This window comes from Pseudomonas juntendi (assembly GCF_021560075.1).
Taxonomy (GTDB): Bacteria; Pseudomonadota; Gammaproteobacteria; order Pseudomonadales; family Pseudomonadaceae; genus Aquipseudomonas; species Aquipseudomonas juntendi.
The window spans coordinates 2954611-3011378 of record NZ_CP091088.1; the positions used below are offsets into that span (position 1 = coordinate 2954611).

The window sequence follows — 56768 nt, forward strand, 5'->3', positions numbered from 1 at the left end:
ATATAAGTGTGGATCGCGCCGACTTCGAGCAAGCCGTCTTCAAGCAACTGGCCAATGCGCAGGCTTTGTGGCCCCGCGAAGGAAAAATCCAGCTTGCGGGCGATGCCGCGCTCGAACAAGTCCAGGTGCTCTGCACGGCTGACGCTGGGCATGATCATGTGCAGGTCGTGCAGGCGCCCAGGGTCGACCTTGGCCAGCGAACGCGAGAGGAAGTCGGCCTGCTTCTGGTTGTTGCCTTCCAGCACCACGCGGTCGCCGGGGGCCAGCAACAGTTCCAATGCTTCGACGATACGCTCGCTGGGCAGCACCGCACCGTCGGCAAGGTGCCGGACCTGATCGAGGCGGCGTTGCTTTTCGGCACGCCGTCGCGACCATTGCGGCGGTGGATTCTGTGTTGTTGTCATGGTGACTCCACGGGTTCGCTGTCGTGGGGTCACCTTAGGGCGGGGGCCAGCCGGGCATCAATCAAGCTCGGCGCTGGATCGTTACGCTAAGGTTAATGATCGTGATTCTGGTGGACCAAAACACCAAGAACATCGGCGCCCATCCACCAAGCCAATCCGGTAAACGTCAAACCTTGCTAGAGTGGCAACACTGCCAGGCACGCAAAAATGCAGATTCCCCCTGCAGATTTGTCGATTGTACAAGGCAAATTCGCATGCAAGGATCGCCAGATCCTCCAGCGAAATCCAGACTTCACTTGGAAAATCAATAACAAAGCAGGGAGAAGGCAATGACTGCGCACGCTTACACCTCGGCCACCGACCATGTACTGGCCGAGGTCCGCAACCAGGTCGGCCACCTGACACTGAACCGCCCCGCCGGCCTCAATGCCCTTACCCTGGACATGGTCCGTAGCCTGCGCCATTACCTGGAACAGTGGGCTCGGGACCCGCACGTACGGGCGGTGGTGCTGCGCGGTGCAGGCCCCAAGGGTTTTTGCGCCGGTGGCGATATCCGCTCGCTGCACGACAGCTTCAAGGCCGGCGATACGCTGCATGAGACCTTTTTCGTCGAGGAGTATGCCCTCGACCTGGCCATCCACCGTTACCGCAAACCGGTGCTGGTGCTGATGGACGGCTTCACCCTCGGCGGTGGCATGGGCCTGGCTCAGGGCTGTGACCTGCGTGTGGTGACCGAGCGCAGCCGCCTGGGTATGCCCGAAGTCGGCATTGGCTATTTCCCCGACGTGGGCGGCAGTTATTTTCTGTCGCGCCTCCCTGGCGAGCTGGGCATCTACCTGGGGGTGAGCGGCGCACAGGTGCAGGCCGCCGATGCGCTGTACTGCGGCCTGGCCGACTGGTACCTGGCCAGCGACCAGCTCGCCGCCCTGGATCAAGGCCTGGACCAGCTGAGTTTCGGCGACCACCCGCTCAAGGACCTGCAGGGCCTGCTGGCCAGGCTAGGTAGCCAGGTGCTGGAGGATGCCCCGCTGGAAAAGCTGCGCCCGGTCATCGACCACTTCTTCGCCCTGCCCGACCTGCCGGCCATCGTCGAGCAATTGCGCACAGTCAGCATTGGCGACAGCCACGCCTGGGCCATGGCCACTGCCGATCAGCTGGAAAGCCGCTCACCGCTGGCCATGGCGGTTACGCTGGAGATGCTGCGCCGGGGCCGCCAACGGGACCTGGAGGCGTGCTTTGCCATGGAGCTGCACCTGGACCGCCAGTGGTTCCAGCATGGCGATATCATCGAAGGCGTACGCGCCCTGATCATCGACAAGGACAAGCAACCGTGCTGGAACCCACCCACCCTGGCTGCACTGCAACGCCAGCGGGTCGACCAATTCTTCGAAGGCCTGTGAGCCCGGGAGTACACCGATGCAAGACCTGGAACTGAGCGAAGAACAGATCATGATCCGCGACATGGCGCGCGATTTTGCCCGTGGCGAAATCGCCCCGTACGCCCAGGCCTGGGAAAAGGCCGGCTGGATCGATGACGACGTGGTACGCAAGATGGGCGAACTGGGCCTGCTGGGCATGGTCGTGCCCGAAGATTTTGGCGGCAGCTACACCGACTACGTCGCCTATGCCCTGGCGGTAGAGGAAATTTCCGCCGGTTGTGGCGCCACCGGGGCGATGATGAGCATTCACAACTCCGTGGGTTGCGGCCCGCTGCTGGCATATGGCACGGCCGACCAACAGCAGCAATGGCTGCCGCGCCTGGCCACGGGTGAAGTGATCGGCTGCTTCTGCCTGACCGAGCCGCAAGCCGGCTCCGAGGCGCATAACCTGCGGACCCGCGCAGAGTTGGTAGACGGCCAATGGGTAATCAATGGCGCCAAGCAGTTCGTCAGCAATGCCCGGCGTGCCGGCCTGGCGATCGTGTTTGCGGTAACCGACCCGGACCTGGGCAAGAAGGGCCTGTCGGCCTTTCTGGTGCCTACCGACAACCCGGGCTTCAAAGTCGACCGCAGCGAACACAAGATGGGCATCCGCGCCTCTGATACCTGCGCGGTCACGTTCGACAACTGCCGGGTACCGGCCGCCAACCTGCTGGGCGAGCGCGGCAAGGGCCTGGCCATCGCCTTGTCCAACCTTGAAGGGGGCCGGATCGGTATCGCCGCGCAAGCGCTGGGCATCGCCCGTGCGGCGTTCGAAGCAGCGCTGGGTTATTCACGGGACCGTGTGCAATTCGGCAAGCCGATCAACGAGCACCAGAGCATCGCCAACCTGTTGGCCGACATGCAGGTGCAGGTCAACGCCGCGCGGCTGCTGATTTTGCATGCTGCGCGCCTGCGCAGCGCCGGCAGGCCGTGCCTGTCAGAGGCATCCCAGGCCAAGCTGTTCGCCTCGGAAATGGCCGAACGGGTGTGCTCGATGGCGATCCAGGTACATGGCGGCTACGGCTACCTGGAAGACTACCCGGTAGAGCGTTACTACCGCGATGCCCGGATCACCCAGATCTACGAAGGCTCGAGCGAAATCCAGCGCATGCTGATTGCGCGGGAGCTGAAGCACTACACGCTTTAGTAGGTCGACGACCGAGCCCTGGCGCCAGGCTCTGCCCACCTAGCGCCAGTAGCGGGCGTCGTCCACCAGCTCGGCGTGCCTTTCGAACAGCGCTGGCAACTGCTCCTTGAGGTAGTCGATCCAGGTACGCACCTTGGCATCCAGGTAGTGCCGTGACGGGTAAATTGCATACAGCGCACTCTCGCGCAGCCGATACGGCGCCAACAGGCGGCACAGCCGCCCCTGCCCGATCGCCTGGCTGGCGGTGTAGAACGGCAACAGGCCTATGCCCATGCCCAACTCGCTGGCCACCAGCATGGCATCGGCAACATTGGTGGAGAAACCGTCCTTCGGTACGATCACACACTGGTCGACCCCTTGCGGGAACACCCAGTCACCTTCGTACAGGGGGTACGACATGCGCAGGCAACGATGGCCGTGCAAGTCTTCGGGGCTTTCCGGTACGCCATTGGCTTCCAGGTAGGCCGGAGCCGCGCAGGGGATACTGAAGATATTGCCCAGCGGCACCGCGATCAGCTGCGAATCGGGCAACGCGCCGTCAACGGTAATCACCACATCATGCCCTTCGGCCAGCGGGTCGGGGTTGCGCTGTGACAGGGTCAACTCGATCACCACCTCCGGGCACAACGCGTTGTAGCCGGCCACCAGCGGCATCAGCAACAGCCCCAGGCCATGGGGACAGTGCAGACGTAACCGCCCACGCGGCGTCAGGTGCGCACCACGGGCCTCGCCCACCGCTTCTTCGGTCAGCAGCATGATCTGCCGCGCCCGCTCGAGAAACCGCTCGCCGGCCTCGCTCATGCGCAAGCGCCGGGTGGTGCGGTGCAACAGGCGGGTCTGCAACTGGTTTTCCAGCTCCGCCACGATGCGCGAAACCTGTGCCGCAGAGATGTCCAGGGCGTTGGCGGCCGCCGCGAAGCTGCCGCATTCCACCACACGGGCGAAGGTACGCATGGCATGCAGCATGTCCATGAAAGTGAGCTCCTTACTGGGTGTTATTGTTACGTTAAAGGCAGGAATCTATCACAACTTAGCCCATTTATTGTGTAAGGCCTTTGAATACATCATTAGTCATACATTGTAAAAGGAGCCAGCCATGAAACCCTCCCTCGCTATAATCGCCATTTTCGCTGCCATGGCTTCGTGCGCATCCCTCGCCGCCACGGGCAACGATCAGCCAGCCAGTAGCAACTATGCATACGGCATGCACCTGGATGTGGCCAAAGTGATTTCCATCACCCCGCCCAGCAACGTCGGCGACTGCCAGATCGGCACCGCTCACATGGTGTACCTCGACCACCATGACCAGAAGCACGAAATCAGTTACCGCGAGATGAGCAACTGCCCGCAACAGTGACTCAGGCCAGCAGCTGCGTTATCCAGCCTACCTGCTGGTTGAAGTCGTCTATCTTCGCTTGCGGCACTGCGCCCCGGGCCCGCTGGAAATTGGCCAGGGTGTGCTGCTTCTGGCGCAGCATGCGCTGCCATTTACCCAGGAACGCCGCGCTTTTTTCCTGCATCAGCAACGGCCCGAAGTACAGCTGTTGAGCGGTGTACACCGCCCTGCCCGGCTCGGCAACGATGATCTCGTAGTCGAAGCGGTTTTCCCGCAGCAGTTCCTCGTGGACGATCCGGTAGCCATTGCCGGCCAGCCACTGGCGTAGTTCGCGCTCACCGCCGTTGGGCTGCAGTACCAGGCGGGTGACGCCGGCCAGGCGCTGCGGGCCTGCCTGCAGGATGGCGCACATGGTGTCGCCGCCCATGCCGCACAGGCTGACCACCGTGATACGGTCCTGTGGCTCGATGGCTGCCAGGCCATCGGCCAGGCGCACGGCCACAGAGGCCTCCAGGCCGTTGCGGCTCACCGTGCGTTGGGCCGAGGCGAACGGCACCTGCGCCACCTCACCGGCCACCCCGGCCTCGATCACCCCGCGCAGCATCAACGCCACCGGCAGGAAGCCGTGGTCCGAGCCAATGTCGGCCAGGCGCGCGCCCTGCGGCACATAGGCAGCCACGCGCTCCAGGCGCCGGGACAAAGTCTGTTCGTTCAACGTAAACCTCTGGTCTGGCAATCGGCCGCGATTCTGCCGGTGAACGCCGCGCTTTACAAACGCCGGGGTGCGCTCGACCGGTGCGTTGCGCTCGCGTAGGCTTGCCGTTTCCTTCCGTTGCAAGGCAAACCACACCATGGCTCAAGCAGACATCATCTATACCCCCGACCCGGACGCCGACTCGATTTCTTCCGACGTCGCCGAGTACAACGGCGTGCTGGTCACCACCCAGATCCCGACCCGTGCCGACGGCAGCCTGGAGCTGGGTGGCATCGTCGCGCAAAGCGAGTGCACCCTGCAGGCCTTGAAAGTGGCGCTGGAAAAAGCCGGCAGCGGTATGGACCGCGTGCTGCACCTGACCATCTACCTGACCGACATGGCCGACCGCGCGGCATTCAACGAAGTGTACCAGCGCTTCTTCAGCAAACCCTGGCCGGTACGTGCCGCCGTTGGCGTGGCCGCCCTGGCGTTCGACGGCATGCGCGTCGAAGTGACGGCGATGGCCGCCAAGCGCTGACCGACCGTCGTTGCCGCCCCCTCGCACCCTGGCTGCACACCTTCGGGCAGCCCAAGGGTGCCGCCAGCCCGTTTCGCCGCTACAATGCGCGCCTAACCCGTGACAGCCCGAAAATACAACGACATGTCCCTTCCAAAGAACCAGCTGGAACTGCTCAGCCCTGCGCGTGACGTGGCCATCGCCCGTGAGGCGATCCTGCACGGCGCTGATGCCATCTACATCGGCGGCCCAAGCTTCGGCGCGCGCCACAATGCCTGCAACGAAGTCAGCGACATTGCCGAACTGGTCGAGTTCGCCCATCGGTACCATGCGCGCGTGTTCACCACCATCAACACCATCCTCCACGACAACGAGCTGGAGCCGGCGCGCAAGCTGATCCACCAGTTGCATGACGCCGGTGTCGATGCACTGATCGTGCAGGACCTGGGGGTGATGGAGCTGGACATCCCGCCGATCGAGCTGCACGCCAGCACCCAGACCGACATTCGTACCCTGGAGCGGGCGAAATTCCTCGACCAGGCCGGTTTCTCGCAACTGGTGCTGGCCCGCGAGCTGAATTTGCAGCAAATCCGCAGCATCGCCGCCGAAACCGACGCGGCCATCGAGTTCTTCATCCATGGTGCACTGTGCGTGGCATTTTCCGGCCAGTGCAACATCTCCCACGCGCAAACCGGGCGCAGCGCCAACCGTGGCGACTGCTCGCAGGCCTGCCGCCTACCCTACACCCTGAAGGATGACCAGGGCCGCGTGGTCGCGTTCGAGAAACACCTGCTGTCGATGAAAGACAACAACCAGACCGCCAACCTGGCCGACCTGGTCGATGCCGGCGTGCGCTCGTTCAAGATCGAAGGGCGTTACAAGGACATGGGCTATGTGAAGAACATCACGGCCCACTACCGCAAGGAACTGGACGCCATCCTGGAAGGCCGCCCGCACTATGCCCGCGCTTCCAGCGGGCGCACCGAGCACTTCTTCCTGCCCGACCCGGACAAGACCTTCCACCGCGGCAGCACCGACTACTTCGTCACCGACCGCAAGGTCGATATCGGCGCATTCGACTCGCCAACCTTCACCGGCCTGCCGGTGGGCGTTGTGGAAAAGGTCGGCAAGCGCGACCTGCACGTGGTGACCGACGTGCCGTTGACCAACGGCGACGGCCTGAATGTGCTGGTCAAACGCGAAGTGCTGGGTTTTCGCGCCAACATCGCCGAGCCCCGTGGCGAGTTTGAAGAAGACGGCCAAGCACGCTACCGCTACCGCGTCGAGCCCAATGAAATGCCCGAAGGGTTGCACAAGCTGCGCCCCAACCACCCGTTGTCGCGCAACCTGGACCACAACTGGCAACAGGCCCTGCAGCGCACGTCCTCCGAACGCCGGGTGGGCGTGGAGTGGCACGCGGTGCTGCGCGAGCAACGCCTGCTGCTGACCCTGAGCAGCGAGGAAGGGGTCAGTGTGCAGGTAGCCCTGGAGGGCCCGTTCGGCGTCGCCAACAAGCCCCAGCAGGCACTGGAGCAACTGCACGACCTGCTCGGCCAGCTGGGTACCACTATGTACCACGCCGACCGTATCGAGCTGGACGCCCCGCAGGCGTACTTCATCCCCAACTCGCAGCTCAAGGCCCTGCGCCGCGAGGCCATCGAGGCACTGACCGCCGCGCGGGTACAGGCCCACCCACGCGGCGCGCGCAAGGCCGAGACCACGCCGCCGCCGGTGTACCCCGAGTCGCACCTGTCGTTCCTGGCCAACGTGTACAACCAGAAGGCTCGCGACTTCTACCACCGCCATGGCGTGCAACTGATCGACGCCGCCTACGAGGCCCATGAAGAGCACGGCGAGGTGCCGGTGATGATCACCAAGCACTGCCTGCGTTTCAGCTTCAACCTGTGCCCCAAGCAGGCCAAGGGTGTCACCGGCGTACGCACCAAGGTCGCGCCCATGCAGCTGATTCAGGGCGACGAGGTACTGACGCTGAAATTCGACTGCAAGCCGTGCGAGATGCATGTGATCGGCAAGATGAAGAGCCATATCATCGACCTGCCGACACCGGGCAGCGCGGTTGCACAAGTGGTTGGGCACATCAGCCCCGAAGACCTGCTCAAGACCATCCCGCGCGGGCCGCATTGAGGGGTTCGGCCCTGGGTGATGTTCGCCCAGGTGCCGTGGTGTAACGCTCAGCGTATCTGGTGCTTGTGCAACAAGCGGTAGAACGTCGGCCGCGAAACCCCCAGCACCTTGGCAGCCATGCTCAGGTTGTCACTGTGCCGGTTGAGCACATCGCACAAGGCCTGGCGCTCGGCGCGGTGCTTGTATTCTTCCAGGGTGCCTAACGGCTGCTGTTCCTGGTCGTGCAACTGCAAGCCCAGGTCCTGCGCCTCGATCTGCCGCCCTTCGGCCAGCACCAGCCCGCGGCGTACGCGGTTGGCCAGCTCGCGAACGTTCCCCGGCCAGTCATGGTGGCCCATGGCTGCCAAGGCGTGTTCACTGAAGGAGCGCGGCCGGCGCCCGGTTTCCAGGCTGTAGAAATGGGCAAAATGGTTGGCCAGCATGGACAAGTCGCCGTGCCGGTCGCGCAGCGGTGCTGTCACCACCTGCAATACGTTCAGGCGGTAATACAGGTCTTCGCGAAAACGCCCCTGCTCAATGGCCCGTTCCAGGTCCACGTGGGTCGCCGCCAACACCCGCACATCCACCGGTATTGGCTGGCTGCCGCCTACCCGCTCGATGTGCTTCTCCTGCAGAAAGCGCAGCAGGTTGGCCTGCAGTTCCAGCGGCAAGTCGCCAATTTCGTCCAGGAACAAGGTGCCGCCGTGGGCCGCTTCGATACGCCCGACCTTGCGCTGGTGCGCCCCGGTAAAAGCGCCTTTCTCGTGGCCGAACAATTCGGACTGGATCAAATGCTCAGGGATGGCGCCACAGTTGATGGCGATGAACGGCTGATCACTGCGCTGCGACTGGCGGTGCAGCGTGCGCGCCACCAGCTCCTTGCCAGTGCCGCTTTCACCGCGGATGAGCACAGGTGATTCGGTAGGCGCCAGTTTGCCCAGCAGCTTGCGCAGTTCGCGAATCGGCCGGCTGTCACCGAGCAATTCGTCGTTCGCTTCATCGACCTTGACCGCACCCTTGCCGCGCAGGCGCGCCATGCCGAACGCCCGGCCCAGGGTAACCTGCACGCGCGAGACGTCGAACGGCAAGGTGTGGAAGTCGAAAAACCACTCACACACAAAGTCACCGAAGGCTGGCATGCGCAGTTGGTCGGCGCTCAGCACGGCGATCCACTCGGTGTTGCTGCGCTTGATCATGTCCTTGACCGCGTCCGGGTGCCGCAGGTGCGCGGCCTGCAAGCGCAGCAGGCCCACATCGCAGGGGTGGTCCAGTGCAGCGGTGAGCATGCAGCTGTCGACATCCCAGCCGGCGTTGCGCAGGCCCGGCAATAGGCGGTGGCAATCGTCGCAGGGGTCGACGATCAGCAAACGGCGTTGCGCGGCAGGCTGTTGCATGACCGATCCTTGGCGCCATTGTTTGATTTTTTTAAAGTAAAACAGCAAGTTGTGGCGCCCGTTTAACAGTAGCAACGAAGTTGACACTGCCCAGTACCGTCCGTCTGCCGACGCATTTTTTTACAAACGCCCACGGGAATTTTCGCACTTTAACGACATCACATGGCGGCGCAGGGAATAACGGAGATAGCCCTGGCAAAAAATTTATTCGCAATGTGTGACTTGCTACCGCACAGCGAGCATCAGTACACATAACCCCGCGCTGCACTTCGCGCACCTGAGGCGACTTTTAAGCAACGCGGACTTACTTCGCTGTTTGGGACCATAGAGAGACCGAACCATGAATGCCCCGCTCCGTGTCAACGAAGCACTGCTGATTGCCGACCACGCCTTCGAACCCTTCCAGTGCGTAGCCTGGGATGCCCCCAATGGCACTGGTGAACTCAGCCTGGCAGTGATCGACCGGACCAACACCCGCATTGGCGCCAAGCAGGTGTCTTCGCGCATCTACTCCGACCCCGCGCAGTGGGCCAGCCTGATCGAGGAAGTGCGCGCCGAATTGTGCGAAAAAGGTTACGACCTGCAACCTTGGTCGATGCCGAAATAATACCGGCGTTTATAACAAGTGCGTGCAGCGCCACGCACTTGTGCAACTTTCATCGTGCAGGCCTGACAACTTTGTCACTTGCGACATTGTGCCGCAGTGCCCCTCTTCAATACGCCAGCTTAAAGTGGTGCAAGTGCTGATAATCCGCCTGCAATTGCTCGGCCAGGCGCTGGGCACGCCCTAGCCGTACCGGTGCCAGTTCCATGTCCACCAACAGCGTGGCACAAGGCATGGGTTGGACCGTGTTGCTGTGCTGCACGCGCCCATCGGTAAACACCAGGCAGCGCAGCACTTCTTGCGGGTGTGCCCGCTGGCGTGCCTGCAGCCAATGCCGGGCCTGCTCCAGGGCTGCGAACAGTGGCGTGCCCCCGCCAGCCCCCAATGCCTGTAGCCATGGCTGCAAGGCCGCCGACGCCTTGAGGCCATGGCGCTGCCACTGCGGCGTGCGCCCGCTGGCCGTGAGCAGCGCCAGGCGAGCACGCTGGCGATAAGCCTGATCGAACAGTGCTGCCAACACCCCCTTGGTTTGCGCCAGGGCCTGGTGGCGGCGGGTTGAAGCCGAAGCATCGACGATCACCAACCACAGTTCGGCAGGCCTGGCCCGGCGTTGCTGCCAGCACAGGTCCTGGCGCTGGCGTGGGCGCCCCTTGAGCAAGGTCGGCAGCCAGGCGACCCTACCTGTCACCGCGTCGCGTGCGCGCCCCCGGCTGGCACCGTGCTGCTTGCCTGCACCCGCCTTGGCATCCCCCCCTATGGCGTGTGGCTGGGGGGGGCTCAGGGCTTTTTTGCCCAGTTTGGCACCTCGCGACGGGCGCCACTGGCCACCGGCTGCGCGGGCAATGCACCCCAATCGCCCTGCCCGCCTTGTTCACCAGGGTTGCTGCCGGCCGGCTGTTCGGCCTGTTGCGGGGGGGCTGGCGGATTGGCCTGTGGCGCCACCCGGCGGCGATGGCGCAAGGCAAATTCGGCTACGGCCTCCACGTCGGTTTCTTCAATGGCTGCACCACCGCGCCAGGCACAGTGGGCGCGCGCCGCGCGCAGCCAGACCAGGTCGGCGCGCAAGCCATCCACGCCAGCAGCAAAACAGCGCTCGGTGATCCAGGCCAGTGCCTGGTCGTCCAGGGCAATGCCCGCCAGCACTTGGCGCGCCGCCTGGCAGCGCTCGCGCAACTGCGCCTGTGCCTGCGCCCATTGCGCGCAGAAAGCCTGCGGGTCATGGTCGAAGGCCAGGCGCCGACGGATGATCTGCTGCCGGGCCGCAGGTTCGGGCAAACCTTCCAGGGCCACATTAAGGCCGAACCGGTCGAGCAACTGCGGGCGCAGTTCGCCTTCTTCCGGGTTCATGGTGCCGATCAGCACGAAGCGGGCGCTGTGGCGGTGCGAGATGCCGTCGCGCTCGACGCGGTTGGTACCGCTGGCGGCCACGTCAAGCAACAGGTCGACCAGGGTATCTGGAAGCAGGTTGACTTCATCCACATACAGCACGCCGCCATCGGCCTGGGCCAGCACCCCTGGGGAGAACTGAGCCTTGCCCTGGCCAAGCGCGGCGTCGAGGTCCAGGGTACCGACCAACCGTTCCTCACTGGCACCCAGCGGCAGGGTCACGAACGGGCCCTCACCCAGCAGGTCGGCCAGGCCACGGGCCAAGGTGCTCTTGGCCATGCCGCGCGGGCCTTCGATCAGCACGCCGCCGATTTTCGGGTCGATGGCCGTCAGGCACAGGGCCAGCTTCAGGTCCTCGGCACCCACCACGGCCGCCAGCGGAAATTGTACGGGTTCACTCATGTCAAGCCTGTTCCTCGCCGTCGAGCAGTTGCTCCTCAAGCGCTTCGCGGTAGTCACCAGGCGCTTGCCACAGGCCACGTTGCTGGGCCTCAAGCAGGCGCTCGGTAAGGTCACGCAAGGCCTCGGGGTTGTGCTCGCGCATGAAGTCGCGGGTGGCCGGGTCGAGCACATAGGCGTCGGCCAGCCCCTGGTAATGATGGTCGTCGATCAGGTGCGTGGTGGCGTCGAAGGCGAACAGGTTGTCCACCGTCGCCGCCATCTCGAAGGCGCCTTTGTAGCCATGTCGCTTGACCCCATCGATCCACTTGGGGTTCAGCGCACGGGCGCGGATCACCCGGTTCAGCTCTTCTTTCAAGGTGCGGATGCGCGGCCGGTCCACCTGGCTGTGGTCACCGTGGTAACTGGCCACGCCGGCCCCGCCCAGGGTTTCTGAAGCCGCCAGCATGCCACCCTGGAACTGGTAGTAGTCGTTGGAATCGAGCAGGTCGTGCTCGTGGTTGTCCTGGTTTTGCAACACCGCCTGGACCTTGGCCAGGCGCTGGGCGAACTGGGCGCGGGCCGGGGTGCCGTCATCGCTGCCGCCGTAGGCATAGCCGCCATGGTTGAGGTAGACCTCGGCCAGGTCTTCGCGGCTGTGCCACAAGCGGCCGTCGATGGCATTCTGCACCCCGGCACCGTAGGCGCCGGGTTTGGCCCCGAAGACCCGCCAGCCAGCCTGCCGAGCGGCCTGTTCGGCGCTTGTACCCTGGGCCTGCAGCGCAGCGCGCTCGGTGCGTACACGGGCAGCCAAGGGGTTGAGGTCGTCGGGCTCGTCCAGCGCCGCCACCGCTTGCACCGCGGCATCGAACAGGCGGATCAGGTTGCCGAAGGCATCGCGGAAGAACCCGGAAACGCGCAAGGTCACGTCCACCCGTGGGCGGTCGAGCAAACTCAGCGGCAAGATCTCGAAGTCATCGACCCGTTGGCTACCGCTGGCCCACACCGGCCGCACGCCCATCAGCGCCATGGCCTGGGCGATGTCGTCGCCGCCGGTACGCATGGTAGCGGTACCCCACACTGAAAGGCCCAACTGGCGCAGGTGGTCGCCATGGTCCTGCAGGTGGCGTTCAAGAATCAGGTTGGCCGAGGCGAAGCCCAGGCGCCAGGCCGTGGTGGTAGGCAGGTTGCGCACGTCCACGGTATAGAAGTTACGGCCGGTGGGCAGCACATCGAGGCGGCCACGGCTGGGCGCGCCACTGGGCCCCGCCGGCACGAAGCGCCCGGCCAGCGCCGCCAGCAAGCCCTGCATTTCTGCGCTGCCGCAGGCATCCAGGCCCGGCGCCACCTCCATGCACAGGGCTTGCAGGACCGCATGCACGGGGTGCCATGCGGGGCTGTCAGGTAGCTGTGCAGTGCCGGCCAGCGCCTGCTCGATCAGTTGCAGCGCCAATAGCTCCAGGCGCTCCCGTGTATCGCCACAGGTGCGCCATGCCTCGCTGCTTACCGCTTGCAACGGCTCGGGGCGGTCGCCCTGCCACGGCTGGCCGAGTTCGCAATCCAGCGGGTCGAAGCCGGGTACCAGCGCCTTGGCCAAGGTGCGTAGCAGGCTGGCATTGCCGCCTCGGCCGTCGCCGCGCTCGACCCTGAGCAACGCCAGCAGCGTATCCAGCCGCAGGCGCCCGGCAGGCGATTGGCCAAACACATGCAGGCCGTCGCGGATCTGCGACTCCTTGAGGTCGCACAGGTAAGTGTCCAGGCGCGGCAGCCATACGGCAGCATCGTCCAACTGCCCCTCCAGCTGCAGCTCGCGGTCGATATGGTTGGCCTTGACCAGTTCGAGGATGTCGCGCTGCAACTCGCGCGCCCGCCGAGGGTCGAGCAGTTGCGCTTCATAGAACTCGTCGGCCAGTTGCTCCAGGTGGCGCAACGGCCCGTAAGTCTCGGCACGGGTCAGCGGTGGCATGAGGTGGTCGATGATCACCGCCTGGGTACGGCGCTTGGCCTGGGCGCCCTCACCGGGGTCGTTGACGATGAACGGGTAGATGTTCGGCAGCGGGCCGAGCAAGGCGTCCGGCCAGCACTGCGCCGATAGCCCTACGCCCTTGCCTGGTAGCCATTCGAGGTTGCCGTGCTTGCCAACGTGTATCACCGCGTCGGCAGCGAAGGCATGGCGCAGCCAGAAGTGAAACGCCAGGTAACCATGTGGCGGCACCAGGTCGGGGTCGTGGTAGACCGCGCTGGGGTCCACCTGGTAGCCACGTGCCGGCTGGATGCCGACAAAGGTCAGGCCAAACCGCAGGCCGGCGACCATCAGCCGGCCACTGCGGAACATCGGGTCCTGCTGGGGTGGCCCCCACCGTTCCAGCACCGCCTGGCGGTTGGCTTCGGGCAGGCGCGCGAACGCAGCCTGGTAGTCGGCCAGGCTCAAGCTCTGGGCGCAAGGGCGCTGGTCGAGGTGGTCAAGGTCGTTGGTCGCGCCACCGAGCAACTGCTGGATCAGCTGCGTGCCACTGCCCGGCAGGTCGGCCACCGGGTAGCCTTCGGCTTGCAATGCCTTGAGGATGTTCAGGGCCGCAGCGGGCGTATCCAGGCCAACGCCGTTGCCAATACGGCCATCCCGGGTCGGGTAGTTGGCCAGCACCAGGGCCACGCGCTTCTGCCCATTGGGCAGGCGAGCCAGCTCGACCCAACGGCGCGCCAGCTCGGCGACGAAGTCCATGCGTTCGGGGTGGGCGCGGTAGCACACCACGTCCGACTGGCTGCGCTCGCTGCGCCAGGCCATGTCCTTGAAACTGACCGGCCGGGTGATGATGCGCCCGTCCAGCTCGGGCAAGGCAATGTGCATGGCCAGGTCGCGCGCACCCAGGCCCTGTTCGCTGGCTTCCCAGCCGGGCTGGTTGTCCTGCGCGCAAATGGCCTGCAACACCGGGATATCACGGCGGAACGGGCGCAGGTTGGGGCGTTCGGGGCTGGACAGGGCAAAACCGGTGGTGTTGACCAGCACCTCGGCGCCGACCTCGTCCAGCCAGGCTTCGACCTGCTCCAGGCAGGCGCTTTCCTTCAGGCTGGCCACGGCGATCGGCAATGGATTCAGACCGGCCGCCTGCAGGCGCTGGCAGAACACGTCGATGAACGCGGTGTTGGCGGCTTGCAGGTGCGAGCGGTAGAACAGCAGCGGCGCTACCGGGTGTTCGGGGTGCCACTGCGGGTACCAGTCTTCCAGCGCCGCGCTGCCCTTTTGTGGGTGGTACACCGCCGTGCGCGGCAACGGCTGCGGCTCGTCCCAGGCATAGTCGCGGCCCAGCCACTGGCTGGCCAGGCAGTTGAACAGGTTGATGGCGTTGGCCTTGCCGCCTTGGCGCAGGTAGTGCCACAGGCGTTCGGCCTGCGCGCCGGTGACATTGCCCAGGCTGGTCAGTTCCGGGTCCGGGCGGTCGTCGCCCGGCACCAGGATCAGCTGCACGCCACGGGCCGCCAGTTCGACCAGTTGTTCTACGCCATAGCGCCAATAACCAACGCCACCGTGCAGCGACACCAGGATGACCTTGGCATGGCGCAGCACCTGGTCAACGTACAGGTCGACCGAGGCGTGGTTCTGCACCTGCATCGGGTTGGCCAGGCGCAGGCTGGGGAAGCCTGCGGGCAATTGCTCGGCCGTGTCGGCCAGCAACGCCAGGTGAGAATCGCCGCTGCAGAGTATCACCAGTTCGGCGGGTGTCTGGCCAAGGTCGGCGATGCTGTCATCCGGCACAAAGCCGCCGGGCTGGGTCCGCAGCAGGTGCATGGGTCAGGCGCCCAAGGCCTGGCGCAGGCGCGCTTCCAGCTGGGCCGCATCAAGGTCCTGGCCGATCAGCACCAGGCGGGTGATGCGCGGCTCGTCGGCACGCCAGGCACGATCGAAGTGCTTGTCGAAACGGGTACCCACGCCTTGCACCAGCAGGCGCATCGGCTTGCCCGGGATGGCAGCGAAGCCTTTGGCACGCAGGATGCCGAACTCCACCACCAGCTGGGTCAGGGCGTCGAGCAGCAGGCTTTCGTCGGCTTCCGGCAGGTCGATGGAGATGGAGTCGAAGGCGTCGTGGTCATGATCGTCATGATCGTCGCCGTCGTGGTGCGAGTCGTGGTGGGTACGGCGGCCATCGATGTGCGCCTCGGACTCGGCGCCCACGCCCAGCAGCACTTCCAGTGGCAGCTTGCCGCTGCTGGCTTCGACCACTTTCACCGCCGGCGGCAGTTCTTCGGCGACTTCGGCACGCACCTTGGCCAGGCCTTCGGCGTCGATCAAGTCAGCCTTGTTCAATACCACCAGGTCAGCGCTGGCGAGCTGGTCGGCGAACAGCTCGTGCAGGGGCGACTCGTGGTCCAGGTTGGGGTCAAGCTTGCGCTGCGCATCGACCTGGTCCGGGTAGGCGGCAAAGGTGCCGGCAGCCACCGCCGGGCTGTCGACCACGGTGATCACGGCGTCGACGGTGCAAGCGTTGCGGATTTCCGGCCACTGGAAGGCCTGCACCAGCGGTTTGGGCAGGGCCAGGCCGCTAGTCTCGATCAGGATGTGGTCCAGGTCGCCACGGCGTGCCACCAGCTCGCGCATCACCGGGAAGAATTCTTCCTGCACGGTGCAGCACAAGCAGCCGTTGGCCAGCTCGTAAACGCGGCCGGTGGCCTCTTCTTCAGTGCAACCGATGCTGCATTGCTTGAGGATTTCGCCATCGATGCCCAGTTCGCCGAACTCGTTGACGATGACCGCGATGCGGCGGCCCTGGGCGTTGTCGAGCATGTGGCGCAGCAACGTGGTCTTGCCCGAGCCGAGAAAGCCGGTAACGATGGTAACGGGGAGCTTGGCCAGTGTTTTCATGTCGCAGTGCCCTTGGCAGTATGGCGCGGGCATGCAGGACGACAGCCACCGGCCAGGCAGGCCGGGCTTGTTCGCCACCGGATCACCCCGCCCGGTTGAAAGTCGAAAACGTGACGAGGCAGGTCTCCTGGCTTGCACCGTTCCAGTTGCCTGCCACGGCAGCAGTCTGGCGGGATGACGCCTTCCCGCGCGTTGGCGCAGTGGCTGTGTCGATCCGTTGTCGGCGCTTACAGTTGCGGGGGCAGCCGCGGCTTGTACCGCGTTCCCGTCTTAGCTTCGGCCTGGCCGAAGAACCTCGAAGTGGCAAGGCTACGCAGTGGTTGGCGGGTGGTCAACCGTTGGCTCGCCTCGATTCTTTCAGCGCCTGTGAGATCGAGCGCCGCCCGCGCGGCGCATCGCGAGCTGCGCTCGCTCCTACGTTTGTTTCGGGCCAGTGAGGCCTGTGAGAGGCGCGCGCGACCGCCTGGTTCATACGACGCGATATTGAGGCATGCGCCAAAGGGTTCGCGCGCAAATCCCCCAGGCATAATTGGCCCGAAACAAACGTAGGAGCGAGCGCAGCTCGCGATGCGCCGCGCGGGCGGCGCTCGATCTCACAGGCGCTGACAATATTGTGACAATCACCTTGCAGCCTCAATGCCGTCCCTGCGCCTGCAGCACCCGCAAATAATGCATCGCAGCCTGTCAATTCTTGACCGGCCGTTCCCGATCCGCCACGGATGTATTAAGGTGGCATGGTGCGCATATAACAGCAGCCCGAGCGATCGGGCATTAGCAAGACAATGAGGGTGTCATGAGCAACGAAAGCATTAATTGGGACAAGCTGGGTTTCGACTACATCAAGACCGACAAACGCTACCTGTCCGTATGGCGCAATGGCGAGTGGGACAAGGGCACCCTGACCGAAGACAACGTGCTGCACATCAGTGAAGGCTCCACCGCGCTGCACTATGGCCAGCAATGTTTCGAGGGCCTGAAGGCCTACCGCTGCAAGGATGGCTCCATCAACCTGTTCCGCCCGGACCAGAATGCCGCCCGCATGCAGCGCAGCTGCGCCCGCCTGCTGATGCCGCAGGTGCCGACCGATGTGTTCATCGAGGCGTGCAAGCAAGTGGTCAAGGCCAACGAAAAGTTCGTGCCACCGCATGGTAAAGGCGCCCTGTACCTGCGCCCGTTCGTCATCGGCACCGGCGACAACATTGGCGTGCGCACCGCTCCCGAGTTCATCTTCTCGGTTTTCGCCATTCCGGTTGGCTCGTACTTCAAGGGTGGCATGAAGCCGCACAACTTCCAGATCTCCAGCTTCGACCGTGCAGCACCGCAGGGCACCGGTGCCGCCAAGGTCGGTGGCAACTACGCTGCCAGCCTGCAGCCAGGTGCCGAAGCGAAGAAAGCCAACTTCGCCGACGCCATCTACCTCGACCCGCTGACCCACACCAAGATTGAAGAAGTCGGCTCGGCCAACTTCTTCGGCATTACCGCCAACAATGAGTTCGTCACGCCTAAATCGGCCTCGGTGCTGCCAGGCATCACCCGCCTGTCGCTGATGGAGCTGGCACAATCGCGCCTGGGCCTGACCGTGGTCGAAGGTGACGTGGAAATCAGCAAGCTGGACCGCTTCGTCGAAGCCGGCGCCTGCGGTACTGCTGCGGTGATCACCCCGATTGGTGGCATCGAGTACAACGGCAAGCTGCACGTGTTCCACGACCTGGAGAAGGTCGGCCCGGTCACGCAGAAGCTCTACAACGAGCTGACCGGCATCCAGAGCGGTGATGTGGAAGCACCGGCTGGCTGGATCGTCAAAGTCGCCTGAAACGCTTTTGCGGTATAAAAACGGGGCATGCCATCGCTGGTATGCCCCGTTTTTCATGGATCGAGCCACCAGGCGGCAGCCTGCAAGGTTTGAGCTTCTGCGCGTCAATGGCCAGGGCGCCGTGCATCAATAGTCACTATCGAGAGGGGCAATTTCTACCAGGCGCGGCAACCATATAACCTAGCTCCATCGCCTCGCCACCTACACCCTTGGCCCCTGGAGCTACCTGATGAACACCCTGGCCCGCTTGCTGACTGCCACGTTTGCCCTGCTTACCCTCGCCATCAGCAGCGGCTGTGCCAGCCACCCTGAACTGCGGCCGTACAGCGCCGACGAAACCCGCCAGTTACAGCTGGAGGCCTTGCAGCGCCGCGGTCTGTCGCTGGACGACTATGAGCAGCAACGCCGGGTGATCCAGCGTGCCGGCAACCTGCCGGTGGTGACCGAGGCAGCCGATGCCGACCGTTCGACCAAAGGCTGAACCCGCCACTACAAGGTTTTCAGCGGCCGCTCGGGCAGGTATCCTTGAACGCTCTACCGTAAGCCCTCCAGGACGGTGACCATGTTCAGGCCCCTGCTGTTGCTGAGCATTGCCCTGCTGTTCAGCCCCCCTCTGCTGGCCCAGCAGATGAAGCGCCAACTGGGCGATTTCGACTTTACACTCGGCACCACCCCTTCACGTAGCATGGCCCAAGGGTTGATTTCACCCACGGCGGTCGGCGCGTTTCATGGTGGCATGGATTTCAGCCACCCCAGTGGGCTGTACGTCGGCCAATACGCCCCGAGCATGGGGGTGACGGCCAACTCGACCCTGCGCCTGGACAGCTACATGGGCTACAAGCACCACTTCGACAGCACCTTGGGCTATGAAGTGGGGTTGATCCACTACAGCCAGCCAAACATCGCCGGCGCCGAGAGCATAGCACTGTATGGGGGAGTCTCGGTGCTGGGCAGCCGGTTCGGCGGTGCACTGCGCGACAACCCCGACAACCGCACCGGTACGCTGTTCGCCGACTTTGGCCAACTGCCCTTATTCGATGTCGACCTCACCGTCAAACTCGCCCATCACCGTCTGGGCACACCCTTCACCATCGGCGATGGCAGCCAGGTGAATGCCTTTTCCGACTGGTCGCTGGAACTGTCGCGCCCTTGGCTGGGCATCGACCTGAACCTGATCTACAGCAACTCGAGCCTCAGTGGCACCAGCTGTGACGCCTACTCAGGCATGAACACCTATTGCGACAGCGTGGTCACCCTCAAGGCCCAGCGCAGCTTTTTCTAGGCTTTGCCTGCAGGGCCTGGCGGCGCGGCACCAGCGCCAGCGCAATACCGCCCAGCACTACCACACTGGCGAGCAACAAACGCAGCGATAACGGCTCACCGATCAGCGCAACCCCGCCCAACCCGGCCAGCACCGGCACACTCAGCTGCAGGGTCGCCGCCTGTTGCGCACTGACCTGCCGCACCACGCCATACCACACGGCATAACCGGCTCCGGAAGCCAGCACACCGGAGCCCAGGGCGAACAGCAAGCCACCGGCGCTAAGGTGTGGCCCGGCCCCCAGCAACAGCAGCGGTGCCAGCACCACCAGCCAGGGCAGGCTGCGGGCAAAGTTGCCGGCCGTGTCGGCCAGCGGCCTGGGCGACCCTCTGCCGAGCAAGGTGTACGCCCCCCAGGCGATGCCGGAAATAACCATCAGCAAGGCACTGCTGAACGGGGGCGCCGAAGCGCCTGGCAACAACAGCACCAGCAAGCCGGCGAAGGCGATCAGCATACCCAGCAGGCCCCGTGCGCTGATGCGTTCGCCTTTGCACCAGGCAAAGCCGAACATCGTGATCTGCACGGCACCGAAGAGCAGCAAGGCGCCCGCCCCGGCGCTCAGTTGCAGGTAGGCCGCTGAAAACAGGAAGGCATACAGGCACAAGGCCAGGCCTGCTCGCCAGGTGCCACCCATGCGCTGCGCCGGTCTGCGCAAGCGAATCAGCAACAACAGGAACACTGCACCACTGGCCAGGCGCACGACAGTGAACGAGGCCGGGTCGATCGCCCCGTTCTTGAGGGCCAGGCGGCAGAATACCGAGTTGGCGGCAAATGCCACCAGGCTGAACAGCGCTGGCCAGAGCCAGGCACGAGCCTTATGCCCGGCAAGCGAGGTGGTGCCAGTGCTCATGGTGTGGGACTCGAGGTCAAGTAGGTCGTTTCCTACAAACAGATGAGATTGTTGAACACCTCGTTCGTTTTCACAACTTGCGCATGCCGGTAAGGTGCACGGCACGGCACGGACGCTTTAGCGCAACCAAGGACAAAACCATGAGCAAATTCGATTTTCAGTTGGCTTACACCGTCGAAGGGGATGAGGCAGATGCGGCGAAGGCACGTACGTACCTTCGCGAGAAAACCGGCCTGAAAACCGTCCAGCACATCGAGACCACCTTGCTTGGGGTGGTCACGCTCGAGGCCGTGACGCTTGCCGACCGCCAGAAGGATGCCGGGCGCGTATTCCACGCATTCATACACGATGCATTGAAGACGCTGGGCGTGCTGTCTACCGTGAAGTTCTACGGCTGCCTGATGGTGAACGGCCTCGGCCCCGCCATTCGCTTCAACGTGCTGCCCAAATGACCGCTGAAAAGTGACCGCTGGAAAGTGACCGCTGACGGTATCAGGCGCGCGAGCGCCTGATGCCTGTGCCTGTCATTTTTCTTCGAGTACGGACCGGCCTTTTACGGCGCGCGGGCCGCGCCAGGCCCAGAACAACAAGCCGGGGATTGGCGCGTAGACGACGAACACCACCCACAACATCTTGCGTTCGGCGCGCCGCTCACTGCCGATGATGTTCCAGATGGCCCAGATTTCCATGAGGATGACCAAGGCTGCGACAATGATCCAGATCGTTCCGACTTCCATAAGCGCTCTCTCTTTGCCGTGTAATGGCTTGGGTTGTTATTGACGCTGAGGGTTCAGATTGTTTTGACCACTCCTGCAGGTAACGCACCTCACTGCTGCGGCGCACGCTCCAGCGCCGCCTTCAATGCCGCGGCATCGGTGAACGCCTGCTGGCTCACCAATCTGCCTTCTTGCAACTGCAACCACTGCACCTGCCCTGGCTGCCCGGGGTACCGGCTGGCTACCCGCCCTTCCCGGTCGAGCAGCACCCTATAGCTGTAACCGCGCATGGCCGGGATGGCGAACAGCTTGCTGATCAACGCAGGCATGCGCTGGATGTCGGCGACGAATACGGCCTTGCGTGCTTCCAGGTAGTCTTTGGGCGCGTCGGCCAGTGCAGCCTTGACCAACTTGGCGCCGTCCATGTCGCGCGCCACCAGTAGTACCTGGGTGTCCGCGCTCAGGGTGTAGGCCTTGTCATGCTGGTCAAGCAACGTGAAGGGCGCGAGCGGTTCGCCCGGCTCCATGGCCGTGGCCAGCAATGGCAACAAGCTGAGCAACAAGGCAGCGGCGTATTTCATCGATAGGTTCCTCAAGGGCCAGGCGTTTCATGCAAGCGCCTATGGCAAAGCATAGTGGGAAAGTCTGCAGCCATACAGGTTGCCTGAACACGACCTGTAATACGACACCGACACCGGGGAGATTGTCTTTCCTCCAGCCACCGGCCACACTCTGCGAGCCAGCCAGCAAGCGGAGTTCAGAGTGCCCACGCCACGCCAGTTCAGCAAGAAGACCAGTACCAGCAACATGCTGCGGCTCAAGGCCAGCAGCGCCGACGCCCAGGCCCCTTATCAAGTCGATTTCGTGCTGCTCGAACACTTCTCCATGGCCAGTTTCACCGTGGCCATGGACGTGCTGGTCACGGCCAACCTGCTGCGTACCGACAGCTTCAGTTTCACCCCGCTGTCGCTGGACGGCGACCGCGTGCTCAGCGACCTTGGGCTGGAACTGGTGGCCACCGAATTGTCCCCCCAGGCGTTGCAGTCACCAGACCTGCTGGTCATCTGCGGGGGCTTGCGTACGCCGCTGAAATACCCGGTACTCGACCGCTTGCTGAGTGATTGCGCGGCCCATGGCATGGCCTTGGGTGGCTTGTGGAACGGCGCCTGGTTCCTGGGGCGCGCCGGGGTGCTGGATGACTATGGCTGCAGCGTTCACCCCGAGCAGCGTGCCAGTTTGTCCGAGCGCAGCCCGCAAACCCGCATTACTCCGGCCAGCTTCACCCTCGACCGTGACCGGCTCAGTGCCGCCAGCCCGAACGGCGCCATGGAACTGATGCTGGGGCTGGTGCGGCGCTTGTATGGTGACGGCCTGGCCGAAGGCGTGGAAGAAATTCTGTCGTTCTCAGGCGCCCGTTACCGCCAGGTCGGGCCGGGGGCCAAGAAGTCCATGAGCCTGCACCTGCGTACCATTGTCGAACTGATGGAGAACAACCTCGAAGAAACCCTCAGCCTCGACCAGCTGGCCGCCTACAGCGGGCGCTCACGGCGGCAGATCGACCGGCTGTTCCAGGCCCAGCTGGGCACATCGCCGCGGCGTTACTACATGGAGCTGCGCATTACCAAAAGCCGCAGGCTGCTGCAGTATTCCGACCTGTCGGTGATGGAAGTGGCGGTGGCTTGCGGCTTTGTTTCGGTGTCACATTTCAGCAAATGCTATGCGGCGTATTTTGGCTACCCGCCCTCGCGTGAGCAGCGGTTGGGCGACTGAGCAGGCTGGCGCAGCGTCAGGGGCGCTGCCCAACCTGGATGTAGCGCAGCACCGCATCACAGATCATCGCCTTGTGCCGCAGCTTGACCTGGTCCTCCGACAGGTCTATCTGGAAGATCTCGCCAAAGGTATGCCGGTTGGACACCCGGTAAAAACAGAACGAGCTCATCAGCATGTGCAGGTCGATCACCTCGATACCGCTACGGAACACCCCTTCTTCTACCCCGCGGCGCAGCGTGTTGCCCAAGGCTTCGAGCACCAGGCTGCTCATTTCGCGAATAGCCGGGGACTGCTTGACGTATTCGCCGTAGTGGATGTTTTCGGTGCAGATGATCCGCACGAAGTCGACATTGCGGTCGTGGTGGTCGAAGGTGAACTCCACCAGCCTGCGGATCGCCTGGTCCGCCGGCAGCGACTCCAGGTCCAGGCTTTGCTCGGTCTTGCGAATATCGCCGTATAGCTTGACCAGGCACTCGCAATACAACTGCTCCTTGCTGCCGAAGTAGTAGTAGATCATGCGCTTGGACGTAGCCGTGCGTTCAGCGATGGCGTCTACTCGAGCCCCGGCCAGCCCTTGCTGAACGAATTCGTGGATGGCGGCCTGGAGGATATCCTCGCGGGTTTTCTCGGGGTTGTTCTTGCGCGTTCTGCGCCCCCCTTCGGTTTCAGGCTGGCCAAGGCCGACTACGGAATCACTCATACCCACTCACAGGCTGTTTATTGGAATGTGGGGGATTATCCGTGAGCACGGCCGTGCAGGGAAGCACGCTGTTGCGACTAGCGCTGGGCCGTGACCGGCTCTGCTGGCGGCGTCAGGTGCAAGACACGGTCGCGTCCGCCCTCGGCCAGCAGATAACCGCCTTTGCCGTCGGCGATGATGGCCTGGGGCGCCTTGAGAAACGTCAGCACCGTGTGCTGGCTGCCGTCGGCAGCGATGCGCAGCAGCCGGGCGCGGTGCGTGTTGTCCTCGCTGATCCACAGGCCACGCTGGTCACAGTACAGGAACGTGGGGTTGCGCAAACCGTCGACCACCACCGGGTCGTTGCCATCGGCGGCCAGGGCGCGCACGATGCCCTTGGCTTTTTCGGTGTACAACAGGTCGCCCCGACAGCGTGTCAGCCCTTCGGTTTCTGTCAGGCCGGAACGCAGCACGTCCAGTTGCCCGCTCTGCCAGTCGTAGCGCATCAGGCGGCCGTTACCTTTGCGGTCTTCGATGGCATACAGGTGCTTGCCGTCGTTCCACAGCCCTTGCACGCTGTCGCCCTCGAACAACCGCGTGACCTTGCCATCGCGGGCCAGGCTGACGGGCGCGGCACCGCCCTCCTGGCTGAATACCCAACCGCCCTGGGCCGCGACCATGCCGTCGGGTTTGGACAGGTTATCGATGACTACCACCCGGGCGCCGTCGGCGGCGATCTTGAGGATGCTGCCGCGGCCGTCGTCCAGCTCGCGGCTGACCAGCAGGCTGCCATCGGCTTGCGGCAGCAGTGACGCGGCCTTGGTCACGTCACTGTGCAGCACACCGACTTTCCAACCTGCCGCGGCCTGCACCGGATAGAAGCTTTGCCAGGCGAAAAAGCCCAATGTGGCCACGAGCAGGCCAGTGGTGGCGGTGAAGGCGATTCGGGTGCTGCGCTTGCGCAGGATAGACGGCATAAGGGGGGCTCCTTGGAAATGCCGGGGGATCCTAACAAGGGAATGTGAAAAATATGTCGGAATTATCTGCTCGGCAGCCCCTGCGTGCGAACGCGCATTCAGCGATCGAATCCTGGGTATTCCAACATTTAATTTGTGCATGGCGCGCGCTCGACCCTATTCTGTCGCCACATCCCCTGCGCCGCACCGGCCGGTGCGGTTCACGGCACGGGGAGAGAACAACAAGTCGAGATTGTCCATGTCGAACCATTCGTACTTCGCCCCCCACGGTGGGCACCCGGCTCAAACCGAGCTGCTGACTGACCGTGCCATGTTCACCGAAGCCTACGCCGTCATCCCCAAAGGCGTGATGCGTGACATCGTCACCAGCCACTTGCCATTCTGGGACAAGATGCGCATGTGGGTCATCGCCCGCCCGTTAACCGGTTTTGCCGAGACTTTCTCGCAGTACATCGTCGAAGTGGCCCCGGAAGGCGGCAGCGAACGCCCTGAGCTGGACCCTGATGCCGAGGCCGTGGTGTTCATCGTCGAAGGCGAACTGGACATCACCGTCGAAGGCAAGCACCACACCCTGGTGCCAGGCGGCTACGCGTTCCTGGCGCCAGGCGCCGAGTGGAGCCTGCGCAACAACAGCAAAGCCAATGTCACCTTCCACTGGCTGCGCAAGCACTACCAGAAAGTCGAGGGCCTGGACGCACCTGAGTCGTTCGTGACCCACCGTGACAACGCCACCGTCATTGAAATGCCGGGCACCGAAGGCCGCTGGGTCACTACCCGCTTCGTCGACATGGCCGACATGCGTCACGACATGCATGTGAACATCGTCACCTTCCAGCCCGGCGGCGTGATCCCGTTCGCCGAAACCCACGTGATGGAGCATGGCCTGTACGTGCTGGAAGGCAAGGCGGTGTACCGCCTGAACCAGGACTGGGTCGAAGTGGAAGCCGGCGACTTCATGTGGCTGCGCGCCTTCTGCCCGCAAGCCTGCTACGCAGGTGGCCCAGGCAAGTTCAGCTACCTGCTGTACAAGGACGTGAACCGTCACGTGCACCTGACGCTGAACCCCAAGCGCTGAGGCACCGGGGCGCAGGGCGCCCTGCTCCCGACACAAGGCCGCCCCCGCAGGTTTGCGTGAACCTGCAGGGGCGGCCTTGTTTCAGGCGCACGGGCAAGCGTTTACTGCACGACCCCGCAGGCCACCCGGGCTCCACCGCCACCCAGCTTCTCGGGGTGGTCGCTGTGGTTGTCACCGCCGGCGTGCACCATCAGTGCATGGCCTTTGAAATCGGTGGCCTTCAGCCGCGGCGCGAGGACCGGATAGGTGGCCTTGCCATCGGCCCCCACATACAGAGCCGGCAAGTCGCCACGATGACCGCTGTCATCATAGGGGCCTTTGTGGGCGTTGCTGGAATCCGGGTCCCAATGCCCGCCCGCAGCGCCCGCTGGCACAGGCTTGCCGCCTTCTTGCGCCGGTGCGCACGAGGCGTTCTGGTGGAGGTGGAAGCCGTGCACACCTGGCGGCAGGTCCTTCAGGTCGGGGATGAGCAACGTGCCATATTTGTTCTGCTCGATGCTGATAGTGCCAATGGACGTGCCAGGGCCGTCGGGCCCGGCCAGCTTGAGTTCGACCGTTTCGGCCGCCTGGGCCAACCCGGCGCTGGCCAGTAAAGCGACAAATGCAGCTGTTTTCATAGTGCGTCTCCATGGCTTGGGTTGCTGGGCGTACTGCCCACGTTAACGGTGGGACTGCACGGCCCTGCCAGACATTCCATCGCGCCACAGCCTGAAACACTTTTCTTGTTGGGCTAGATGCCGCCCCCGGCCAGCAATTGAGTCATGACCTCGGCCAAGGCCTTGACCATGATGTCAGCGGTCGGCCGGTGAACAATGACGATTTCATAGCTATCGATCTCCGGCAGCCCCTGCCCCTCGCCCAGCACCCGGTGCTCGCCTGTCGCCGCGCGCGGCGGGAGCAAACTGACGCCCATGCCATCGGCCACGGCCGCCTGGATGCCACTGAGGCTGGAACTGGTGAAGCTGATACGCCAGCGCCGGCCCATGCCCTCGATGGCATTGATCATGTCTTCGCGGTACAGGCCGCGTGGCGGAAAGGTCACCAGCGGAATCGGGTCCAGCTCGAACGCCGGCGCGCGGGCACTGTCGATCCACTGCAGGCGCTCTGGCCAGCATGCCACGCCCTCGCGGGTGTTGCGCCGCTGCTTGAGCAGCACCAGGTCGAGCTCACCGTTGTCGTAGGCCTGGCTGAGGTCGCGGCACAGGCCGCTGGTCACCTCCAGCTTTACCTGCGGGTGCAGGCGGCTGAACGCCGCCAGCGCATTGGTGGTCCGCCCGCCGACGAAGTCTTCCGGCACACCCAGGCGCACGGTGGTGCCGACCATGGCCCCGGCCAAGGCTTCGAGCATCTGGTCGTTCAGCGCCAGCATATGCCGGGCATAGCCCAGCAGGGTCTGCCCGGCGTCGGTTGGCAGCACGTCGCGGTTGCCGCGTACCAGTAACCGGTGGCCAACCATGTCCTCCAGGCGGCGAACCTTCTGGCTGATGGTGGACTGGGTGGAATGCAGGCGCGCGGCCGCGGTGGTGAAACTGCCGCAGTCGGCCACCACCACCGTGGCGCGCAACAGGTCAAGGTCGAACAGGGCCCTATTCGATTTCGCGCTATTGGACATCTTGGTATTCAACTAATGAATGACAAGACAGACTTCTATCACGCTATCCCAGGCCCTGCAACGCCCCGCTCAGTCGCCGAGGGCGACCCCTTCGCGCCGCGGATCGGCCCCTCCGGCCCAGCCGTCAGCCGTGCGCTGGATGATCTGCATGCCGCTGGTCATGGTCATTGGCGTGACCTCGTGGCCCCAGGCCGCCAACTGGCGGACCAGTGCCGGGCTGGCCAGCCCTGCTTCCACTTCCGTGCCGGCATTGCGGCTGCCGAAATTGGGCAGGCCGGCAGCCTGCTGCGGGTCCAGTTGCCAATCCAGCAGGCCGAGCAGTGCCTTGTTCACGTAACCGATGATCTGTGAGCCCCCCGGCGAACCCAGGCTGGCCACCAGCTCCCCGCCAGCGCGGGAAAATACCAGGGTCGGCGCCATGGCCGACAGCGGCCGCTTGCCAGGTTGTACCCGGTTGGCCACAGGCCGGCCACGCTCCTGCGCGATGAACGAAAAGTCGGTCAGGGTGTTGTTGAGCAGGAAGCCTCTGACCATCACGTGCGCGCCGAACGCGGCCTCGACCGAGGTGGTCATGGCCAGGGCATGACCGCTGTCATCCACTGCGCTCAGGTGCGAGGTAGAAATGCGCAGGGGCGAGCGGTCCGGTGCCAGGGCCAGGTCGACACCAGGCGGCTGGCCTGGGCGCGCACGCCTCATGCTGTGTGCCCCGATCAAGGCGGCGCGGCTGGCCAGGTAGGCCGGGTGGGTGAGGGCCTTGACCGGCACGGGCACATAATCGCTGTCTGCCAGGTACTGGGCGCGGTCGGCATACGCCAGGCGCTCGGTCTCGGCGACCAGGTGCACGGCCATTGGCGCTGCTTCAATGCCGGCCGGGGATGAAGTGGGCTGCGGCCGTAACCCAGCCAGGTCATGCGCAGGCATGGCCCGTTGAGCGGCTTCAAGGATGCCCAGGGTCTGCAACACCGTTACCCCGCCGGAAGACGGCGGCGGCACGCCGCAAATTTGCCAGGCCTTGTAGGGGCCGCATACCGGCTCGCGCTGCCTGGCCTGGTACAGCTGCAAGTCCTGCAGTGACAGGTAACCGGGATTGGCATGGCTGCGCACCTGGGTCACGATGGCCTGGGCAATCTCGCCGCTGTAGAACACATCGGCGCCGTGCGCAGCGATCAGCTCCAGGGTTTGGGCAAGCGCCGGGTTGCGCAGGGTCGCCCCCACAGGCAAGGGTCTGCCCCGTTCATCCAGAAAGTAACGCGCCATGGCCGGTGACTGGGCAATGAACGGGTCACCGGCTATCAACGTGTGCAAGCGCGGGGAAACTGCAAAGCCGCTGCGGGCCAAGGCGATGGCCGGTGCAAACAGGTCGCGCCAGGGCAGCTTGCCATAGCGCTGGTGGGCCATCTGCAACGCCCGCAGCACACCCGGCACCCCCACCGAGCGGCCACCGATCTGCGCCTGGCGGAACGGCATCGGCTCACCATCGGCCTGCAGAAACAGTTGTTCCGTGACCCCCGCCGGGGCTGCCTCGCGGCCGTCGAACGCCTGCACGCGCTCGCCATCCCAATACAGGATGAAAGCCCCACCGCCAATGCCACTGGACTGCGGCTCGACCAGGGTCAGCACCATTTGCATGGCGATGGCAGCGTCGATGGCGCTGCCACCGGCCCGCAGTATCGCCCGCCCCGCTTCGCTGGCCAGCGGGTTGGCAGCGGCCACCATGTGCCGGCTGGCGTGCACCGGCTGCAGGCCGGTGCGGTACCCGGAAGCCAGTTCCGGTGCAACTGGCAGCGCCTGGTCGGCCTTCGCCGCCCCGCTGGCGGCCAGCAGCCACAGGGCCACGAGCAGTGGCTTGGAAAATGTCATCGCGTGCTTCCTGCTTCACCCATTCAGCCCGCCACTGTGGGTCATGGCCAAACCCGAGTTCAAGCTTTTGCGCGATTTTCCTGGCTCCCGGCCTCGTCAGCGGGAGGCGGCAGCCTCAAACCACCTCTTCGAACGGCAGGCCCACATAGTTTTCGGCAATGTTCAGCAAACCTGCCGGCGAGGTCAGGAAGTACTCGCGATCAGCCTCTTGCATCTTCTGGTCCCAGGCGTCCTTGTGGCTGCCGAAGTCGTGCAGCAGTTGGGTCATGAACCAGCTGAAACGCTCGCCCTTCCATACCCGGCGCAGGGCCAGGGGCGAATACTGCTGCAACAGCTCGGTACGCCCCTCGCGGTACACCTTGAGCAGAATCCGGTACAGGTAGTTGACGTCCGAGGCTGCCAGGTTCAACCCCTTGGCCCCGGTTGGCGGCACGATATGCGCGGCATCGCCGACCAGGAACAGGTGGCCATACTGCATCGGTTCCACCACCAGGCTGCGCAGCGGCGCGATGCTCTTCTCCAGGGCCGGGCCTGTGACCAGGTCCGCTGCCACCTCGGCAGGCAAACGCGCTTTCAGTTCGGCCCAGAAGCGCTCGTCGGGCCACTCCTCGACACGGTCTTGCAGCGGCACTTGCAGGTAGTAGCGGCTGCGGGTTTGCGAACGTTGGCTGCACAGCGCGAAACCGCGGGCGTGGTGGGCATAGATCAGTTCATGGTTGACCGGCGGTGTATCCGCCAGCAGGCCCAGCCAGCCGAAGGGGTATACCCGTTCGTATTGTTTGAGCACACCCTCGGGAATGCTCTGCCGGGAAACCCCATGGAAGCCGTCACAGCCAGCAATGTAATCGCAATCCAGGCGCTGGACCTGACCGTCTTTTTCAAAGGTCAGGTAGGGCTTCTCGCCCTTGAGCTCATGCGGCTGAACATTGCTGGCCGAATAGAAGATGGGGGCCCCGTTGGCTGCACGGGCCTGCATCAGGTCACGGGTAACTTCGGTCTGGCCATAGACCATCACCGTCTTGCCGCCGGTCAGGGCCTTGAGATCCAGGCGCTGGCGGCGCCCGCCAACCAGCAGCTCGACACCTTCGTGCACCAGGCCTTCGCGGTCCATACGTTCGGCCACACCGGCCTCGCGCAACAGGTCGACCGTGCCCTGCTCCAGCACACCGGCGCGGATGCGGCCCAGCACGTACTCGGCGGTCTGGCGCTCGACGATCACCGTGTCGATACCGGCGTTATGCAGCAGTTGACCCAGCAGCAGGCCCGACGGGCCCGCGCCAATGATTGCAACCTGAGTTTTCATTGTTGTTGTCTCTGTTGGAACGATACCGGCCCTGCACTGGCGGTGGCGCGGCATCTGCTGTTAGGGTTTGCCTTTGCATTTTTACGGGCTAAACCCGCAACTGAGCTGTGCTATTCCATGCAAAACCTGCACTTTTACAAAAAACGTTCGATTAACGGACAGGCCAAAGCTGATGAAATCCACCCTACCCGGCGTTCCGCTGTTCAAGTTGTATGGGGAAAACCAGGCCTGGCCTGGTACCGACCTGCTGCACTGTGAGCCGATCCCGGCACGCAGCCGCCTGCACCACTGGGAGATCAAGCCCCACCAACATGCCGAGCTGTTTCAATTGCTGTACGTGCAACGCGGGCAGGCCCAGGTGGAAATCGAGGGCACCCGCACTGCCATAAGCGAAGCCGCGATCCAGGTGGTGCCCCCCCTGACCGTGCATGGCTTTCGCTTCAGTGCCGACATCCAGGGCCACGTGCTCACTTTTGGCGCCGCGCTGGTGGCCAACCTTGAGCAGCGCCTGGGCGCACCGCTGGCGGTGTTGTCCAAGCCGGTAAGCTACCCGCTGGGCCGGGATCGCGCGCACCTGCGCAGCCTGATCGAGACCTTGCAGCAGGAATACCAGGGCAACGCCCCATCGCGGGCCGCCATGCTGGAGGCGTTGGTGACCGCCCTGATGGTGTGGATCAGCCGCCGTCAGCAGCTTGGGCAGGCCCCGCGCACGCGCGATGAACGCGACCGCCAGTTGCTGGGGCAGTATTTGCGCCTGGTCGAAGCGCACTACCGCGAGCACTTGTCGATAGAGGCATTCGCCGCACGGCTGAATGTGCAGAGCCTGCAGTTGAACCAGCTGTGCCGGGCGCTGAGCGGGCAGACGGCGTTGCAAGTGGTGCACCAGCGCCTGTTGCTCGAGGCGCGGCGCAGCCTGGTTTACACACGCATGAGCATCGGCCAGTTGTCCGATAGCCTGGGGTTCAGCGACCCCACCTACTTTGCCCGCTGGTTCAAGCGCCTGAGTGGGCAAACGCCCAATGCGTATCGGCGGGCAGTGCAGCCTGAATGACCGGCCTGCCTGGCCCCAGGTCCGCAGGCCATGCCCACGCTCGCGCTTGCTTGACGTTTACGTCAAGCTGGCCTCAGGATACCCGGATACTTCCGCCCGAGCCCCAGCATGAGCACGCAGACCTACAGCATCTCCGACCTGTCCCGCGAACTGGACATCACCCCCCGCGCCATCCGCTTCTACGAGGAACAGGGCCTGTTGAGCCCGGAGCGCCGGGGCCTGGAACGTATCTATTCGGCGCGCGACAAGGTCAGCCTGAAGCTCATATTGCGTGGCAAGCGCATCGGCTTTTCCCTGGCCGAGTGCCGCGAGCTGATCGAGCTGTACGACCCCACCAGCGGCAACCTCAAACAGCTCAACAGCATGCTGGCGAAAATCGCCGAACGCCGCGCCCAGCTGGAGCAGCAACTGCTCGACATTCACCAGATGCAACTGGAGCTGGACACGGCCCAGGAACGCTGCGAGCAAGCACTGGCCGCCACCCTCAACAACACAGACAACCGCTGAACGCCACAGGAAAACCACCATGTCCCTGCCCAACCACGTGCGCCTGGTCGAAGTCGGCCCCCGCGACGGCCTGCAGAACGAAGCCCAACCCATCAGCGTCAGCGCCAAGGTGCGCCTGGTAGACGACCTCACCGAAGCGGGCCTGGCCTACATTGAAGTGGGCAGTTTCGTGTCGCCCAAGTGGGTGCCGCAAATGGCCGGCTCGGCCGAAGTGTTTGCCGGCATCCAGCAGCGCCCAGGCGTTACCTATGCAGCGCTGGCACCGAACCTGCGCGGTTTTGAAGACGCACTGGCCGCAGGCGTAAAGGAAGTGGCGGTGTTCGCAGCGGCCACCGAAGCGTTCTCGCAGCGCAACATCAACTGCTCGGTCAGCGACAGCCTCAAGCGCTTCGAACCGATCATGGCAGCTGCCCGCAGCCACGGTGTGCGGGTGCGTGGCTATGTGTCGTGCGTGCTGGGCTGCCCCTACGAAGGCAAGGTCAGCGCCGAGCAGGTGGCACCGATTGCCCGCGAGCTGCGCGACATGGGCTGCTACGAGGTATCGCTGGGCGACACCATCGGCACTGGCACCGCCGGCGACACCCGGCGCCTGTTCGAAGTGGTGTCGGCGCAGGTGCCACGCGAGCAACTGGCCGGGCACTTCCATGACACGTATGGCCAGGCCCTGGCCAATGTCTACGCCAGCCTGCTCGAAGGCATCAATGTGTTCGACAGCTCGGTCGCCGGCCTGGGCGGTTGCCCGTATGCCAAGGGCGCCACCGGCAATATCGCCAGCGAGGATGTGCTTTACCTGTTGCAGGGGCTGGGCATCGAAACCGGCATCGACCTGGACCGGCTGATTGCCGCTGGGCAGCGCATCAGCCAGGTACTGGGCCGCAGCAACGGTTCACGGGTGGCGCGGGCGCGCATGGCGCAGTGAGTCATACAGGCGTCACATGGGTGTGGGTGTGGGTGTGGGTGTGGGTGAGTGTTACCGCCCCCCATTTTGCAGGGGAAAACCGGGTAACAGGGAAACAAATCGACAAAAATTCGGGCCAGGCAATTTTGCCGAATTTCGATAAGTCATTGATTATAAAGGGATTTTAAAAGTTGGCACGCTGCCTGCTATATCTTTCGTACAACAACAAAAAAAATGCGACACCCAATAAAAACAACAGATAACGACTCTGACATAACAAGAACAACACGGCAGAGGCGCAGCAAGCAGATTTTTTTGGAGTAGGCAGTCTTTCCAGGGGCCCGCCCCGCGGTCTGGCACAGAACAACAAAACTACCTCGAGGTAGCAGCAGCCAGGTTCGGATCAGCAATGATGAAAGCAGGTCAGCGCTCAAAAAAATACGTTTGCTCTTGACCCCGCATGGGGGTCGCCCGCAACACCAGGACACGCCGACAAAAACAACAACAGGCCAGTCCCAATAATAAAAAAAGAGCAGGCAACAACGCTTTGAGGGGAGCTTCGGCTCCCCTCAGTGCTTCCTGCCCTCTTCCTCCCTCTGTTTATCCTCGTTTTCCCCCTCGAATTTGTCCACCAGCACCGGCATCGTGGCCAGCACCAGCAGGGCCAGCACCGTGCTGATCAGCGCCGTGGCTTCGCGGCCCATGCCAGCGGCCGTACCAATGGCAGCGGTCATCCACAAACCTGCGGCCGTGGTCAGCCCCTTCACATGGCTGGTGTCCTTGCCGTTGCCTTTGAGGATGGTGCCCGCACCCAGAAAGCCGATACCGGCGACGATACCCTGTATCACCCGGCTCAGGGCTTGTGCATCGGCCCCGGCCATGCTCGGTGCCAGCACGAACAGCGCGGCCCCCAGCGACACCAGCATGTGCGTGCGTACGCCCGCCGACTTGCCCCTGTGTTCGCGCTCGAACCCCAGTACTGCACCGAGCACCGCTGCCATCAACAGCCGTAGAAGAATGCGCGTGACCTCACTCGCGTCGGTCACATCGGCGAATTCTGCCTGTATTACCTGCCAGATCAGCTCCATTGCCTGGTTCCCATGCTGAGCATTGTGCTACCTGCCCGGCAGTGCGCAGGGTGTGCCTGCAAGCAGCCGGGCCTGCTGTGTATAGACACAGACCGCCAGCCGCCGTGCAAAGTGCCACTCAGCCTGTCGATGCAACGACCCGGCCCCCCTCGCGGTCCACCCTGTAACCCACCCAGGAGGCCTGACCATGCCCGTTGAAATCGATGAAGCCACCCGCCGTTGCACCTTGACGGGTGAAAACCTGCGTATCGCGTGTGCTGGCCCGGATATCGAAATCATTACCGACGAACAGTTGCGCATGTCGGTGGCGCTGCACGACGACAAACGCGTGCCCATCACCGAAGCCGAGGCCGACGCCTTGACGGTAGCAGGTGCGGTGGATAGCCGCAGGCACCTCAAGGCCAGCGCTCCAGGCTCGGTGATCTAGGGGCCGGCGACGCCTGCGCGGTATCTGATATGGTTTTTGGTGCAAAATCTGAACCTGTGCTGCTAACAGTTTCGGCGCCATAGTGCTCATGCCTGATCGAGGCATGATGAGCACCCGCCCATGACTGACAGAATTCTTTGCACAGAGATCGACACCACCGCAGCCAGCGTCAAAACGCGCCGCACCGACAGCGGCATTTACACCCGCAGCTTCACCGGGCGGTACCGTAACCTGCGCGTGGGTTTCGCTGGCGCGCTTTTCTTGCTGTTCTTCGGCACCGCCTGGCTCGACTGGAACGGCCGCCAGGCGGTGCTGTGGGACCTGGCCAACAGCAAGTTCCACATCTTTGGCGCGACCTTCTGGCCCCAGGATTTCATTCTGCTGTCGGCGCTGCTGATCATCTGTGCTTTCGGCCTGTTCGCCGCGACCGTTTACGCCGGCCGGGTGTGGTGTGGCTACAGCTGCCCGCAAAGTACCTGGACGTGGCTGTTCATGTGGTGCGAAAAAGTCACCGAGGGCGACCGCAATAAGCGCATCAGGCTGGCCGCCGCCCCCTGGGGCCTGAACAAACTGGCCCGGCGCACGGCCAAGCACTGCCTGTGGCTGGCCATTGGCGTGGCCACAGGGCTGACCTTCGTGGGCTATTTCACCCCGATCCGCTCGCTGGCTGCAGAACTGCTGACCTTGCAATTGGGCGGCGTAGCGTTGTTCTGGGTACTGTTCTTCACCGCGGCCACCTACATCAATGCCGGCCTGCTGCGCGAGGCAGTGTGCCTGCACATGTGCCCGTATGCGCGGTTCCAGAGCGTGATGTTCGACAAGGACACCCTGGCAGTTGCCTACGACCCACGCCGTGGCGAGGCCCGTGGCCCGCGCAGAAAAGGCAGCAATGCTCGCGCCCAAGGTTTGGGCGACTGCATCGACTGTACCCTGTGTGTGCAGGTCTGCCCCACCGGTATCGATATCCGCGACGGTTTGCAGATGGCCTGCATCGGTTGCGCGGCGTGCATCGATGCCTGCGACGGGGTCATGGACAAAATGGGCTATGCCCGCGGGCTGATTGGCTACAAGTCCGAACACAGCCTGCAAGGCGGCTCCACCCACTGGCTGCGGCCACGCCTGCTGGGCTATGCCACTGCGCTGGTGGTCATGCTGGCAGCGCTGGTGCTGGCCTTGCAGCTGCGCCCGATGGTGTCGCTGGACGTGATCAAGGACCGCGGCCTGTTCCGCGAAAACGCCCAGGGCCAGATCGAGAACATCTACCTGCTCAAGGTCATCAACAAGACCGAGCGCACCCAACACTACGTGCTGCGCCTGCAGGATGCCGACGGCTTCACCTTGCAGGGCGACACCGCGCTGGTCATCCCCGCAGGCGAAATGAGCGAACTGCCGGTGTCGGTGGCAATGCTCGCCGAGCGGCCGACCAGCAGTTCGCAGACACTCAGTTTTGTCATCAGCGAACGTGACGACCCCGCCATACGCAGCGTGGCCCACAGCCGCTTCGTCGCACCCATGAACCGCTGATCCCTTACACTGCAACCACCTTGCCTGCCAGGCTTCGACAGAAGGCCAGAATGAAACGCTACGAACGCTTCGCCGACGATATTGCCGAACTGATCCGCTCCGGGGTGCTCGGCCCCGGCCAGCGGGTGCCCTCGGTGCGCTACGCCAGCCAGACGCACGGGGTCAGCCCGTCCACGGTGTTCCAGGCCTATTACCTGCTGGAACGGCGCGGGCTGATCCGCGCCAGGCCACGCTCGGGGTACTTCGTGAACGCCCACGCGCCGCGCCAGTTCAGCGAGCCGCAGCCGCTACAGCCGGCCAGCGAGTCCACCGATGTCGACGTCAGTGCCCTGGTGTTCTCCATCCTCGACTCGATCAAGGACCCCAACACCGTGGCGTTCGGCTCCGCCTTCCCCAGCCCCGAGCTGTTCCCGCTGCAACGCCTGTCACGCTCGCTGGCCAGCGCCAGCCGCAGCATGGACCCGCGCATGGTGGTGACCGACCTGTCACCCGGTAACCCGCAGCTGCGCCGCCAGATCGCGCTGCGCTACATGGTTGGCGGGCTGATGCTGCCCATGGAGGAACTGCTGATCACCAACGGCGCCCTGGAGGCGTTGAACCTGTGCCTGCAGGCGGTCACCCAGCCGGGCGACCTGGTCGCCATCGAAGCGCCCGCGTTCTATGCCTGCCTGCAGGTGCTGGAGCGGCTCAAGCTCAAGGCAGTGGAAATCCCGGTGCACCCGCGCCAGGGCATGGACCTGGACGTGCTCGCGCAAACCCTGGACAAGCACCCGGTCAAAGCCGTGTGGTGCATGACCAACTTCCAGAACCCGGTCGGCGCCAGCATGCCAGAGGCGAACAAGCAGGCGCTGGTACAACTGCTGGCACGGCACCAGGTGCCCCTGATCGAGGACGACGTTTACGCCGAGCTGTACTACGCGCAGCAGGCACCCAAGCCGGCCAAGGCCTTCGACACCCAGGGGCTGGTGATGCACTGCGGCTCGTTCGCCAAGAGCCTGGCCCCTGGCTACCGCATTGGCTGGGTCGCGGCCGGGCGTTACGCGCAGAAAATCGAGCGGCTGAAGTTGATGACGTCCCTGTGTGCATCGATGCCTGCCCAGGCCGCCATCGCCGACTACCTGCAGCACGGCGGCTACGACCGCCACCTGCGCAAACTGCGCTACGCACTGGAAGGCCAACAGGCCAACATGCTCGCCGCTATCGCCCGGTACTTCCCGGCCCAGACGCGGGTCAGCCAGCCCTCCGGGGGTTACTTTCTGTGGCTGGAGCTGCCCGAGCAAATGGACGCGCTCAAACTGTTCCACATGGCCCTGGCCCAAGGCATCAGCATCGCCCCCGGGCCAATCTTTTCGCCCACCCGACGTTTCGGCAACTGCATTCGCCTGAACTACGGCAGCCCCTGGAACGCCGCCGCCGAACAAGCCATGGAAACCCTGGGGCGGATCATTCGGTCATTTTGAAGGCAAATGGCAATCATGGTAACTATAGTAGTGCGATCCATTACCGAGGGAGCTCAGCATGGTTCAGGACGATGCCGCTTCTCGCACACAGGCACTTCACGACAAGGTGCTCGAACTGGAGGCCCAGGTTGCTGAGCTGCAGCTGAAAGCGGCCTGCCAGGATGTTTTGCTCCAGCACATGGAAGAGGGGTTTTGTGTACTGGAGCTGCTGGAGGACGATAACGGGCAGGTCCATGACTACCGCTACATCCTCAGCAATGAGGCCTGCCTTCGTCACACTGCCCATGCCAAGCAGATGGGCCAGACCGCCCGTGAACTGATCCCGAACGAAGTCGATACCTGGCTACCCCGCTTCGCCGAAGTGGCGCGCAGCGGCCGTGCGTTGCAGTTCGAAGAACGGCTGGCCGCGACCGATCGCTGGTTGAGCCTGTCGGTGCACCGGCTGGAGCCTGCCAGCGATAAACGCGTAGCCGTGATCTTTACCGGTATGCCAACCGCGCAAGTCAGCGTGCACCGGCTGCAGGCAATCAATCAGCAACTGGCCGAGCGTGTAGACCAGGCAGACGCAAACAACAAACTGCTGGGGGAATTGGTCGACCACAGCCTGGCCAATGTATTTGCTGCCGACTGCAACCTCAGGCTGCTGGCCATCAATCGCACAGCACAGGAAACGTTCCTGCGCTTGCGCGGGTTCGTCCCCCAGGTCGGCGACCACATTCCGCAGTTGCTGGCGCGCCAGCCCGATATCATGAGCCAGCTGGCACCGGTCTGGCCGCGCATAGTGGCGGGCGAGGCCTTCGTCGACAACATTGCCCTAGGGCCGCCTGAAGCACTGCGGCACTACGAAATCCGCTACAACCCGTTGCGTGATAACCGCTTGATGGTTCAGGGTGGCTACCTGTTCGCCTACGACATCACCGAGCGCATCAACGAACAGCAGCGCCTGCGCAAGATTGAAACTGCCCTGGTCCAGTCGCAGAAGATGGAAGCGGTCGGTCAGTTGACCGGGGGTATTGCCCACGACTTCAACAATTTCCTGGGCAGCATCCTGGCTGCCCTGGAAAGCGCCATTCAACGCCAGGATGAACAGCGCTACCCCGAAGCCGCGCGGTTGCTTGGCGCGGCCCGCCAGGACGCCCAACGGGCCGCGGCGGTGGTACAGCGGCTATTGGCATTTGCCCGCCAACAGGTACTGACGCCCCAGGCGGTGGACGTGCATCAGTTGCTGGCTGGCATGCGCGAACTGCTCATCAACTCGCTGCATGCGGGCATTCATTTCAACGACCAGACCCAGCCGGGTGCGTGGCCGGTTCGCGTCGACCTCTCGCAGCTGGAGAGCTCCTTGCTTAACCTGTGCATCAATGCCCGCGATGCCATGCCCTCCGGCGGCACGCTGTGCATTGGCAGTGCCAACCAGACACTGACCCACGAGCAGGCCCTCAGCCTGGACGTGCCGTGTGGCGACTATGTACGGATCAGCGTCAGCGACTCGGGCATCGGCATGCCAGCCAACGTGATGCAGCGAGCATCGGAACCGTTTTTCACCACCAAGCCGCTTGGCCAGGGTTCTGGGCTGGGGCTGTCAATCGTCTACGGCTTCATCCGGCAATCCAGGGGCCAGCTGCAAATCGACAGTGTGCCGGGTAAAGGAACCTGCATCGATATCTACCTACCCAGGGACGACACCCAGGTGGCGGCCCCACCGGCGTTGCCCCAACCCCCACCGCCCATGCCTGCCAGAACGGCCAACCTGATCATGCTGGTGGAGAACCAGGAAACCATGCGCCTGGTCATCAGCGAAATTCTGCAGGAGCAAGGCCACGACGTGCATGCATTCGGCGATGGTCAACACGCCGTGGCCGCGCTGCACGGCGGCCTGCAGCCGGACTTGTTGATCACCGATATCGGCCTGCCTGGAGGGCTGGTTGGTCAGCCACTGGGCAACAGCCTGCCGGACACCACGCCGGTGGTGTTCATCACCGGCTATACCAGCGAGCAACCGGAGCTGCCCACAGCACGTCGTTTCGCGGTCCTGCACAAGCCCTTCGAGCTGGCACAGCTCAGCGACCTGGTGGCGCGGATGCTGGCCGGCACGCCGTTGTCACGCTGAGCGGCACGGCTCAGCGCCCGCCGCCCAGGTCGATGAACCCGCCGGTGGCATAAGAGGGAGGCGCAACTGGCAGCCGCCACCGCGTGCCAACCTGCACAACGGCATCAATGCCCCGCCGACGCCGGCCCCGCCTTGGCGGTGAACGGTGGCTTGGCGAACCACACCAACAGGATCAACCCGGCGAACACCCAGGTCATCAGGGTGAAGTAGTCCACCGTGGACATCATGTAGGCCTGCCCGTTGAGTATCTGCTCAAGCTGGGCATAACTCTGCGGGTTGGCCCCGCCCAGCTGTTCGAGGGTATGCCGCGTGGTCGGGTCGAACTGGCTGATGTTCTCGCTCAGGTAAGCATGATGTTGGTCCGCCCGGCGAATCCAGATCCAGGTGGTCAACGACGCCGCAAAGCTGCCGCCCAAGGTCCGCAGGAAGGTGGCCAGCCCCGAGCCGTCGGCAATCTGCTGCGGCGGCAGGTCGGACAGCAGGATGCTCAAGGTCGGCATGAAGAACAACGCGACCCCGATACCCATGAACAACTGCACCAGTGCCACATGCTGGAAATCCACCTCGCTGGTGAACCCGGCGCGCATATAGCAGCTGCCCCCGATTGCCAGGAACGCCAGCCCTGCCAGCACGCGCAGGTCGAAGCGGTGCGCGTACTTGCCCACGAACGGTGACATGATCACCGGCAGCAAGCCGATCGGCGCCACCGCCAGGCCAGCCCAAGTGGCGGTGTAGCCCATTTGCGTCTGCAACCACTGCGGCAGGATCAGGTTGATACCGAAGAACCCGGCATACCCCCCGACCAGCACCAGCGTGCCTACGCGAAAATTGCGGTGCACGAACAGCCGCAGGTTCACCACCGGGTGGCGGTCGGTCAGCTCCCAGATCACGAACACCGCCAGGAACACCACCGATATCAGACTACCGGCGATGATGAACGACGACTCGAACCAGTCCAGGTCGTTACCCTTGTCCAGCACCACCTGCAACGCACCCACGCCAATGATCAGTGTCAGCAGGCCGATGTAGTCCATCGGCTGGCGGCTGGTCACCACCGGCCGGGTGCGCATTTGCTGGCGCACCACTGCAGCAGCGAACAGGCCGATCGGCACGTTGATGAAGAAGATCCATGGCCAGCTGTAGCTGTCGGTGATCCAGCCACCCAAAATCGGCCCGGCAATCGGCGCCACCACCGTGACCATCGCCAGCAGCGCCAGGGCCATCCCCCGTTTCGCCGGCGGGTAGACGGCAATCAGCAGGGTCTGGGTCATGGGATACAGCGGCCCGGCCACCACGCCCTGCAGCACGCGGAAGCCGACCAGCTCCGGCATGGACTGGGCGATACCACACAGGAACGACGCCAGCACGAACAGCAACGTGGCCCAGATGAACAGCTTCACCTCACCAAAACGCCGGCTCAGCCAGCCGGTGAGCGGCAAGGCAATGGCATTGCTCACCGCGAACGACGTGATGACCCAGGTGCCCTGCTCGTAGCTGACGCCCAGGTTGCCGGAGATGGTCGGCAAGGCCACGTTGGCAATGGTGGTGTCGAGCACCTGCATGAACGTGGCCAGCGACAGGCCGATGGTGGTCAGCAGCAGGCTCGGCGGGGTGAACTGCGCTGCGGCGTTATCGCTCATCGCTGCGCCGTCTTGCCAGGGGCGCTGTTTTCGTGAATCAGCTTGGCAATCAGGGTATCGGCTTCGCCCAGCTGGCGGTCATAAACCTGAGTGGTATAGCTGGCCTTCTGCGGCGGTTGCTGGGCAAGGGTCGGGCCGCTCTGGTCGTGCAGGTTGACCTCGACCACGGTGGACAGGCCGATACGCAGCGGGTGGTCCTTGAGTTGCTCGGGGTTCAGGTGAATACGCACGGGCACCCGCTGCACGATCTTGATCCAGTTGCCCGTGGCGTTCTGCGCCGGTAGCAGGGCGAAGGCGCTGCCGGTGCCTGCGCCGAGGCTGTCGACGGTACCGCTGTACGTCACTGCGCTGCCGTAAAGGTCAGCACTGATCTCTACCGGCTGGCCAATCCGCATGTCGCGCAACTGGGTTTCCTTGAAGTTGGCGTCGATCCAAACCTGGTCCAGCGGGATCACCGCCATGGTCGCGGTGCCCGGCTGCAGGCGCTGGCCCAGCTGCACGGTCCGCTTGGCGACATACCCGGTGACCGGCGCCACCAAGGTAGTGCGCGCGTGGTCGAGGTAAGCCTGGCGCAGGTCGGCTGCAGCCGCCATGACCTCAGGGTGCGAAGACACCACAGTGTCGTCGACCAGGGCACTGCTGGTGCTCAGTTGCTGGCGGGCGCTGTTGACCGCGGCCTGGGCCACGCTCAGGTCATCGCGGGCGTGGGACAGCTCCTCGGCAGCGATGGCACCGCTGTCGGCCAGCACCTTGCGCCGGTTGAAGTCCTGCTGCGCCTTGCGCAGTTCGGCCTGGCGGGTCGCCAGCTGGGCCTTGAGCGAGTCGACATTGCTGTACAGTCCGCGCACCTGGCGCACGGTGCGCGCCAGGTTGGCTTCGGCCGACTGCAGGGCCACCTGGCTGTCGGCCGGGTCGAACTGCAGCAGCACCTGGCCGGCATGCACCAGGTCGCCGTCATCGGCGCCAATGCTGGTCACAGTGCCGGTGATCAAGGGGGTGATCTCCACCACGTTGCCGTTGACGTAGGCGTCGTCGGTGCTTTCATACCAGCGGCCGACCAGGCTGTACCAGGCCCAGGTTCCGATGCCTGCAAGCACCAGCAGCAACAGCAGGCCAAGCAGCCAGGCCTTGCGCTTGCGCGACGGCTCGGGCGCTGCGGAGGGTGTCGGGGTGTCTGTGGAAGTGGCCATGACAATACCTTGAAAATTCGTGACAGGGTTCAACGGTCGCCGAAGCGGCGCACCGTCAAGGGGTCGCCGGCATTGAGCAGGACCTTGGCCAACAGGCCTTCCAGGGTCTGCAACTCTTCTGGGGCCAGCACGCCGCACAGTTCGTTCATAGCGGCAGCGCCGATTTCCGGCAGGCGGTCGGCCAGGCGCTGGCCATCGGCCGTCAGCGCCAGGCGCACCTGGCGCCGGTCGTCGGCGCAGCGGTTACGCACGATCAGCTCCTTCTGCTCGAGGCGGTCGAGCATGCGGGTCATCGAACCGCTGTCCAGCCCGAGGTAGCGACACAGTTCGGCCGGCGTATCCACCTGGTACTGGGTGACGATGATCAACACCTTGAACTGGGCGGCGGTCACGCCCTCCGACTCCAGGTGCCAGTCGAGGATGCGGTCCTTGAGGATCGCCGCGCGCCCCAGCAGCATGCCAATGGCGCAGCTCTGGAAGTTTTCGGGGGAAAAATGGGCCATCGATGACCGCTCGGGGAGTTGTGTGAAAATATTACTGCCTAGGCAGTGAATGTCAAAGCTTTGATTAGCTTGCTATGCAAAATTTCATCATTCAGTGCGTTCGGTACCCACGGTCATGGCCTGCGCAAGCCCCGCCCTTGGCCAGGGCGCCACCCGCGTTGCTACTGCCGAGCTCGCAGCCCCAACGCTTCGACCGCCCCGCAGGCTATGGCCATGCCCACCAGCTCTGCCAGGCTGGTCGCCTGGAGCCGCTTCATTACCCGGCCGCGGTAAAGGTCGACGGTTTTCACACTGATGCCCAGGCGTTCGGCGATTTCACGGTTGCTCAGCCCTTGGGCCAACGGCACGAACACGTCACGCTCTCGCGGCGTGAGGCTGTCGATACGCGCCTGCACCTGCGCCAGCGCCTGATCGCCCTGGCGTACCCGCCCCGCGCGCTCCAGTGCGGCCTGCACACTGTCGAGCAGCAACTGATCGTTGTAGGGCTTTTCGATGAAGTCACAGGCACCCGCCTTGAACGCCCGTACCACGATGGGCACGTCGGCATGCCCGCTGACGAACACCACCGGCAGGGCCAGCCCACGCGCGTGCATGGCCTGCTGCACGGCAAGGCCACCGAGCCCCGGCATGCGCACATCCAGGAGCACGCAGGCAGGCCCGTCGTCGACGCACGCCTCCAGAAACGCCTGCCCGGTGGCAAATGGCAACGCCTGCAGGCCTACCGACTGCAGCAACCAGACAGTCGAATCGCGCATTCCCTGGTCGTCATCGACCACATAGACTTTTGCTTGCACCGCAGCTTCCCCTTAGCGCCTGCTGACTACCAGCCGGCAGCACAATACCAGACCACCGTTGTCTCCCACCCGCGCCCACAGGCTGCCGCCGAAGCCTTCGATCAGGCTGCGGCTCATGCTCAATCCCAGGCCCAGGCCATCCGCCTTGCTGGTGGTGAACGGCGTAAAAATTGCGTCCAGGTGTTCAGGCGCGACCCCTGTGCCCTGGTCGGCGACTTCGACCAGCACGCCGTCGCCATCCCGCGTTGCGCCAAGCAGGATATGCGATGGCCGCTCGCCGTGGTGTTCACGGTTGGCCTCTATGGCATTGCGCAGCAAGTTGAGCAGCACCTGCTCCAACAGCACCCGGTCGGCGTACACCGAAGGCAGTTGCGCGCTGACGCGTAGCTCGATCTGCACCTGGTCACGGGCGGCCTCCCAGGCGCACAGGCGCATGGCTTCGCCAGCCACTTCAGCCACGTCCAGCGCCTGCAGGCGCCGCGGCCCCTTGCGCAGGAACGCGCGCAGGCGGCGGATCACTTCGGCGGCATGGGTAGCCTGCTCGCTGATACGCTGCAGGCCCTGCCCCACCCGCTCCAGGGCCTGCGGGTCACGCCCCAGGCTGTGCAGGTAGCGCTGACTGGCGTTGGCATAGTTGACCACGGCAGCCAGCGGCTGGTTGAGCTCGTGGGCAATGCCTGAAGCCAGTTCACCCAGGGTGGCCAGCCGCGCGCTGTGCGCCAGGTTCTCCTGGGGTTCGATTCGCAAGGTGATGTCGCGAGACACGCTGACCACCTCCACTACCGCGCCCGTGTAGGTTTCGCGGATCGCCCGGCTGGCGATCTCGAACCAACGGTAGCCCCCGCTGGCCTGGCGCACCCGGCAGGTCATGGTGTGGTAGCCGTCCTGGTCCAGTGCAGCGCCGGCCTGGCGCAGCACCTGGCGGCGCTCACGCGGGTGCAGCAGGCCATGCACCAGCCTGCCACGCAGTTGCTCAGGCCAAAGGCCCAACAGACGATGGGCGGCCGGTGAGGCATCGAGAAAACGGCCATCGGGGCTGTGCCGCGAAATCAGGTCGGTGGTGTTCTCGATGATCAACCGGTACAGGCGCCTGGCGCGGCTGGCTTCGCGTGCGCCCTGGCGCTCTTCGCTGGCGTCACGGCAGCGGCCCAGCACCTGCTGGCCCTGGTCGTCCGGCATGAATGTCCAGAGCACGGTGCGCGCGCCGACCTGTACCTCCACGTCGCTGATTGCGCGGTGCTGGCGCAGGCAGGCGCGGACCAGCGCCGCATAGTTGGCCGGCAGCCAAGCAAGCAACGTAGGCCCCTCGGCAACCCAGGCCTGCAAGGCCGGGTTCAGCGCCACCACGCTGGCATCGGCGGCCAGCAGCAGGCTCGGTTGTGGGTCCATGGCCAGCAAGCAGGCGGCAGGTTGATCCACGTTGAAGGGCTCCTATCTAGTATTTCTACTATATTGCTATGGTCGATATTCCTATTACCAAAGCCATTCGCGTAAAAATGCGACAGAGGGAGCGCCCCACCGTGCGCCTCCCTGTGCACCCTGAACAGAGCTAACAATCAGCCACCGGGGGCCAGGCAGCAGCCGCTGCGCCTGCCTCCCTTACAGGACTACCGCATGTCGATCTATGCCCAGGGCCTGCAGCCCGCTGCCGTCAACCATGTCGCCCTCACCCCGCTGAGTTTCATCGAGCGCACCGCCGCCGTGTACGGCGACTACCCCGCGGTCATTCACGGTGCCATCCGCCGTAACTGGCAGGAAACCTACCAACGCTGCCGACGCCTGGCCAGCGCCCTGGTCGGCCGCGGCATTGGCCGTGGCGACACGGTAGCGGTCATGCTGCCGAATATCCCGGCCATGCTCGAAGCGCATTTCGGCGTGCCGATGACCGGTGCCGTACTCAATACCCTGAATGTGCGCCTGGACGCCGAGGCCATTGCCTTCATGCTGCAGCATGGCGAGGCCAAGGTGCTGATCACCGACCGCGAATTCCACACGGTCATCGCAGCCGCCCTGGCCCTGCTCGAGCACCCGCCACTGGTGGTGGATGTGGATGACCCGGAATACGGTGAGGGCCGAGCAGTCAGCACGTTGGACTATGAAGCCCTGCTTGCCGAGGGCGACCCGGCGTTTGCCTGGGACTGGCCGGATGACGAGTGGCAGGCCATTTCGCTCAACTACACCTCCGGCACTACCGGCAACCCCAAGGGCGTGGTCTATCACCACCGTGGCGCGTACCTGAACGCCATTGGCAACCAGATGACCTGGGCCATGGGCCATCGCCCGGTGTACTTGTGGACCTTGCCGATGTTCCACTGCAACGGCTGGTGCTACCCCTGGACCATCACCGCCCTGGCCGGCACCCACGTGTTCCTGCGCCGGGTCGACCCGCAAAAGGTCCTGAACCTGATCCGCGAACACCGGGTCAGCCACCTGTGCGGTGCGCCGATCGTGCTCAATGCCCTGGTCAACATGCCCGAGGCAGCCAAGGCTGCCATCGAGCACCCGGTGCAGGCGATGGTGGCCGGCGCAGCGCCCCCGGCCAAGGTCATTGGTGCCGTCGAGCAAATGGGCATCAAGGTGACCCACACCTATGGCCTGACCGAGGTCTACGGCCCGGTGACCGTGTGCGCCTGGCACGAGGAATGGGATGCGCTGACGCTGGAAGAGCGTGCGCAAATCAAGGCCCGCCAGGGGGTACGCTACCCCACCCTCGACGGGCTGATGGTCGCGGACCCGCAAAGCCTCGAACCTGTGCCGCGCGATGGCAACACCCTGGGCGAGATCTTCATGCGCGGCAATACCGTGATGAAGGGCTACCTGAAAAACCCGGAAGCTACCGCTGAAGCCTTCCGTGGGGGCTGGTTCCATACCGGCGACCTGGCCGTGTGGCACGCCGATGGCTATGTGGAGATCAAGGACCGGCTCAAGGACATCATCATTTCCGGCGGCGAGAACATCTCCACCATCGAAGTCGAGGACGCACTGTACAAGCACCCGGCAGTGCTGGAGGCCGCCGTGGTAGCCCGCCCGGACGAAAAGTGGGGCGAAACCCCGTGCGCCTTCGTCGCCCTCAAGCCCGGCCGCGAAGACACGCGCGAAGCCGACATCAGCAGCTGGTGCCGCGAGCACCTGGCCGGGTTCAAGGTGCCGAAGACGGTGGTGTTCGGTGAGCTGCCCAAGACCTCCACCGGCAAGATCCAGAAGTACTTGCTACGCGACCGCGCCAGAACCCTCTGACCCCATGGGGCCTGTTCGCGGCTTGACCCACCTGCGCCCGCTGTTGCGCAAGCGGGATCAGCCGCGAAGGGCCAACCCTGATCTGCCATTTTTCCAGAGCCGCCGATGACCACCTACTCTGCCCCCCTGCGCGACATGCGCTTCGTACTGCACGATGTATTCAATGCCCCGGCCCTGTGGGCGCGCCTGCCGGCCCTGGCCGAGCACATAGACGCCGACACCGCCGACGCCATTCTGGAAGAAGCGGCCAAGGTCAGCAGCCAGCTGGTCGCCCCGCTCAGCCGCCAGGGTGACGAGCAAGGCGTGCGTTTCGACGCCGGCAGCGTCACCACGCCCGATGGCTTCCGCGAGGCGTGGAACACCTACCGCGAGGGCGGCTGGGTCGGCCTGGGCGGCAACCCGGCCTATGGCGGCATGGGCATGCCGAAAATGCTGGGGGTGCTGTTCGAAGAGATGCTCTACGCGGCCGACTGCAGCTTCAGCTTGTATTCGGCGCTGAGCGCTGGCAGTTGCCTGGCGATCGATGCGCACGCCAGCGAGGCGCTCAAGGCCACTTACCTGCCGCCCCTGTACCAGGGCCGCTGGGCCGGCACCATGTGCCTGACCGAGCCGCATGCCGGCACCGACCTGGGGTTGATCCGCAGCCGCGCCGAAGCCCAGGCCGACGGCAGCTACCGCATCACCGGCAGCAAGATTTTCATCACCGGCGGCGAGCAGGACCTGACCGAGAACATCATCCACCTGGTGCTGGCCAAGCTGCCCGATGCGCCCGCCGGTGCCAAGGGCATCTCGTTGTTCCTGGTGCCCAAGTACCTGGTTGACGCCAATGGCCGGCTGGGCGAGCGCAATGCTGCCCACTGCGGCTCGATCGAACACAAGATGGGCATCAAGGCCTCGGCCACCTGCGTGATGAATTTCGATGCAGCCACGGGTTATCTGGTGGGCGCCCCGAACAAGGGCCTGGCGGCCATGTTCACCATGATGAACTATGAACGCCTGTCGATCGGCATCCAGGGCATCGGCTGTGCCGAGGCGTCGTACCAGGCGGCTGCCCGCTACGCCAACGAGCGCCTGCAGAGCCGCGCCGCCGTGGGCCCGCAGCTGCGGGACAAAGCCGCCGACCCGATCATCCACCACGGCGATGTGCGGCGCATGTTGTTGACCATGCGCACCCTCACCGAAGGGGGCCGGGCGTTTGCCGCCTATGTGGGCCAGCAGCTCGACCTGGCGCGCTATGCCGAAGCTGGCAGTGAACGCGAGCAGGCCCAGCGCATGGTGGCGCTGTTGACCCCGGTGGCCAAGGCGTTCTTCACCGACAACGGCCTGGAAAGCTGCGTGCTCGGCCAGCAGGTGTACGGTGGCCACGGCTACATTCGCGAATGGGGCCAGGAGCAACGGGTACGTGATGTGCGCATCGCGCAGATCTACGAAGGCACCAACGGCATCCAGGCCCTCGACTTACTGGGGCGCAAGGTGCTGGCTGACGGCGGCCAGGCACTGGCCAGCTTCGCCGCCGAGGTACGGGCGTTCAGCCTGGAAGCCCCACTGCACCGGGCAGCCTTGCAGGCAAGCCTGACGCGGCTGGAGGCCACCAGCGCGTGGTTGCAGGCACGCGCCACTGAAGACGCGAACCTGGTCAGTGCGGTGGCGGTGGAGTACCTGCAGCTGTTCGGGCTTACCGCGTATGCCTATATGTGGGCACGCATGGCGGCGGTGGCGTTGGCCAAACAGCATGAAGACAGCGGGTTTTACGGCGCCAAGCTGGCCTGTGCGGACTTTTTCTTCCAGCGCGTGTTGCCGCGCGAGTTGGCACTGGAGGCCAGCATTCGTGCAGGCAGTGCCAGCCTGTACGGGCTGGCAGCAGCGCAGTTCTGACGGCGGGCGCGAAAGGTTCTCAAACGCTCAAAACCGTTGCAATTCCAGCGGAAAACCGGCACAACTGATAGTCATTCGCCATTACCCAGGTTCTCCGGGGCCCATGCGCAAGGGTAGAATGCGCAAAACCCGGAGCCGCAATGAACCAAGACCGCCTCAAGCCCACCCCTGACGATGCGATCACCGACGCCGCCGCGCATTGGTGCATGCGCTTGCATGCAGACGATTGCACGGCGGCCGAGCGCGAGGCATTCCTGCGTTGGCAGGCGGCTGACCCCAGGCATGCCGATGAGTACCAGGCCATGCTGGAAATCTGGCAAACCGCCGACCTGCTGCCGCGCACCGCCACGATCATGGACGTCAACCCAGCGGCCATCGCCATCAGGCGCCGGCGTAACTGGCGGCCCCTGGCTTCTGCCGCCGCCATCGCCCTGGCCGTGCTGCCACTGGCGGGCTGGTTCGGCTGGGAACAGGGTTGGTTGCCCAATCGCTACCAGCACTTCGAAGCGACTGACCACATGCAGAGCGTGGTCCTGAGCGACGGCAGCCAGGTGCAACTCAACCTGCACAGCGAGCTGACCTTCCTCAATTACAAGGACCAGCGCCAGGTCACACTCAAGCGTGGCGAAGCGTTCTTCAAGGTCTGGCACGACAGCAGCCACCCGTTCATCGTGCGCGCCGGCCGCGGGCAGACGCGCGTGACCGGCACCCAGTTCAACGTGTGGAAGTATCGTGATCAGGTCAAGGTCACGTTGCTGGAAGGTTCGGTGCTGGTCTCCAGCGACGGCAGCGCCGGCGGCTATCGCCTTGGCCCTGGCATGCAGGCCAGCTACCACAAGGGCGACTTCGAACCGCAACTGGAACAGAGCGGCGACGTTGGCAATAGCCTGGCCTGGCGCAGCGGCAAGCTGGTGCTCGACAACCTCAGCCTGGAACAGGCACTACCCGTGATCAACCGCTACCTCGACGCGCCGTTGCGGCTGGCCGATGCCAGCACCGGGCGCATCCGCATCAGCGGTGTCTACAATACCCGCGAGGTGGAACGCCTGGTCAACAACCTGCCCAAGGTGCTGCCGGTCTACCTGACCCGCAGCAAGGACGGCAGCACCGTGCTCAACCGCATTTCGCCGCCGCCTGGCAAAGGCTGACGCCCGCCCCGCCTTACAAGGTCATGGCCGCCAGCCAGCCGAACGCCAGCAACGGCAGGTTGTAATGGATGAAGGTGGGGATCACGGTGTCCCAGATGTGGTGGTGCTGGCCATCCACGTTAAGCCCGGAGGTCGGGCCCAGGGTGGAGTCCGACGCCGGCGAGCCAGCATCACCCAGGGCACCGGCAGTGCCGACGATGCATACCGTGGCCAGCGGGTCGAAGCCCAGTTGGACGCACAGTGGTACGAAGATCGCAGCCAGGATCGGCACGGTGGAAAACGACGAACCGATGCCCATGGTCACCAGCAGCCCCACCAACAGCATCAGCAAGGCACCTACGCCCTTGCTGTGGTCGATCCACTGCGCCGAAGCCTGCACCAGGCTGTTCACCTCGCCCGTGGCCTTCATCACCTCGGCAAAGCCCGAGGCGGCGATCATGATGAAGCCGATCATGGCCATCATCTTCATGCCCTCGGTGAACAGGTCGTCGGTGTCGCGCCACTTGACGATGCCCGACAACGAGAAGATCAGAAAGCCGACCATGGCGCCGATGATCATCGAATCGAGCAGCAGTTGCACGATGAACGCGGCCGCAATCGCCAGCCCGGCCACCAGCAGCGTCACCGGGTTGTACTGCACGCTCACCTGCTCCACCTGGGCAATGCGTGCCAGGTCGTAGTCGCGTTTCTTGCGGTAGCTGACGAACACGGCCAGCAACAGGCCGACAAGCATGCCGGCAGCCGGGATCGCCATGGCGTGGGTGACGTTGACGCCGCTCACGTCGACACCGGCGCGGGCCACGTTGGCCAACAGGATTTCGTTGAGGAAAATGTTGCCAAAGCCCACCGGCAGGAACATGTAGGGGGTAATCAGGCCGAAGGTGATCACGCAGGCGATGAGCCGCCGGTCGATGCGCAGGCGGGTCAGCACATACAGCAGCGGCGGCACCAGCAGCGGGATGAAGGCGATGTGAATGGGCAGGATGTTCTGCGACGACACCGCCACCGCCAGCATCAGGTCGATCATCAGCCACTTGAGCTTGCCAGCATTGGCATGGCCCTGGCGGTCGATCATGGCCAGGGCGCGGTCGGCCAGGGCATGGGCCAGGCCGGACTTGGCGATCGCCACGGCAAAGGCGCCCAGCAATGCATAGGACAAGGCCACCGTGGCCCCACCACCGAGGCCGCCGTTGAAGGCCTTGAGTGTGCCTTCCATTCCCAGGCCACCGGTCAGGCCGCCGACGAGGGCGCCAATGATCAGGGCGATGACCACGTGCACGCGGGACAGGCTGAGTATCAGCATGATGCCGACCGCGGCGATCACTGCATTCATGGTGGGCTTACCTCTTTACGACAGAAAAAAGCGCGAACTCTGAAGCAGTGGGCGGCAGATGTCAAAATTGCCAGGTTGCGGCGGATTTCACCGGGGACAAATTTAAATTGAATGTTTGAATAAAGAAAAATCCTACACCGCCGATACGGTGATGTTGGGGCCACTTGCCTGCCCCCACGACCTGCCCACCCTGCCCAAAGCCATAACCCTTACTGCATTGAAAAAGGGAACCGCCCCATGCCTTTGCGACAACTCTCCATCCAGTGGAAGATCACCCTGCTCGCCGGCCTTTGCCTGGCCAGCATCGTCACCCTGCTCGTCGGCCTGTCGCTGTACCGCATGGACCACAGCTCGGACCTGGTCAAGGCCAGCAGCATGCAGATGTTGACCGAGGCGGCGCAGTCGCGCATCGAGTCGCAAGGTGAAGTACAGGCGTTGAACATTCGCCGCCAGTTCATGGACGCCTACCAGTACGGTGCCGGTTTCGCCCGCCAGGTGCTGTTCCTGCGCGAACAGGCCGAAAAGCGCTTTCTCGATGCCTTCGACCTGCGCGAGGACATGACGCGCCAGGTACGCGCCGCCTTGCAGGCCAACCCCGACCTGCTTGGCCTGTCGCTGGTGTTCGAGCCCAATGCACTGGACAACAAGGACAACCTGTTCGCCGACAAACCGGAACTGGGCAGCAACGAGACCGGGCGCTTCGCCCTGTACTGGTCGCAGCCGCGTGCCGGCCAGCTGACGGCCATGGCACTGCCTGAACATGACATGGCCAACACCGAGATCGGCCCCAGTGGCCAGCCGGCCAACACCTGGTGGGTATGCCCGCGCACTACCGGCAAGGTGTGCGTGGTGGAGCCGTACTTCTATGCCATCGACGGCCAGCAAGTGCTGATGACCAGTATCGTTTTCCCGCTGACGGTCAATGGCAAGATCATCGCCACGCTGTCCATCGACATCAACCTCAACAGCCTGCAGGCACTCAGCGAAGAGGCCAGCCGCAACCTGTACGAGGGCCGCACCCGGGTCGGCATTCTCAGCCCGGTCGGCTTGCTGGCCGGCTACAGCGCCGACGCCAGCAAGCTGGCCCAGCGCGTCGACCAGGTCGACCCGGCCCATGGCGCCGAACTGGTGCGCAGGCTGGCCGCTGGCAAGCTGAGCATTCTGCATGACCAGCAGCGCCTGAAAGTGCTTGCCGCGTTCCGGCCAATCCCTGATGCCCAGCCCTGGGGCGTGTTGCTGGATGTGCCGGAAAATGCCCTGACCGGCCCCGCTGAAGCACTGAAGCAGGAACTGGACACACTGAACACCAGCGGAACCTTGCTGGAACTCGGCCTGGGCCTGGCTGCCGCGATCGCCGGCCTGCTGTTGGTATGGCTGATGGCGCGCGGGGTCACCCGGCCGATTCTTGGCGTGGCCGCCATGCTCAAGGATATCGCCAGCGGCGAAGGTGACCTCACCCGGCGCCTGGCTTACCAGAAGCAGGACGAACTCGGTGAACTGGCCGGCTGGTTCAACCGTTTTCTCGACAAGCTGCAACCGACCATCGCCGAGGTGAAACGCTCGGTGCAGGCCGCCCGGGGTACCGCCGACCAGTCTTCGGCGATCGCGACCGAAACCAGCGCCGGCATGGAGCAGCAGTACCGCCAGGTCGACCAGGTAGCCACCGCTTCGCACGAAATGAGCGCCACCGCCCAGGATGTGGCACGCAGCGCCGCCCAGGCCGCCCAGGCGGCACGCGATGCCGACCAGGCCACCCGGGAAGGCCTGGCGGTGATCGATCGGACCACCAGCAGCATCGACGCCCTGGCCGCCAACATGAGCGATGCCATGGCCGAGGTCGAGGGCCTGGCACAGAACAGCGAGAAGATCGGTTCGGTGCTGGAAGTGATCCGCTCGATTGCCGAACAGACCAACCTGCTGGCGCTCAACGCCGCCATCGAGGCAGCGCGCGCTGGCGAGGCCGGCCGGGGCTTTGCCGTGGTCGCGGACGAGGTGCGCAACCTCGCCCAACGCACTCAGGAGTCGGTGGAGGAAACCCGCCAGGTGATCGAGGCGCTGCAGAACGGCACCCGCGAAGTGGTCGGCGCCATGGACCAGAGCCACCGCCAGGCGCAGGGCGGTGTCGAGCAGGTCGGCCAGGCGGTGACCGCGCTGCAGCGCATCGGCCAGGCGGTGACGGTGATCACCGACATGAACCTGCAGATTGCCTCGGCCGCCGAGGAACAAAGCGCGGTGGCCGAGGAAATCAACAGCAACGTGGCCACCATTCGTGACGTGACCGAATCGCTGTCCGGCCAGGCCAATGAGTCAGCCCGGGTCAGCCAGTCGCTGAACAGCCTGGCCAACCAGCAGCAGGCGCTGATGGACCAGTTCCGCGTCTGAAGCATTGGGGGCGCCAGTGGCCCCCAGGGCAGCCCAACCTCGTCGTCTACACTTGCCGCACTGTCGACGACGAGGTGCACATGAAAACAATCCCCGCGCTCCTGGCCGGGCTGCTGCTGACGGTTGGCCTGGCCAGCACCGATAGCGCAGCAGCGGCCGACCAGCCCGCCCCCATTCATTTCGGCGCCATCAGCTGGGAAAGCGGCGCACTCACCACCGAGATATTGCGGCTGATTGTCGAGCGCGGCTACGGCTACCCCACCGACACCCTGCCCGGCAGCACGGTCAGCATGGAGGTGGCGCTGGCACGTAACGACCTTCAGGTCATCGCCGAGGAGTGGGCCGGGCGCAGCCCCGCCTGGGTCAAGGCCGAGCAGGCCGGCCAGGTGTTCGCCCTGGGTGACACGGTAAAAAATGCCGAAGAAGGCTGGTGGGTGCCGGCCTATGTGATCGAGGGCGATCGTGACCGGGGTATCGAGCCCAGTGCCCCCGAGCTGCGCCAAGTCCAGGACCTCAAGCGCTACCCGCAGGTGTTTCGCGACCCCGAGTCGCCCGACAAAGGCCGCTTCCTCAACAGCCCCAGCGGCTGGACCTCCGAAACCGTGAACAGCCAGAAGCTCAAGGCCTACGGTTTGAATGAGCTGTACACCAACTTCCGCAGTGGCTCCGGTGCCGCCATGGATGCCGAAATCACCTCGGCCATCCGCCGTGGCCAGCCCGTGCTGTTCTACTACTGGAACCCTACCCCCCTCATGGGCCGTTACAAGCTCGTACGCCTGCAAGAACCCCCGTTCGATGCCAACGCCTGGGCCACCCTCACCGATGCAAGCAACCCCAACCCCCAAGGCAGCCAGTCACTTCCGGCGAAATTGTCGATCGGGGTGTCCAAGGCGTTTCGCGATGGCTACCCGGACCTTGTGCGTGTCTTCGAGCAGGTCGACTTGCCAATCCAGCGCCTGAACCAGGCGCTGGCGAACATGAGTGAAAAGCGCACGCCACCGCGCGATGCCGCGCTGGCCTTCCTGCGCGATAACCGCGAGGTATGGAAGGCCTGGCTGCCCGCCGATATCGCCGCCAAGGTCGAGGCCAGCCTGTGAGCGGCGGTTTCCCTCAAGCCTTGCAGTTTTCCATCGCTGACAGCGTCAACCGCGTGGTCGACTGGCTGGTGTTGCACTACGGCGACCACTTGCGCAACGTGTCCGACCAGTTGCTGCAGGTGCTGGTCGGGCTGGAGAACCTGCTGCGCCTGGTGCCTTGGTGGCTGCTGCTGGCGATGGTCGGCCTGCTGGCCTGGCACGCCAGCCGCAGCCTGCTGCGCAGCGTGGTGCTGGTGGCCCTGCTGGCACTGATCGGCATGCTCGGGCTGTGGGACAAACTGCTGCAGACCCTGGCCTTGGTGCTGGTGAGTACGGGTTTGTGCGTACTGGTTGGCGTACCGCTGGGCATCCTGCTGGCCGCCCGGCCACTGGCCAGGCGGTTGTTGCTGCCGGTTCTGGATGTGATGCAGACACTGCCGGCGTTCGTGTACCTGATCCCGGTGCTGATGCTGTTTGGGCTGGGCAAGGTGCCGGCTGTATTCGCCACCCTGATCTACGCCCTGCCACCCTTGGTGCGCCTGACCCAGCTGGGCCTGAGCCAGATCGACCCGTCGTTGCTGAAGGCCGCCCACGGGCTGGGCGCCAGCCGCTGGCAGCGGTTGCGGCGCATAGCCCTGCCGCTGGCGCTGCCCAGCATCATGGCCGGGCTGAACCAGTCGGTGATGATGGCCTTGTCGATGGTGGTGGTGGCGTCGATGATCGGCGCGCGCGGCTTGGGTGAGGATGTGCTGGCCGGTATCCAGACCTTGAACGTAGGCCAGGGTGTGGAAGCCGGGCTGGCGATCGTCGCCCTGGCCATGGTCATCGACCGCATCAGCCAGGCCTACGGGCGCGGTGCACGCTGAACGGCGCGGCGGGTCCGCTTGACCGCGGACCCGCCAACCCCGGCTCAGCCCAGGAACAGTGTGTAGGCCGGGTTGTCGGTCTCATCCCAGTACTGGTAGCCCATGGCATCCAGCGCCATTGGCAAGCCCGCCAGCTCTTGCGCTGGCACTTCCAGGGCGGCGAGCACCCGGGCCTGGGCCGCGCCATGGTTGCGGTAATGGAACAGGCTGATGTTCCAGTGCTTGCCCAAGCGCTCCAGAAAACCCAGCAACGCCCCTGGCCGTTCCGGGAACTCGAAGCGCAGCACCCGCTCAGTAGCCCCCGGGGCGGCATGACCGCCCACGGTATGGCGCACATGCAACTTGGCCAACTCGTTGTCGGTCAGGTCCTGTACGGCGTAACCCTGCCCAGCCAGGCTGGCCAGCAGTTGCTTGCGCGGGTCGTGCACCGGGTGGGTCTGCACCCCGACGAACAGGCGCGCCTGCTGGCCGGGGTAGTAGCGGTAGTTGAACTCGGTGATCTGGCGTTTGCCCAGTGCCTGGCAGAACGCCCGGAAGCTGCCGGGTTGCTCCGGGATGGTCACTGCAATGATTGCCTCGCGCTGCTCGCCCAGTTCGGCGCGCTCGGCCACATGGCGCAAACGGTCGAAGTTGACGTTGGCGCCGGAATCGATCGCCACCAGGGTCTGCCCTTGTGCGCCGTGCTGCGCCACATACTGCTTGATCCCGGCCACTGCCAATGCGCCGGAAGGCTCGGTGATGGAACGGGTGTCATCGTAGATATCCTTGATCGCTGCGCACAGTTCGTCACTGCTCACCGTCAGCACCTCGTCGACGAAATGCCGGCACAACTCGAAACAATGCGCGCCGACCTGCGCCACCGCCACCCCATCGGCAAAGCTGCCCACCTGCGGCAGGACCACCCGCTCCCCCGCAGCCATAGCCGCTTGCAGGCAATTGGAGTCGTCCGGCTCGACGCCAATCACCTTCACTTCGGGGCGCAGGTACTTCACGTAGGCGGCGATACCGGCGATCAGGCCACCGCCGCCCACCGGCACGAAGATGGCGTCCAGCGCACCCGGGTGCTGGCGCAGTATTTCCATGGCCACCGTACCCTGGCCAGCGATGACATCGGGGTCATCGAACGGCGGCACGAAGGTGGCGCCGGCCTGGTCGGCTAGTTTCAAGGCATGGGCCAGGGCATGCGGGAAGCTCTCGCCGTGCAACACCACATGGCCACCGCGTGAGCGCACCCCCTCCACCTTCAACGACGGTGTGGTGGTGGGCATGACAATGGTGGCCTTCATGCCCAGGTGCGCAGCTGCCAGGGCCACGCCCTGGGCATGGTTGCCCGCCGACGCCGTGATGACCCCGCGCTCGCGTTGCGCGGTGCCAAGCCGCGACAGGCGGGTGTAGGCACCGCGGATCTTGAACGAGAAAG

The 56768-nt window shown here is 64.3% G+C and carries 50 protein-coding genes, 1 pseudogene and 1 riboswitch (2 of these 52 only partly in view); of the genes and pseudogenes, 26 read left to right on the forward strand and 25 right to left on the reverse strand.

Annotated features, from left to right (window positions below; translation table 11 throughout):
- Positions 1 to 404, reverse strand: partial view of a malonate decarboxylase subunit alpha gene (gene mdcA, locus L1P09_RS13680; protein ID WP_054904755.1) — the start only. Its footprint begins 1258 nt before the window's first position; 404 of the gene's 1662 nt are visible here — the first part of the coding sequence; the start codon lies at positions 402 to 404; its stop codon lies beyond the left edge, outside the window.
- A 329-nt stretch (positions 405 to 733) separates the two neighbouring features.
- On the opposite strand from mdcA, the gene L1P09_RS13685 reads away from it, so the two are divergent.
- Together L1P09_RS13685 and L1P09_RS13690 are read left to right on the forward strand one after the other, a co-directional pair.
- On the forward strand, positions 734 to 1804 hold the full coding sequence (locus L1P09_RS13685; protein ID WP_235767748.1) for an enoyl-CoA hydratase/isomerase family protein: 1071 nt from the start codon (positions 734 to 736) through the stop codon (positions 1802 to 1804).
- Between the two features lie 16 nt (positions 1805 to 1820).
- Positions 1821 to 2972, forward strand: coding sequence for an acyl-CoA dehydrogenase family protein (locus L1P09_RS13690; RefSeq protein ID WP_192440141.1), 1152 nt, complete (start codon positions 1821 to 1823; stop codon positions 2970 to 2972).
- Positions 2973 to 3011: 39 nt separating this feature from the next.
- On the opposite strand, the gene L1P09_RS13695 is transcribed toward L1P09_RS13690, so the two are convergent.
- The gene (locus L1P09_RS13695; RefSeq protein ID WP_029887230.1) at positions 3012 to 3944 is read right to left on the reverse strand and encodes a LysR family transcriptional regulator; all 933 of its coding nucleotides are present in this window, start codon (positions 3942 to 3944) and stop codon (positions 3012 to 3014) included.
- Positions 3945 to 4068: 124 nt separating this feature from the next.
- On the opposite strand from L1P09_RS13695, the gene L1P09_RS13700 reads away from it, so the two are divergent.
- On the forward strand, positions 4069 to 4329 hold the full coding sequence (locus L1P09_RS13700) for a DUF2790 domain-containing protein (protein WP_054904757.1): 261 nt from the start codon (positions 4069 to 4071) through the stop codon (positions 4327 to 4329).
- Position 4330: 1 nt separating this feature from the next.
- Here the strand turns inward: L1P09_RS13700 and L1P09_RS13705 are convergent, their stop codons facing one another.
- The gene (locus L1P09_RS13705; RefSeq protein ID WP_054904768.1) at positions 4331 to 5023 is read right to left on the reverse strand and encodes a tRNA (adenine(22)-N(1))-methyltransferase; all 693 of its coding nucleotides are present in this window, start codon (positions 5021 to 5023) and stop codon (positions 4331 to 4333) included.
- 136 nt (positions 5024 to 5159) lie between these two features.
- Here L1P09_RS13705 and L1P09_RS13710 point away from each other — a divergent pair, with 136 nt between their 5' ends.
- Positions 5160 to 5540 carry a RidA family protein gene (locus tag L1P09_RS13710; protein ID WP_054913469.1) on the forward strand — a complete coding sequence of 127 codons (381 nt, stop codon included), beginning with the start codon at positions 5160 to 5162 and terminating at the stop codon, positions 5538 to 5540.
- A gap of 123 nt (positions 5541 to 5663) precedes the next feature.
- The gene (locus L1P09_RS13715) at positions 5664 to 7664 is read left to right on the forward strand and encodes a peptidase U32 family protein (RefSeq protein ID WP_054904759.1); all 2001 of its coding nucleotides are present in this window, start codon (positions 5664 to 5666) and stop codon (positions 7662 to 7664) included.
- 47 nt (positions 7665 to 7711) lie between these two features.
- On the opposite strand, the gene L1P09_RS13720 is transcribed toward L1P09_RS13715, so the two are convergent.
- Positions 7712 to 9037 carry a sigma-54 dependent transcriptional regulator gene (locus tag L1P09_RS13720; protein WP_054904760.1) on the reverse strand — a complete coding sequence of 442 codons (1326 nt, stop codon included), beginning with the start codon at positions 9035 to 9037 and terminating at the stop codon, positions 7712 to 7714.
- A 340-nt stretch (positions 9038 to 9377) separates the two neighbouring features.
- Here L1P09_RS13720 and L1P09_RS13725 point away from each other — a divergent pair, with 340 nt between their 5' ends.
- Positions 9378 to 9644: a hypothetical protein gene (locus L1P09_RS13725; RefSeq protein WP_009686703.1), complete on the forward strand. Its 267-nt coding sequence runs from the start codon at positions 9378 to 9380 to the stop codon at positions 9642 to 9644.
- A gap of 106 nt (positions 9645 to 9750) precedes the next feature.
- Here L1P09_RS13725 and L1P09_RS13730 read toward each other — a convergent pair whose 3' ends face one another.
- From L1P09_RS13730 to cobW, 4 genes are all read right to left on the reverse strand, one after another.
- Positions 9751 to 10329 carry a vWA domain-containing protein gene (locus tag L1P09_RS13730; RefSeq protein WP_054904769.1) on the reverse strand — a complete coding sequence of 193 codons (579 nt, stop codon included), beginning with the start codon at positions 10327 to 10329 and terminating at the stop codon, positions 9751 to 9753.
- Between the two features lie 89 nt (positions 10330 to 10418).
- Complete coding sequence (locus L1P09_RS13735) at positions 10419 to 11429, reverse strand: ATP-binding protein (protein ID WP_054904761.1); 1011 nt, start codon at positions 11427 to 11429, stop codon at positions 10419 to 10421.
- Between the two features lies 1 nt (position 11430).
- Positions 11431 to 15192: a cobaltochelatase subunit CobN gene (gene cobN / locus L1P09_RS13740; RefSeq protein ID WP_054904762.1), complete on the reverse strand. Its 3762-nt coding sequence runs from the start codon at positions 15190 to 15192 to the stop codon at positions 11431 to 11433.
- Positions 15193 to 15195: 3 nt separating this feature from the next.
- On the reverse strand, positions 15196 to 16263 hold the full coding sequence (gene cobW / locus L1P09_RS13745) for a cobalamin biosynthesis protein CobW (protein ID WP_054904763.1): 1068 nt from the start codon (positions 16261 to 16263) through the stop codon (positions 15196 to 15198).
- Positions 16264 to 16363: 100 nt separating this feature from the next.
- A riboswitch (cobalamin riboswitch) is annotated at positions 16364 to 16576 on the reverse strand.
- 480 nt (positions 16577 to 17056) lie between these two features.
- Here cobW and L1P09_RS13750 point away from each other — a divergent pair.
- The 3 genes from L1P09_RS13750 to L1P09_RS13760 all read left to right on the forward strand — a co-directional run bounded on the left by L1P09_RS13750 (position 17057) and on the right by L1P09_RS13760 (position 19358).
- Entirely contained in the window at positions 17057 to 18076 is a 1020-nt protein-coding gene (locus tag L1P09_RS13750) for a branched-chain amino acid aminotransferase (protein WP_009686697.1), read from the forward strand.
- 229 nt (positions 18077 to 18305) lie between these two features.
- The gene (locus tag L1P09_RS13755) at positions 18306 to 18557 is read left to right on the forward strand and encodes a hypothetical protein (protein ID WP_009686696.1); all 252 of its coding nucleotides are present in this window, start codon (positions 18306 to 18308) and stop codon (positions 18555 to 18557) included.
- An 81-nt stretch (positions 18558 to 18638) separates the two neighbouring features.
- On the forward strand, positions 18639 to 19358 hold the full coding sequence (locus L1P09_RS13760) for a TorF family putative porin (RefSeq protein WP_054904431.1): 720 nt from the start codon (positions 18639 to 18641) through the stop codon (positions 19356 to 19358).
- On the opposite strand, the gene L1P09_RS13765 is transcribed toward L1P09_RS13760, so the two are convergent.
- Positions 19333 to 20247, reverse strand: coding sequence for a DMT family transporter (locus L1P09_RS13765; RefSeq protein WP_054904432.1), 915 nt, complete (start codon positions 20245 to 20247; stop codon positions 19333 to 19335). The genes L1P09_RS13760 and L1P09_RS13765 overlap by 26 nt on opposite strands.
- Before the next feature lie 140 nt (positions 20248 to 20387).
- Here L1P09_RS13765 and L1P09_RS13770 point away from each other — a divergent pair, with 140 nt between their 5' ends.
- Positions 20388 to 20699, forward strand: a complete 312-nt coding sequence (locus L1P09_RS13770; RefSeq protein WP_054904433.1) for a hypothetical protein — start codon at positions 20388 to 20390, stop codon at positions 20697 to 20699.
- A 72-nt stretch (positions 20700 to 20771) separates the two neighbouring features.
- Here L1P09_RS13770 and L1P09_RS13775 read toward each other — a convergent pair whose 3' ends face one another.
- Together L1P09_RS13775 and L1P09_RS13780 are read right to left on the reverse strand one after the other, a co-directional pair.
- On the reverse strand, positions 20772 to 20984 hold the full coding sequence (locus tag L1P09_RS13775) for a PLDc N-terminal domain-containing protein (RefSeq protein WP_009686692.1): 213 nt from the start codon (positions 20982 to 20984) through the stop codon (positions 20772 to 20774).
- An 89-nt stretch (positions 20985 to 21073) separates the two neighbouring features.
- Positions 21074 to 21544, reverse strand: a complete 471-nt coding sequence (locus L1P09_RS13780; protein WP_029886483.1) for a hypothetical protein — start codon at positions 21542 to 21544, stop codon at positions 21074 to 21076.
- A gap of 181 nt (positions 21545 to 21725) precedes the next feature.
- On the opposite strand from L1P09_RS13780, the gene L1P09_RS13785 reads away from it, so the two are divergent.
- Positions 21726 to 22733 carry a GlxA family transcriptional regulator gene (locus tag L1P09_RS13785; protein ID WP_009686690.1) on the forward strand — a complete coding sequence of 336 codons (1008 nt, stop codon included), beginning with the start codon at positions 21726 to 21728 and terminating at the stop codon, positions 22731 to 22733.
- Positions 22734 to 22749: 16 nt separating this feature from the next.
- On the opposite strand, the gene L1P09_RS13790 is transcribed toward L1P09_RS13785, so the two are convergent.
- Together L1P09_RS13790 and L1P09_RS13795 are read right to left on the reverse strand one after the other, a co-directional pair.
- Positions 22750 to 23433: a TetR/AcrR family transcriptional regulator gene (locus L1P09_RS13790; protein ID WP_054904434.1), complete on the reverse strand. Its 684-nt coding sequence runs from the start codon at positions 23431 to 23433 to the stop codon at positions 22750 to 22752.
- A 77-nt stretch (positions 23434 to 23510) separates the two neighbouring features.
- Positions 23511 to 24389, reverse strand: coding sequence for a hypothetical protein (locus tag L1P09_RS13795; protein ID WP_182336469.1), 879 nt, complete (start codon positions 24387 to 24389; stop codon positions 23511 to 23513).
- A gap of 238 nt (positions 24390 to 24627) precedes the next feature.
- On the opposite strand from L1P09_RS13795, the gene L1P09_RS13800 reads away from it, so the two are divergent.
- A complete protein-coding gene (locus tag L1P09_RS13800) occupies positions 24628 to 25464 on the forward strand; it encodes a bifunctional allantoicase/(S)-ureidoglycine aminohydrolase (RefSeq protein WP_029886486.1) in 837 nt (278 codons plus the stop codon).
- 101 nt (positions 25465 to 25565) lie between these two features.
- On the opposite strand, the gene sodC is transcribed toward L1P09_RS13800, so the two are convergent.
- The 4 genes from sodC to pobA form a co-directional block, all read right to left on the reverse strand.
- Positions 25566 to 26081 carry a superoxide dismutase family protein gene (gene sodC / locus L1P09_RS13805; RefSeq protein ID WP_054904436.1) on the reverse strand — a complete coding sequence of 172 codons (516 nt, stop codon included), beginning with the start codon at positions 26079 to 26081 and terminating at the stop codon, positions 25566 to 25568.
- 113 nt (positions 26082 to 26194) lie between these two features.
- On the reverse strand, positions 26195 to 27076 hold the full coding sequence (locus L1P09_RS13810; protein WP_009686685.1) for a LysR substrate-binding domain-containing protein: 882 nt from the start codon (positions 27074 to 27076) through the stop codon (positions 26195 to 26197).
- A gap of 69 nt (positions 27077 to 27145) precedes the next feature.
- Complete coding sequence (gene ggt / locus L1P09_RS13815; protein ID WP_232892103.1) at positions 27146 to 28936, reverse strand: gamma-glutamyltransferase; 1791 nt, start codon at positions 28934 to 28936, stop codon at positions 27146 to 27148.
- A 115-nt stretch (positions 28937 to 29051) separates the two neighbouring features.
- Positions 29052 to 30239 carry a 4-hydroxybenzoate 3-monooxygenase gene (gene pobA, locus L1P09_RS13820; RefSeq protein WP_054904438.1) on the reverse strand — a complete coding sequence of 396 codons (1188 nt, stop codon included), beginning with the start codon at positions 30237 to 30239 and terminating at the stop codon, positions 29052 to 29054.
- A gap of 172 nt (positions 30240 to 30411) precedes the next feature.
- On the opposite strand from pobA, the gene L1P09_RS13825 reads away from it, so the two are divergent.
- The 3 genes from L1P09_RS13825 to L1P09_RS13835 all read left to right on the forward strand — a co-directional run bounded on the left by L1P09_RS13825 (position 30412) and on the right by L1P09_RS13835 (position 32716).
- Positions 30412 to 31290, forward strand: a complete 879-nt coding sequence (locus tag L1P09_RS13825; RefSeq protein ID WP_009686681.1) for a helix-turn-helix domain-containing protein — start codon at positions 30412 to 30414, stop codon at positions 31288 to 31290.
- Positions 31291 to 31398: 108 nt separating this feature from the next.
- The gene (locus L1P09_RS13830) at positions 31399 to 31797 is read left to right on the forward strand and encodes a MerR family transcriptional regulator (protein WP_235767749.1); all 399 of its coding nucleotides are present in this window, start codon (positions 31399 to 31401) and stop codon (positions 31795 to 31797) included.
- Positions 31798 to 31816: 19 nt separating this feature from the next.
- Positions 31817 to 32716: a hydroxymethylglutaryl-CoA lyase gene (locus tag L1P09_RS13835; protein WP_029886492.1), complete on the forward strand. Its 900-nt coding sequence runs from the start codon at positions 31817 to 31819 to the stop codon at positions 32714 to 32716.
- Between the two features lie 548 nt (positions 32717 to 33264).
- Here L1P09_RS13835 and L1P09_RS13840 read toward each other — a convergent pair.
- On the reverse strand, positions 33265 to 33783 hold the full coding sequence (locus L1P09_RS13840; RefSeq protein WP_054904439.1) for an MgtC/SapB family protein: 519 nt from the start codon (positions 33781 to 33783) through the stop codon (positions 33265 to 33267).
- 187 nt (positions 33784 to 33970) lie between these two features.
- Between L1P09_RS13840 and L1P09_RS13845 the strand changes: the two genes are divergently transcribed.
- The 4 genes from L1P09_RS13845 (at position 33971) to L1P09_RS13860 (ending at position 39304) form a co-directional block, all read left to right on the forward strand.
- Positions 33971 to 34210 carry a DUF3203 family protein gene (locus L1P09_RS13845; protein ID WP_054904440.1) on the forward strand — a complete coding sequence of 80 codons (240 nt, stop codon included), beginning with the start codon at positions 33971 to 33973 and terminating at the stop codon, positions 34208 to 34210.
- Between the two features lie 120 nt (positions 34211 to 34330).
- Positions 34331 to 35734 (forward strand): cytochrome c oxidase accessory protein CcoG, encoded by a 1404-nt coding sequence (ccoG, locus tag L1P09_RS13850; protein ID WP_054904441.1) that lies wholly within the window; start codon positions 34331 to 34333, stop codon positions 35732 to 35734.
- 50 nt (positions 35735 to 35784) lie between these two features.
- The gene (gene mapR, locus L1P09_RS13855) at positions 35785 to 37194 is read left to right on the forward strand and encodes a GntR family transcriptional regulator MpaR (protein WP_054904442.1); all 1410 of its coding nucleotides are present in this window, start codon (positions 35785 to 35787) and stop codon (positions 37192 to 37194) included.
- Between the two features lie 487 nt (positions 37195 to 37681).
- The gene (locus L1P09_RS13860; protein ID WP_390898620.1) at positions 37682 to 39304 is read left to right on the forward strand and encodes a PAS domain-containing sensor histidine kinase; all 1623 of its coding nucleotides are present in this window, start codon (positions 37682 to 37684) and stop codon (positions 39302 to 39304) included.
- A gap of 104 nt (positions 39305 to 39408) precedes the next feature.
- Here the strand turns inward: L1P09_RS13860 and L1P09_RS13865 are convergent, their stop codons facing one another.
- The 5 genes from L1P09_RS13865 to L1P09_RS13885 form a co-directional block, all read right to left on the reverse strand.
- A complete protein-coding gene (locus L1P09_RS13865; RefSeq protein ID WP_009686671.1) occupies positions 39409 to 40944 on the reverse strand; it encodes a DHA2 family efflux MFS transporter permease subunit in 1536 nt (511 codons plus the stop codon).
- Positions 40941 to 42134 (reverse strand): HlyD family secretion protein, encoded by a 1194-nt coding sequence (locus L1P09_RS13870; protein ID WP_235767751.1) that lies wholly within the window; start codon positions 42132 to 42134, stop codon positions 40941 to 40943. The genes L1P09_RS13865 and L1P09_RS13870 overlap by 4 nt, the downstream gene beginning before the upstream one ends.
- Before the next feature lie 29 nt (positions 42135 to 42163).
- Positions 42164 to 42637, reverse strand: coding sequence for a MarR family winged helix-turn-helix transcriptional regulator (locus tag L1P09_RS13875; RefSeq protein WP_009686669.1), 474 nt, complete (start codon positions 42635 to 42637; stop codon positions 42164 to 42166).
- 161 nt (positions 42638 to 42798) lie between these two features.
- Positions 42799 to 43431, reverse strand: a complete 633-nt coding sequence (locus L1P09_RS13880; protein WP_082414581.1) for a response regulator transcription factor — start codon at positions 43429 to 43431, stop codon at positions 42799 to 42801.
- Positions 43432 to 43443: 12 nt separating this feature from the next.
- Complete coding sequence (locus L1P09_RS13885) at positions 43444 to 44820, reverse strand: sensor histidine kinase (protein ID WP_235768965.1); 1377 nt, start codon at positions 44818 to 44820, stop codon at positions 43444 to 43446.
- 225 nt (positions 44821 to 45045) lie between these two features.
- Between L1P09_RS13885 and L1P09_RS13890 the strand changes: the two genes are divergently transcribed.
- The 3 genes from L1P09_RS13890 to L1P09_RS13900 all read left to right on the forward strand — a co-directional run bounded on the left by L1P09_RS13890 (position 45046) and on the right by L1P09_RS13900 (position 49691).
- A complete protein-coding gene (locus L1P09_RS13890; protein WP_009686666.1) occupies positions 45046 to 46668 on the forward strand; it encodes an acyl-CoA synthetase in 1623 nt (540 codons plus the stop codon).
- A 105-nt stretch (positions 46669 to 46773) separates the two neighbouring features.
- Entirely contained in the window at positions 46774 to 48543 is a 1770-nt protein-coding gene (locus tag L1P09_RS13895; protein ID WP_235767752.1) for an acyl-CoA dehydrogenase C-terminal domain-containing protein, read from the forward strand.
- Positions 48544 to 48683: 140 nt separating this feature from the next.
- Positions 48684 to 49691, forward strand: a complete 1008-nt coding sequence (locus L1P09_RS13900) for a FecR family protein (RefSeq protein ID WP_110679821.1) — start codon at positions 48684 to 48686, stop codon at positions 49689 to 49691.
- Positions 49692 to 49704: 13 nt separating this feature from the next.
- On the opposite strand, the gene L1P09_RS13905 is transcribed toward L1P09_RS13900, so the two are convergent.
- Positions 49705 to 51024, reverse strand: coding sequence for a Na+/H+ antiporter family protein (locus L1P09_RS13905; protein ID WP_235767753.1), 1320 nt, complete (start codon positions 51022 to 51024; stop codon positions 49705 to 49707).
- Between the two features lie 558 nt (positions 51025 to 51582).
- Here L1P09_RS13905 and L1P09_RS26365 point away from each other — a divergent pair.
- The 4 genes and pseudogenes from L1P09_RS26365 to L1P09_RS13920 form a co-directional block, all read left to right on the forward strand.
- A pseudogene (locus L1P09_RS26365) lies at positions 51583 to 52548 on the forward strand (PDC sensor domain-containing protein); the annotation flags it as partial.
- A 102-nt stretch (positions 52549 to 52650) separates the two neighbouring features.
- Positions 52651 to 53406 (forward strand): methyl-accepting chemotaxis protein, encoded by a 756-nt coding sequence (locus tag L1P09_RS26370; protein ID WP_370593759.1) that lies wholly within the window; start codon positions 52651 to 52653, stop codon positions 53404 to 53406.
- Between the two features lie 80 nt (positions 53407 to 53486).
- Positions 53487 to 54503, forward strand: a complete 1017-nt coding sequence (locus L1P09_RS13915; protein WP_115294017.1) for an ABC transporter substrate-binding protein — start codon at positions 53487 to 53489, stop codon at positions 54501 to 54503.
- Positions 54500 to 55348, forward strand: a complete 849-nt coding sequence (locus tag L1P09_RS13920; RefSeq protein WP_110679824.1) for an ABC transporter permease — start codon at positions 54500 to 54502, stop codon at positions 55346 to 55348. The genes L1P09_RS13915 and L1P09_RS13920 overlap by 4 nt, the downstream gene beginning before the upstream one ends.
- A gap of 44 nt (positions 55349 to 55392) precedes the next feature.
- On the opposite strand, the gene ilvA is transcribed toward L1P09_RS13920, so the two are convergent.
- Positions 55393 to 56768: the 3' portion of a threonine ammonia-lyase, biosynthetic gene (ilvA, locus tag L1P09_RS13925; protein WP_115294016.1), read on the reverse strand. It continues 184 nt past the right edge of the window; 1376 of the gene's 1560 nt are visible here — the last part of the coding sequence; its start codon lies off the right edge, out of view — the gene reads right to left on this strand; it ends in the stop codon at positions 55393 to 55395.

Bases quoted from the DNA above. Each gene is read 5' to 3' on its own strand.
- L1P09_RS13685 (WP_235767748.1), top strand. From the start codon at position 734: ATGACTGCGCACGCTTACACCTCGGCCACCGACCATGTACTGGCCGAG.
- L1P09_RS13690 (WP_192440141.1), top strand. From the start codon at position 1,821: ATGCAAGACCTGGAACTGAGCGAAGAACAGATCATGATCCGCGACATG.
- L1P09_RS13695 (WP_029887230.1), bottom strand. From the start codon at position 3,944: ATGGACATGCTGCATGCCATGCGTACCTTCGCCCGTGTGGTGGAATGC.
- L1P09_RS13700 (WP_054904757.1), top strand. From the start codon at position 4,069: ATGAAACCCTCCCTCGCTATAATCGCCATTTTCGCTGCCATGGCTTCG.
- L1P09_RS13710 (WP_054913469.1), top strand. From the start codon at position 5,160: ATGGCTCAAGCAGACATCATCTATACCCCCGACCCGGACGCCGACTCG.
- L1P09_RS13715 (WP_054904759.1), top strand. From the start codon at position 5,664: ATGTCCCTTCCAAAGAACCAGCTGGAACTGCTCAGCCCTGCGCGTGAC.
- L1P09_RS13720 (WP_054904760.1), bottom strand. From the start codon at position 9,037: ATGCAACAGCCTGCCGCGCAACGCCGTTTGCTGATCGTCGACCCCTGC.
- L1P09_RS13725 (WP_009686703.1), top strand. From the start codon at position 9,378: ATGAATGCCCCGCTCCGTGTCAACGAAGCACTGCTGATTGCCGACCAC.
- L1P09_RS13735 (WP_054904761.1), bottom strand. From the start codon at position 11,429: ATGAGTGAACCCGTACAATTTCCGCTGGCGGCCGTGGTGGGTGCCGAG.
- cobN (WP_054904762.1), bottom strand. From the start codon at position 15,192: ATGCACCTGCTGCGGACCCAGCCCGGCGGCTTTGTGCCGGATGACAGC.
- cobW (WP_054904763.1), bottom strand. From the start codon at position 16,263: ATGAAAACACTGGCCAAGCTCCCCGTTACCATCGTTACCGGCTTTCTC.
- L1P09_RS13750 (WP_009686697.1), top strand. From the start codon at position 17,057: ATGAGCAACGAAAGCATTAATTGGGACAAGCTGGGTTTCGACTACATC.
- L1P09_RS13755 (WP_009686696.1), top strand. From the start codon at position 18,306: ATGAACACCCTGGCCCGCTTGCTGACTGCCACGTTTGCCCTGCTTACC.
- L1P09_RS13760 (WP_054904431.1), top strand. From the start codon at position 18,639: ATGTTCAGGCCCCTGCTGTTGCTGAGCATTGCCCTGCTGTTCAGCCCC.
- L1P09_RS13765 (WP_054904432.1), bottom strand. From the start codon at position 20,247: ATGAGCACTGGCACCACCTCGCTTGCCGGGCATAAGGCTCGTGCCTGG.
- L1P09_RS13770 (WP_054904433.1), top strand. From the start codon at position 20,388: ATGAGCAAATTCGATTTTCAGTTGGCTTACACCGTCGAAGGGGATGAG.
- L1P09_RS13775 (WP_009686692.1), bottom strand. From the start codon at position 20,984: ATGGAAGTCGGAACGATCTGGATCATTGTCGCAGCCTTGGTCATCCTC.
- L1P09_RS13780 (WP_029886483.1), bottom strand. From the start codon at position 21,544: ATGAAATACGCCGCTGCCTTGTTGCTCAGCTTGTTGCCATTGCTGGCC.
- L1P09_RS13790 (WP_054904434.1), bottom strand. From the start codon at position 23,433: ATGAGTGATTCCGTAGTCGGCCTTGGCCAGCCTGAAACCGAAGGGGGG.
- L1P09_RS13795 (WP_182336469.1), bottom strand. From the start codon at position 24,389: ATGCCGTCTATCCTGCGCAAGCGCAGCACCCGAATCGCCTTCACCGCC.
- L1P09_RS13800 (WP_029886486.1), top strand. From the start codon at position 24,628: ATGTCGAACCATTCGTACTTCGCCCCCCACGGTGGGCACCCGGCTCAA.
- sodC (WP_054904436.1), bottom strand. From the start codon at position 26,081: ATGAAAACAGCTGCATTTGTCGCTTTACTGGCCAGCGCCGGGTTGGCC.
- L1P09_RS13810 (WP_009686685.1), bottom strand. From the start codon at position 27,076: ATGTCCAATAGCGCGAAATCGAATAGGGCCCTGTTCGACCTTGACCTG.
- ggt (WP_232892103.1), bottom strand. From the start codon at position 28,936: ATGACATTTTCCAAGCCACTGCTCGTGGCCCTGTGGCTGCTGGCCGCC.
- pobA (WP_054904438.1), bottom strand. From the start codon at position 30,239: ATGAAAACTCAGGTTGCAATCATTGGCGCGGGCCCGTCGGGCCTGCTG.
- L1P09_RS13825 (WP_009686681.1), top strand. From the start codon at position 30,412: ATGAAATCCACCCTACCCGGCGTTCCGCTGTTCAAGTTGTATGGGGAA.
- L1P09_RS13830 (WP_235767749.1), top strand. From the start codon at position 31,399: ATGAGCACGCAGACCTACAGCATCTCCGACCTGTCCCGCGAACTGGAC.
- L1P09_RS13835 (WP_029886492.1), top strand. From the start codon at position 31,817: ATGTCCCTGCCCAACCACGTGCGCCTGGTCGAAGTCGGCCCCCGCGAC.
- L1P09_RS13840 (WP_054904439.1), bottom strand. From the start codon at position 33,783: ATGGAGCTGATCTGGCAGGTAATACAGGCAGAATTCGCCGATGTGACC.
- L1P09_RS13845 (WP_054904440.1), top strand. From the start codon at position 33,971: ATGCCCGTTGAAATCGATGAAGCCACCCGCCGTTGCACCTTGACGGGT.
- ccoG (WP_054904441.1), top strand. From the start codon at position 34,331: ATGACTGACAGAATTCTTTGCACAGAGATCGACACCACCGCAGCCAGC.
- mapR (WP_054904442.1), top strand. From the start codon at position 35,785: ATGAAACGCTACGAACGCTTCGCCGACGATATTGCCGAACTGATCCGC.
- L1P09_RS13860 (WP_390898620.1), top strand. From the start codon at position 37,682: ATGCCAACCGCGCAAGTCAGCGTGCACCGGCTGCAGGCAATCAATCAG.
- L1P09_RS13865 (WP_009686671.1), bottom strand. From the start codon at position 40,944: ATGAGCGATAACGCCGCAGCGCAGTTCACCCCGCCGAGCCTGCTGCTG.
- L1P09_RS13870 (WP_235767751.1), bottom strand. From the start codon at position 42,134: ATGGCCACTTCCACAGACACCCCGACACCCTCCGCAGCGCCCGAGCCG.
- L1P09_RS13875 (WP_009686669.1), bottom strand. From the start codon at position 42,637: ATGGCCCATTTTTCCCCCGAAAACTTCCAGAGCTGCGCCATTGGCATG.
- L1P09_RS13885 (WP_235768965.1), bottom strand. From the start codon at position 44,820: ATGGACCCACAACCGAGCCTGCTGCTGGCCGCCGATGCCAGCGTGGTG.
- L1P09_RS13890 (WP_009686666.1), top strand. From the start codon at position 45,046: ATGTCGATCTATGCCCAGGGCCTGCAGCCCGCTGCCGTCAACCATGTC.
- L1P09_RS13895 (WP_235767752.1), top strand. From the start codon at position 46,774: ATGACCACCTACTCTGCCCCCCTGCGCGACATGCGCTTCGTACTGCAC.
- L1P09_RS13900 (WP_110679821.1), top strand. From the start codon at position 48,684: ATGAACCAAGACCGCCTCAAGCCCACCCCTGACGATGCGATCACCGAC.
- L1P09_RS13905 (WP_235767753.1), bottom strand. From the start codon at position 51,024: ATGAATGCAGTGATCGCCGCGGTCGGCATCATGCTGATACTCAGCCTG.
- L1P09_RS26370 (WP_370593759.1), top strand. From the start codon at position 52,651: ATGGAGCAGCAGTACCGCCAGGTCGACCAGGTAGCCACCGCTTCGCAC.
- L1P09_RS13915 (WP_115294017.1), top strand. From the start codon at position 53,487: ATGAAAACAATCCCCGCGCTCCTGGCCGGGCTGCTGCTGACGGTTGGC.